A 57671-nucleotide genomic window follows, 5' to 3' on the forward strand; every position below is an offset into this window, starting at 1 on the left:
ATCCATCATTCAGAAGGCCCAATACGGCTTCCTCAAGCTCGGCGGATCCCGGCTTTTTCTCTAGTCTTCTCGTATAGACATGCTTTAGCCACTGTACGCATTCAATCAGAGAGGCGTCTTCTCGAAAAAGACTCACCATCCGGGCGACATGATTAGGTGCAACCATGAGACGCTGAGCATCGGCGGCGTGGCCAGTTAGGCGGCGGAACGGGCCATATCCTGCTACGAACCATCCGGATGGGTTGTCAGACCAAGGCCCGCGCCACGGCCCTCTCAGAACTTTTTCTGGCTTTGGGCTTGCCTCAAGCGATGGCTCTTGCGCCCCCCCGCTGAGGTTCCATGTCAATGATGCTTTGAAGCCGCTCGTTGGCAGCTTGCCCATCCCTTGAAACCTATCTTCACTAGAAGCAACCATCTCCACAGTAGCACTGCCGTGCGTGCTTCCGTCCCGCACCCATCCCCGAAAACTTTCGGTAAGGGCTCTAGCCGCACTCGGGCCAGCAGCGGCAAGAGCGATGGCACGTAGGAACGTGGATTTCCCTGCGCCATTGCGTCCGGCGATTACGGTCCATCCAGCCTTCCGACCAAATTTAATATCAACGGCATTCCTGGAGCCGAAACCGCGGACATTTTCGATGCGAACATGAGATATGTACATTGTCGGTGCTTCCAGGCCAGCGACAGAGGGAACGAGTTCTTAGTGTCTCCCCTTGACCTTACCAGCCCGCAGGTACGAGGTCATCATCGCTGTATCACACGACTCCCAGGGACTCAGAGTAGGTTCCAGTGGGGGCTTCGCCTTCCTATTGGCTCGGGGGATAAGCTACCAAGTATGTCCCTATCGCGATGGCCGCCGTTACCGCTAGCACCTTCGAGGTGCCACGGCCCGAAGGTGCGCCTAGCACGGACACTGGCCGCGACTCCCGCCGGGCAGGCACCATGGCGCCGAGGGTGTTCGGCACGGTCGCTGGCAGCCACCACTGCCGGGGGGGGCAACCACGCCGTCGAGGTGTCGCTCGGCGCAGGCTGGCGTCGCTACGCCAGGGGGGCAGCGCGGCGCTGGCGGCTGCCGCGCCCCGGGCGCCACGGCTCCGAGATGATGCTTGGCACAGGCAAGCACCACGGCTCCAGGGTGGCGCTCGGCACGGGGATTGGCGACCACCGCATAGCGGGGCACCACGGCCCGAGGTGCCCGGCGTGAACTCTAGCCGCCACTGCGCACCGGCGGACCCTATGGCCGAGGTTACGCTCGGCAAGGATGTCGTTCACGGAGCTGAGCCGGTGCTCGGCAAGGCCCTGGCTACCCACACCGGACAGGACAGGGTTCCAAGGTGGTGCACGGCACGCGCGCCTTCCGGGGCCGCAAGATCGTCCACCGCGCGACTGACCCGGTACACATTCGCATGACGCTCGCGGGGGAAGTGAAGCTGATGGACTTCGGCCTTGCGTCCGCGCGGCTGCCGGGTCAGCGGAGCACGCGCCGACCCGGCGCACGGGCGATGTCTATTGGGCCGCGCCCGCACCTGTGCGCTATCTTTAGCTCCGAATGTCCTTTCTTCGAACTTATGAATAGCACATTCTCAACTGGCGAGATTGTGACTTCGGAGAAATGTCTCGAACTCTATCGTACTGGTTGGCTTGGGAAGACCAAGCTTCCGCGTCAGTCCGAGTAACTGCTGGTGCCGCTTGTTTTTGTCGGATGATAGCTGGTGCTTAGTTTTTGAGACCTTCAAAATGCGTTTCTTGAGTTCCAGCTCTGCTGATTCCGCACGCGCCAGCTCGGCATCGAGCGTTGTGATGATCTTTATGATGATATCGCTGAACCCGGCCACTCCCCGGAGGTCAAGCTTTATGGGAGTGCCGCTGTAAACTGCATGGTGCTTTGGAACCTCTGCAACATGTAGTTGGCTAGGCGTTGCTATAGCCGCGAAGGCTGCGTAGGCCTCTTCTGCTTTTTTGTCTGCCTCCCCTCCATGATGAATGAGTGAGTTTCTGAGTTCTTTGAAATAGCGATAGCAGATCAGGAGGCTCTCCAAATGGCCAGTTGCATATTTTCGATTCTGCCGAAGCAATGGATAAAACACCCCCTTGATCAGATTTGATTCTGATGTAGTGATTCGGTCAATTGCATTTTGTACCCCTCTTGTTTTTGCCTTGGTGGTCTCGGTAGGGAACTGGAGTTCCTTTTCGTTCTCTTTTGTATCTGCCCCTAGGGTTCTGAGGGTCTGACGCAGCCATGCCTCAAAGGTAGCTATCGTGTTGATGAGTGCGAAGCGGGCGAATTCTTCTTGCTGCGACTCCCATGTTTGATCAAGGCAGGTTTTTCTTAGGTTAACTCCCTGGATTCCGCTGCCCTCAACGAATCGCCCCATAAGGCTTTCTTGGGGGGCGGAAGGGAGCGCTTGAAGGTAGCCACTGACTTGCCAACGCAGGTTCCACATCGCGGCGGCCGTTGGCCAAACAAAGTCAAAAAGCTCGACGAGGTTCTTTTGTGCGCCGGATGTAGATTCGAAGAAGGCCATTGCGTTTCCTGCTAGAGACGAGGCATGGAGAGTCTAGGCGACATGTGCAGGCAAGCAAGATTTCCATGCGCTCATGTTATGGTGAGGGTTGTGGTGAGGAGTGCTAGACATCACCCAAAGCGGCACTCGGACAATCCTATGATGCGCCCAGAGTTGTTGACGCTGGAGATGGTGCCGGTGGCGCTTGTCAATGGCGGGCACCTCCCTGAGTGTCTCCCCCTGCTGATAGCAACTTGTGGGTGTTGTCTTTCCAAAGCGGCTGGGTTGCGCCGTAGTGCGGGTGGGTCGAATGAAATGGGGGAGGACATGAAGGCACTATTCGGCGCGCAACCTTCCCCCCCGGCGAATGTAGGTGCGACGGAGGCTCGGGGCCAAGGTGGCTCCCTGAGTGAGTTACTTCCACGATGTCAGTTTACGCCCTTCGCACTGGCTTCGATGCTCCTTGATGGGTTTTCGCTTCGAGCAAGAAGACCGCAGCGGCAGCAGAATATCCACCACGAGTTGGAAGCATCGGCATCCATCTGCCAGGCAACGACGTGCGGCGCGGCGTGGATGCTCCACGTCGTCCTACCCAAAAATCCACTGGCTGAAATAGTTCTTCCAATGTTGCCTTGTCGGTTGGTGTAAAATTGAGCTTGGCAAAAGCAGTTGCGATAGGCTCTGTCCCCACGCGCAGGAAGAAAATTCCACCTCTACGAACTAGGTGGGCAATATGCTTTAGATAGCTAGTCCTGATGCGCTGGTTGCCAATATTCGAGAAGACCAAACGGTCCGAAACAAGATCGAATGATTTATTCAACTTTGCCAACTTCATCAGGTCGCGATGGTCGCCAACTGAGAAGGTGCACTTGTGCTCGATCTGATTTCGAAGCCACTTGCGCCGGGATCGTGCGTAGGCAACACAAAGTTCTGATCGGTCAAAGGCCGTCACCCGGCAGCCCGATTCTGCAAGAAACAAAGCGTCATCTCCAATGCCGCAGCCGATCTCAAGAACCTGAGCACCGGGCCACGCGGCGCCAAACACGAGCGCTGCCGCGATGTCTGCCGACGGTTCGTAAGGGATGTACTCGTTGTGGTTGTCGCTCATGCTACGGCAGCCTACGTACTTTCGACGCTCGCCGACAACTTCGCTGCGTGGAAACCAGTCGCTAGCAAGGACGGTCCATGGCGAACTCGTACCTTCCACCGCCTACCAAGGTGGCCCTATGGCTCCGAGGCGACGCTCGGCAAGCGGAGCGTGGCCAGGTCGGTCAAGCAGCTAGCAGTTCCTGAGTGATCAGGACTGGCCGCATGAGGTCTGTTGCCCTGTACGCGCGCGATGCAGGATGGTCAAGGCGTATAGTCGTTCGGGTTTCGGCGTCGCCGACCCTTGACTCTCCGGCTCCGAGGAGAACCGTGAGCGCTCCGCTGGGGTGGCCCGCCAGTCGGCCATGACCGCAGCGCTTTCGGCAGGGAACCTGCCATTGTGAAACAGGCAGAAGAGGCGTTCAAGAACGAGTTGCGCGTGCATAACCTACCGGGCAAGGGCTATGTTTCGTCCCGATATGCCCACCTGCCCAGTCGTGCCGAATGAATAGGACGAGGTTCCTTCAGCCACTCGATGACGGCATTGGGGCCTATTCACCCCGAGCGCTGCCTTGCGGCCGTAGAATCCGTCCGGCGCGCCGTGTCGGTCATCGCAGTGCTGGCTGCCTCTTCGTTTGGGAAGCAGCTGGCACAGCCTCCGGCCAGATGGAGCGCATAGACATCAAACGCAGTGGAGTTCGTCTAATTCAGGGCTGAGAAACGCTACACATGCCCTCCGGTTCGACGCCCGCAGCTACACCCACTTAAGACAGCGAGAATAAATAATGGGCAGCTACACAGACTTAATGATTGACGACTATGTGATTATTTCGACAAGGAGCATAGTCGATGAGACGGTCATGACGGTGTTCCGTGAAGCGGATAAGTACATCCGAGTTGTCCGAATTGACGATGATGGGACTCGCCATGAGACTGGCAAGTCAGTTCCCACTGATTTCGAGGTTGATGAAGAGGATGAACAAATTGACATCGGCTATGCGGCCCCAGGATGGGCGGTGAAAGATCGTCTCGACGTCATGGGCTTCACGCTCGATGCGACCCGAGACGTATATCAGCGCGGCATTAAGGCTCGGCTGGAGAGAATTAGAAATTGGCTCACTGAGTTCCCCGATTCGGTGCACTGGCTACAAGATATAGAGTTTCTACAGCAGCTCTCATTTGAAAAGTGGCTTACTGAGTTCGCTGAACTCAAGCGCCGCAGAGCATACGGCTACAATACCGATCCCCTGCACACGCCTGCAAAAGACCACATCAGCGTTTCGCCGATAGGTGCTTATCTGCTAGGTGGTGAGAGTGAGTATTTATTCCGTTTTCCCTCTGTCGATCCTCGCTTCTTTCTCCGCGCTGTGATTGAGGCCTGCGGTGACAACACCGTGCTGTCGCAAGACCTGAATGAAGTGGTTTCGGCTGGCCACTACCGATATTCAGACTTGGTGGCCTCCACGGCCAGCACGAATGCAGCAGAAGATCTCCTAGCCAACACGCGCGTCATTATACTTACAGAAGGGGTGACAGACCGTAGGGCGCTTGAGGGGGCACTTGGGGTTTTGTATCCACATCTGAGCGAATCCTTTGCATTTATGGACTTTGAGGGCGCGGCTGTTGCTGGCGGAGCGGGTCCCCTTGTGGCCACCGTAAAGGCGTTTGCTGGTGCCGGCATTGCAAATCGAGTGATTGCCCTCTTTGACAATGACACGGCCGCAAGAGCTGCGGTTCGCGGCTTGTCCCGTATCAAGCTCCCTGCCTCCATGGTGATTGCCCACTACCCGCCACTCGATTTTGCCAAGAACTATCCTACTCTAGGGCCATCAGGCGCGGCCACGATGGATGTTAATGGGCTGGCTGGGAGTGTGGAGCTTTATTTTGGTGAAGACGTATTGCGTCAAGAGAGCGGCTTGTTCGTGCCTGTTGTCTGGCGCAGCTTTGATGATGCTACAAGTTCATATCAGGGCGAGCTGTCTAGCAAGGCTGTGTTGCAGGCTAGGTTTTCTCAGAAGGTCGCCGCCGCAAGCGCCGATCCTTCCCTCATCAAGACTCTCGACTGGAGTGGCATGAAGCTAATTATTTCGCGATTGGTCGGTGCTTTCAGTAACAGGCCGACCCATATTTCAGATGACTAAACGGCCGATCATGATTCTCGCACGGACTCAGACGGCACGGTTGAACTCGGTCTGGCGCAGGCATGGACTGGCAGTGCCCCGAGCGTTGTGAGCGGTGAGGTTGGCATGGACCCGCCCCATCTGCCCGCTCAGGGTGCGGCTGCGATGGTTGCGGGTGACGTTGGCGTTCAGGTCCAACCAGACGCGCTCAATGCGGTTGGCGTCCGGGGGCAGTAGGGCGGCAGGAAGTGCAGCGCGACGCGGCCGCTCGCCTTCGTCTTGCCCTCCACCCACATCAGCTTCCCTGTGTCCGGGTGGAGCGCTCCAGCCAGGTACAGCTTTGGGGTACGCACGACAAGGCCCGAGCCGGGGCGCTGCACGACTGCTGCACAACTCACCACGCGCCACGGCCACCACCGCTAGGCACCGCCGCAGGGGGGAGCGGGCAGCCACTCCTTCAGTGAGCGGCGCTGCGGCCGCGACACACACGAACCCTACCTTACCCCTGGGCAGGGCCTTCCCGGTTTCTAGACTTCTGCGCACACAGAGCCGAACGGGAAGCGCACCTGCCGTTTCGTCCCGGTCAGCTCACGCTCGGCTGCTCACCAGCCCCGATTGAGAGTCATGAGCGGTGGTCCATGTGGTGCTCGACGCGGGCGAAACGGGAAGTGCGGTACGCGGGACTGGCGAATACAGAGGAATCCAACCCCTCGTGGTAGCGCGGTGCCCAGGCCATGGCCGGATGCACACCGGACGTGGGTTGCCTCCATTGCCCCGTTGGGGCGTGTTGCTGCTGCCACACTCCAACTGAGCCTCTCAGGTGGAGGTGTCCGTACGAGCCTCTGGGGGTAATGTGCGGACGCCAGTCAGAGCCAGACTGGTAATGCGACTGGTTCTGGGATGGCCATGGTCCCGATGGGACCAAATTTGGACCAAATCACCTGGACGCTCCTGAACTCTCCTGGACGGGAAGCCAGCCCTGTTTCAGAGGGGAAACCGGGCGGGCAGGCTTCGGTCCGAGTAGGGACCAAATCCGCCTGTGCGGCTTCGATTCCCGCCGCCTCCAGTTGAAAGGGCTCGTCATCCTCAGGGGGGCGAGCCACTTCGCTCACGCCGAGTTGGTGGAAGCGCTTCGTGCTCACGCCGTGGCGAGTGGCCCGGCCGGTCTGCTCCCTGCGGGTCTTGCAGGTTTTGAGTTGCAGTAGGGCGCTACACGGAGGCCCAGCTTCCAGACGGCTGGACTATTCCAGTGTGCGTTCTCCTTGACGATAGTGATTCGAGCATTTTGGACCTGTCACGTCGTTCAGATGTGGAAGGACTGGTAGTACCTTGAGTCTGCCTTTGCGCGACCCCTGTTGCGCTGGCACTCGGAGCGTCCTGCCCATGTCCAATCCATCTGACTCTCGGCCTGCCGGGAGCGCTGTCCCATGTCGCCCGAGCATCGCGCGCGTCCATGGCCTCTTCGAGTCGGAGACGGGCCTGCGTGTGACGATGGAGAGCGTCGCAGGGTTGCCGCTCAACACCCTGCTGTCCGTTGCCCAGGCGCGTGACCGCTACTTCTCCGAGGCGTTCATCCTCTACGGGAGCGCGGAGGTCGCGGTGGCCTTGGCCTGCGTGCATGCGCGCATGGACGACGCGAGCTTCGCGCTCGGCATCGTCAACCCGGTGGCAACGGAGCCCGGTGCAGCTCCGCGCCGTCGCACGTTGACGAAGCCGCTGACCGCGTAGCGGCGGCACCCCGTTCCCTTCACCACCACGGAGCCACCATCGGCGCGGCGCGAGTCGCTCCAGCCGACCGGGAGGCGTGTGTTCTTCGTGCCTCATCCCGGGGCACGCACAGGAGGCGTGTATGCACAGGAGTCGAAGCTGTCTGGCCGCCGCGCTGCTGCTGTTGCCGGCGACAGGAGGGGCCTCGGAGCCTTCAGCCCCGGAGGAAGAAGCCTCCACCGCTTCGGCCGCACCACCCGCGCGCAAGTGGCACTACCTGACGCGCGTGGAAACCACGTCGTTCGCGTTGCTGCCTCGCGCTGGCGCGGGGGATGACGAGGGCTTCGTGCAGGTTGCGCCCACGTTCATCCTCGACGGTGGTCCAGAGTTCGGCGTCAACGTGGGAGCGCCCGTGCGCTTTCGCCTGTGGGGCGGGAACGACGGCGGGACCCTCGTGCGTCGCGAGGACTGGGACACGCTCTCGGACTGGGGGCAGCTCGTTCGCGGCCTCAAGTTGGGTTCCGACGACGCGCCCCTTGGCGTCTGGTTCGGCGCGCTGGAGGAATACCGACTCCTCTCCGGCCATCTCGTCCGTCGCTACTCCAACCGCACGAATCCCGACTACCACCCGGCTGGGGGCATCTTCACGGGCACGTTGGGTCCGCTCTACACAGAAGCGTTCGCCTCGGATGTGCTCGGCGCGCGGCTGGTGGGCGCGGAGTTCTCCCTGGACCTGGAGCACATCCTCTTCGGGCAACCCGAGCAGCGGGGCCGGTACACGCTGGCCCTGTCCTCCGCCCATGACTGGGGGAGAGCGGGAGGAGCAGCGGCGTCGATGACGCTGGCCCACCTGGATGCCATGGCGGTGATGGTGGTGCGGCCCGGCATGGAGGCCTACGTGAACGCGGGGTGGGGCGGGCAGCCGGGAGAGGGCGGTGCTTGGGGCGCTGTCATGGGAGGCGGGGTGGACTCCCTCTCCGAGAGGTTCAACCTGCGCCTTAGGCTGGAGGCGAGGCGCCAGCATGGCGGCTTCCGACAAGGCTACTTCGGCGCGGACTACGAACTGGCGCGCTTCCAGGCGGCGGGCCCTGACGGCGTGCCACTTGCGGAGGCTCACTTCCCGGACGGCTACTCCGCATTCGGAGAAGCCCTCGTGGAGTGGGATGCCGTCAGTTACGGAGGGCCCTACAAGCACCTGAGCCTCTCGGTGGGCGCGGAAGCCTTCTCGTGGGGGCGCGTCGACGTGGACGGTCGCGTTGCGGTGCAGCTCTTCGAGCGCGCCTTGGAAGTCGCGTTGAAGGGGCTCGCGGTTGGAGCTTGGAAGATCGGGGCGCGCTACCTGGGGGCCGCGGAAGTCCGCTGGAGGTTCCTGGGTGGGAAGTTCTACGTGATGGGGACAGGCGGCACGCTGTTGTTCCCCACGGCGGACGGGACGTTGCGACCGGGGGCCTTCGCCTCGATGGGCTTGGGGGTGGACAATGCGCGCTGAAGCCCTGCTCCTGGTCGTGGTGCTGGCCACGGGATGCGCGTCGGTGCCGCATGCTTCCGGGCGTGGTGGAACGCTGAACTACACGCCTCGCGGGACGACCTCTCCCGAGCGGGTGGACGTGCTGAGTGACGAAGGCCCTCATGCCTCCGGCTCCCCTCCGTACTCCCTCGCGGGCTCTGGGGCTGGGCAGCGCCTCTTCCGTCATGTCGGGCCACGAGGTGAGGGAACGAAGGCAGCACCTGGCACCGCATCTGGAGCTGTCGGAGGCAGAGGCCCGCAAGCCGCCTCGGCGCGGCAAGCCTTCCTTGACTCCCTCGACGAGGTGAAGGACTCGCTGAAGGAGTCCGAAGCCATGTTCTCCAAACTCGCGAAGAGCGCTCCCGTGTTCAGTGGCAGGGCTCTCAGTGGGGGAGCGTTCACGCGCTATCTCGACCACGGCACCCATGAAGTGGCGTGGATTCGCGGCGCCCTCGGAAGCGCGACGATGCTGGCGGGGGACGCGTCGGAGGTGGGGGACTCGGAGCTGGAGTTGGCCCTCCTTCGCATGGCGGGTCCACGGCTCCAGTCCGCGATGTTCGGTGCCCTGCTGTTCGCCACCTGGGTGGACTTCCTCCAGCTCTCCGACGTCCTGCTGCGCGAGTGCCCGATGTGCGGCGACGAGAAGCTGTTCGTGGACCTCCACCGCGTTCAGGGCTTGATGGAGCCCACGCTCGCGGACCTCGCCTCTCGCGACCCCGAGCGAGTGGAGGCGGCGGCACTCGCGATGCCCGAGCTGATGGGGAAGCTGACGCGCGAGTTCAACAGGATGCACGCGGATGCCAGGGCCGCCATGGAGACCGGAGGCAAGGTCATGGTGGCGGCGCAGGTGTTGGAGATGCTCGCCATGATTTCCACGCTGAAGCTGGGGATGCCCAGGCTTCCACCTTCCGCCCCTGCGACGCTCGGCGTGGGACTCGTCATGAGTTCAGGCGGCGTCATGGCGGGCTCCCAGCTCGTCGTCTCCGCTGAGTGGGTGGAGATGATGCGAAGGCTGGTGCAGGCAGGCGTCATCTCACTTCCCGTCGTTAGCGCGGCGGTCCGCATCCACAGTGGACAGGTGATGATGGCGCAGGCGCACCAGGACTTGCCCGAGGGCGTGCGAGAAGCGCTGGGGGACAGTCCCGAGGTGCGCGGTATGCGGGTGACAGGTAGAGCTGGGGCGGGCATGTCCGAGGTGCCAAGGCACCATGTCATGCCGAAGGAGCACCGCGAGTGGTTCGAGCAGCGCGGCTTCAAGGGCGACATGGACATCGACCAGTTCTGTGTCCGCCTGGAGCAGGCCCATCACGAGGCGATTCACGGAGGGGGGAACTGGAGGCTGGGACGCACATGGCCCGGGGAGTGGAACCGGATGATCATGAAGGCGCTGCGGGAGGCTGAAGCAGAAAACGGCCAGAGGTTGACGCGGAACGAGATCTTGAGGCTCATCGCGGGATACTTGAAGGAGTACGACATCCCGATGAAGTTCATGAAGGGGACGAGCCGATGACCGACGGGCGTTCGTGGCAGGGGAACTGGAAGGCCCGTCTGTATGAGCGCGTCCGAGCGCGCGGCTACGATTCGCTGACCGCATTTGCCGAGGCACGCCCGACTGCTTCGCTCGCGGCACTGGCCGAGGAACTGGGGCCTGACGATGTTGCCGGAGTGCAGGTGTTCAGCGGGCTCGTAGCTGAAGCGGAGCGAAGCCATCAGGTCACTCGTTTGGTGCGTGGGCAGTTCGTGCGCGAACTGCATGCGAGCCTTCCTACTGGGTGGCCCTCTGTACGGGATGACACAAACCGATTCGATGTTGCCCAAGCCCTCGCTCGCTGGAGTAGCTACACCCCGGAGACGCATGAGGCGCGCGTGAAGCACGCCAGAGCTGCGCTTCGCACAAACCCGCCGCCGCCCGGTTGGCGTCCGATGGGCCCCGACGATGAGCTGCTCCGCATTCTCCTACCCGACGACGAAGCCTGAGCCGGAGATGGTGGCCCCGCCAGTGGGTGAGGCGGGGCACCACGTTGTAGCGCCGCCACGAGTCAATCTGGACGTCATGCAGAGGAGAAGGCGATGAGCGACGGAGCAGCTTGGCAGGGCAACATCAAGGCTCGCCTGTACGAACGGGTCCGCGAGCGAGGCTACGACTCGGTCACTGCCTTTGCCGAGGACCGCCCCACCGCATCCCTCATCGCGCTTGCAGAGGAGCTTGGCCCGGATGACGTTGCGGGCGTTCAGGTTTTCAAGGGACTGGTCGCCGAGGCTGAGCGCAACAAGAGGCTCACTCGATTGGTGCGCGGGCAACTCGTGAGGGAGTTGTACGAACATCTCCCTGGTGGCTGGCCTGTCGCACTGGAGGGAGAGGCACGAACGGATGTTGCGATAGCGCTCGGACAGTGGTTCGCCTACACCCCGGAAACACACCAAGAGCGTGTTGACCGCGCGAGTGACGCTCTCTTCGCCAATCCCCCGCCCGTTGGCTGGCGCCCGCTCGGTCCTGATGACGAGTTGCTTCGCACGCTCCTGCCGGACGACGAAGCCTGAACGAAGTGGGTAGCCCCTCGTGGCCGGAAGCGGCGGGAACTGGCGGCGGGGGACGGGTTCGATTAATGCTGCGGGGAATCAGGTGGGGGGAACGCTCGTGAACCTGCAAACCGAGTTCGCCGCGGCGGTTCGACGTCAAGACATCCACTTCGCCGTCCGCAGCCTGCTGGAGCCCGTCATCCAGCCGCAGTTGGCCACGTTGGATTCACGGCTGCTCGCGTCCCTGCTGGAGCTCTACTGCCAGCCGCTGCTCGTCGACATCGCGGACCGCCACGGCCTGCGCGTCGTCGATGCACCTCCCGAGGTGTATCCCCACTTCACGCTGCTGAAGGACGACTCGGACCGGGCCAAGGTCGCCGTCGATATCGAGGTGCGCTGGTCCACCGGGATGTCCGGGGGCGTGGTGATTCGCGAGTCGCTGGTACAGAGCCGCTTCCCGCTCGACGAGTACGCGGCGCACTGGGTGGTCTGCTTCTCGTTGGACGTGCGCGCCCCAACCGAGCGCATCGAGTGGCGCGTCGAGAAGCGCCAGCCCGGCGAGCGCTCCTCCCTGAATGGCTGGCATCCGGAAGCGCCGCCCGTGCCGGAACTGGTGCCCCGACTCCGGTAGCTACGGCGCGGACCTGGGCGTCGTCGCCGCCCCACTGGCCGCTGGCGTGGGAACCTGGGGCTTCGCGGGCTCGGCGGCCGGCGCCTCCGGCTCATGTCCGCGCAGCGCGATGGCGGGCAGCGACACAGTCAGCGCTCCCACGTCCAGGAAGCCATGGAACCCCTCCGAGTGCACCTTGGGGAGCATCCGGATACCCACGGGCGTCTGGGGACGAATCTCTACCACCGGGCCTGGGGTGATGCCCATCACGTTGCACGTGATGTCCCCGTTCAGCTCCACGTCACAACCCCAGCGGCGGCCCTGCGCGTAGCCCACCTCCAGCACCTTCACGTCCGGGTGCTTCTCCACCACGTGCCGCGACAGGGGCACGAAGTCATCGTTCCAGTCCGCGTCCCCGAGCCGCGTGTGCGCATTGCCCGCCAGCACCAGGAACACGTCCTGGGGCCGCGCGGCGCGAGGCTTCAACACCTTGCCCGCCATGTGCGCGTCACGCGCCTTCCCCTGGCTCATGTCCGTGTCCATCGCGACCACGGAAATCGCACGGCCCTGCGCCTTCAGCGCCCGCGCCCGGTCCAGCAAGTCCATCATCGCGCGGCTGCCTCGGCCGTCCTGCTGCACCTTGCGCCAGAAGTGGCCCCCGAGCAGCGCGTCCTGGTCCGCCGGCTTGCCCGCGCTCGCCAGGTACGCATCGATACGCGCCTGCTCCTTGTCGGGCACGGTGAGCGCGAGCGTGACGGCATGGCCCGCCTGCGAGGCCTCGCACATCAAATCTCCCACGCTCGCCGGCACCTCCCGCGTGCCCAACTGCTCACCGATGAGCACCGTGAGCCCCGCCTTCAGCAGCGGCTGGAACCCAGGGACCTTGCGCTCACAGGGCTCCTGCACCGGCTCCTTCCACCGCCGCAGATAGAAGGTCGGATCCCGCGCGAACGAGTCATCCCGCGACAGCTTCAGCGAGCCGGTGAGCGTCTCCAGCGAGGGGCGCGACTCCAGAATCAGGGTGAGCTGCCGCTCCAGCTCCAAGTCCCGCGTCCCCTGCGTGGCGCCGTCCAGCTCCACCCACGCCGCGGTGTCCCGCTCGCGCTGCGCCAGCTCCACCGGCGCGCCCCGGGCGCGGAACTCGTCCTCGAAGCGCTTCATGCCCACGAAGCGGTTGTGGATGGCGCCGCTCGCCTCGGGCTTGATTTCGACGTCGTTGCTGAAGGCGACGCGCTTCATCCGGAAGATGCGGATGATGCACTCGCGCTCGGAGAGGGACTCGCTGGACACCAGGTAGCGCGTGTGGTCGCCGTCGCTCTGGTAGCCCCAGGACTTCGTGCCGATCTGCGCCGCGCGCCACTCGGTCAGCAACAGCCGGGGGTCCTCCATGGGCTGGAGCACCCAACCTTCGTTCTTCAGGAGCTTCGCGGCCTCGGCGAGCGCCCGCTCCGGCGGCATCAGGAAGATGTGCTCGTACTTCGGCTGCTCCGGCTCCACGGGCGGCGGGGCGGGCTGGGTGGCCTCGGCCTGCTCGGGGGGACGGACGTTCCTCGCACAACCCGCGAGCAGCAACACCAGACCAGCCAGGGCTCGGTGCATCGATGGCCTCCCTTGTCGCGTCGGAGAACTCAGTGGCGGGGCTGGAACGCTCGGGGTCGAAAAGGATATCGGGGAGCCGCAAGCCCCCAGGGCGACGCACCACGTCGAGCACGCCCGCTCCCCGGCTGGAGGGCCCGGGGGGACGCAGGCCCCGTCGCCCGTCATCGCGGCGAGCAGGCGTCCTCCAGGGGCGTTATCCAGGCGCCCTACCTTCAGAGCAGGAGGAAGCGTTCCATGAGCGGCACCTCGTCACGACCTGTCGAAAAGAGCGGCGTCTTCAAGCTGGGCGGAGTGCTGCCCATCCATCGCCTGGGCTATGGCGCCATGCAGCTGACCGGCCCCGGCATCTGGGGACCGCCGAAGGACCGGGCGGAGGCGGTGCGCGTGCTGCGCCGCGCGGTGGAGCTGGGGGTGGACTTCATCGACACCGCCGACTCCTACGGCCCCTATGTGAGCGAGGAAATCATCGCCGAGGCCCTGCACCCGTACGCGAAGGGGCTGGTCATCGCGACCAAGGCGGGCCTGGTGCGCACCGGCCCCAATCAGTGGCACCCGGTGGGCGCGCCCAAGTACCTCCGCCAGGAGGTGGAGATGTCCCTGCGCCGCCTGAGGCTGGAGCGCATCGACCTGTTCCAACTGCACCGCATCGACCCGAGGGTCCCCGTCGAGGAGTCGCTGGGCGAGCTCAAGGCGCTCCAGAAGGAGGGCAAGCTCGGCCACATCGGCCTGTCGGAGGTCTCCGTCGAGGACATCCAGCGCGCGCGCAAGGTGGTGGACGTGGTGTCGGTGCAGAACCGCTACAACCTCACGGACCGCGTGCACGAGCAGGTGCTGGCGTACTGCGAGCAGGAGCAGCTGGGCTTCATCCCCTGGTTCCCGCTGGCCACCGGCGGGCTGGCGAAGCCGGGCGGCGCGCTCGACGCGGCGGCGCGCAAGCACCAGGCGAGCCCCGCGCAGATTGCCCTCGCGTGGCTCCTGGCCCGCTCGCCGGTGATGCTGCCCATCCCGGGCACCTCCTCGGTGAAGCACCTGGAGGAGAACCTCGCGGGCGCCGAGCTCTCACTGAGCAAGGACGAGCTGGCCGCGGTGGACGCCCAGGCCTCGGGCCGCTGAAGACGACGGCGCCCCGGCGGGCCGGCCCAGGTGCTCGGGCTGGCCTCCGGGGCGCCATCACTCCGCTTCGGGACTCAGGGGTTGGTCCAGATGCCCCAGTTCAGGAAGAAGTTCCGGATGGAGTTGCGCAGGCTGGTGGTCTGCGGCGTGCCCTGCGACGTGCCGTAGGTCCACACGGCGGCGTGGCCATAGGGCCCGTTCGGGCAGGAGGACTGGCCGTGGATGGCGATGGAGTGGCCATTCGAGATGGACGCCGACGCGAAGTAGGGGAAGGTCGGGGAGTAGGCATACACGTAGCCGTAGGAGTCCACGCGGCCGATGGTGCCGACGTTGGAGAACAGGGACACGCCACTGAGCTGGTTGAAGAACCCGCCGTTGCTGGCGCTCGTGTTCAACAGATACGTGCCGTCCACGCGATAGGAGCCCTGCTCGTACGCGGTGGCCGCGCCGGGGCTGGTATAGGCCGCGAAGGTGGAGCCGCTGATGCGGCCCTGGTGGTCGAAGCGCACCCGGCAGGTCGAGGTGCACGCGGCGATGCTCAGGCGGGGAACGAGGATGGGGAAGCGCGGGCCACCCGGCCAGGTGACGATCCACTCGATGTAATAGGTGATGATCCACCGCGAGCAGTTGAGCCGGAGGTTGACCTGGCTGATGCCGGAGAACCCGTAGGAGATGCCATTGCGCCCCAGGGCGGTGAGCGCGTGCTTGGCGCCGGGGCCGTTCGTGCCGCTGACGATGCCTCCGCTGTTGTTGATGTAGACGCTGTAACCGGAGCCCGAGGGGCTCTGGCCATAAACGGCCTGCCACACGCAGGTGCAGGGGCCCTGGACCTGGAGCTTCGAGAGCGCCAGTGAGTAGGCCACCGCCTGGCCGCGCAGGGCGGGATTGATGGCGACGACCTCGTCCAGCAGGTCGACCTCCTTGCCCTCACCGGCCTTCGCGGCGACCTCGGCGAGCGCCGCGTCCAGCTCCTCGCTCACGTGCAGCACGTCGCCGCTCGTCCCCGCGCCCGGCGCCACGGTGAGCTGGCACTCCTTGTCGTCAGGGCAGTCGAGGTTGAGGTTGTAGGGCTGCGTGAGGAGGGTCTCCTTGCCCTCCCTGTCCTCGAGCACCAGCCGCTGGGACCAGCCCGTCTCCCAGAACTCCTTGATGGCGCCATCCAGCGAGATCTCCGTCTCCTTGCCGGGCTCCGGCTGCACCTCCACGCTCGCCGTCCCCTCGTCCTTGCCGTTGTAGGACGTGAGCACGAGGCCGGAGGGGAGCTCCTGGTTGTCGGCCCACTGGATGCGGACCTTCAGTCCGCCTTCGCCCACCAGGGAGAGCCCGGTGATGGTCGCCGCGGCGCCCTTCTCCGCCTGCGGGTCTGGGTCGGCGGCGCGGGCCATCGGGGCCAGCAGCAGGCCTCCGAGCGCGAGCACGGACAGGGGCAGCGAGCGCAGCGGTTGCAGCACGAGGTCCAGAAGACCCCGCGTGGGACGGTATGACATGGGGAAACCCCTTATGAGACAGGAGGCACGGCCGACAGGGATTGTCGGTCGTGGTGTCTGTCAAAGCAGGTCTCGTGCCCGTGACATGGATTGTTTGTTTTTCCTGAGACAGCCCCCGGACCTCCCCGACCGAGGGGAGGTGGGAGTGTCGACCGGTGGACGAAAGGGCGTAACCCATTCCGCCACGAATCCGTCCGACGCGTGGCGAGGAGCGCTACAGCCGCGTGAAGGTTTGATTGGCAAACGGGTGGCGAGGTCTGACTCATCCCGCGATACGGCGTTGGATGAGCAGTCATTGCCCCGGGCCCGCCGGTGAGGCGCGGGCCCGGGTGCGACAGGCTCAAGGCGCGCCGAACGCCTGGGTCCAGTAGTGCTTGTAGGTGCTGGAGGGCGCGTTGTAGTAGCCGACGCCGATGTGCACGAGCTGCGCGTTCATGATGTTCACGCAGTGGCCGCTGCTGGCCATCCAGCCGTTCACCACGGCCGTGGGCGTGGCGTAGCCCGCCGCGACGTTCTCCGCGGCGCGCCGGTAGGAGTAGCCCGCCGCCGTCATGCGCTGCCAGGGCGTGGAGCCGTCCGAGCCGGTGTGGCTCATGAAGTTGTTGACGCCCATGTCCTTGGAGTGGCGCCGCGCCGCGCACCGCAGCTGGTCGTTCATGGTGAGCGCGGGCGCCGGGGGATAGGCCGTGCCGCCGCAGGTCGCCCCGGCCGCGCGCTTCTGGTTGACGAGCACGAGGACCTGCTCCTCGAACGCGGCCCAGGCCGGGTCCCACGTCGCCACGTCGCTACAGATGGCGCTGGCGGTGACGGAGCCGGTGCCGGAGGGCGCGCCTCCCGTCTCCACGTGCATGGGAGGAATCAGGGTGCCTTCCTCCGGGGCGCCACCGGGGCCACCCGCGGACGGCGTCTCGGGCCCACCACAGCCGCCCATCAGCGCGGCGCCCATCAGGAACAGGGGGACGGAGCTCCATCGCATCGCGAATCCTTTCGAGTCAGAGGTGTGGCCATCTCCGGACGAGATGGTCTCCTCATCCTGGCGAGGACCGACGGGATGTCGAGAGGGAACCCTGCGCCCGGCTGCTCGGGCGAGGGGCCATGCGCTCAATGCGATGCAAATCTTACCAGGACATCGTGGCGCTCCTGGCCCCCTTCCTCACACGTGGCTTGTCTTCCTTTGCCGGCCGGAATGTTCCATCACCCCTGTCCGCGTCACTTCGTGGGAATGAAGCGCGCTACCGGGGCCCCTCGCGGAAGATGGCGCCGGCCAGGGTGGCCACGCTCGTCACGGCCGCGAAGGCGACGAGGGCGGCGGAGACGAGCGCGAAGAGGGTGGGCAGGCCCGCGCCGAAGTGGGAGACGGCGAGCCAGCCCAGGCCCGCGGCGATGAGCATGCGCGCGGTGCCTCCGACGACGGGCCAGAAGACCCGCGCCACGCCCTGGGAGGCGAACCCGAGCACGAAGCCCAGGCCCAGCAGGCCATAGAACGGCGCGACGATGCGCAGGTACAGCGCCCCGGGCGCGAGCACCGCAGGGTCCTGGCTGAACAGGTGCAGCCAGAGGCCGGGCGCCACCGCCACGACGAGTCCGATGGCCGACGTCACCCCGAAGCCCAGCCAGGCGCCCACCCACGCGGTGCGCCGCGCCCGCTCCAACTGCCCCGCGCCCGCGTTGGTGCCCACCATCGTCAGCACCGCCGTCCCCAGCCCGAACAGCAGCGGCACCAGCAGGTAGTCCAACCGGGACGCGATGCCGTAGCCGGCGAGCGCCTCGACGCCGAACAGGCCCACCGCGCCGGTGACGACGATGACCGTGAGGTTCGGCTGCACCGCGCTGAACGCCGTGGGCAGCCCCACGCGCAGGATGTCGCGGACCAGCCGCCCCTCCAGCCGCGCGGGCGAGAGCCGCAGCGAGGTGCGCCCCGACGCCAGGTGCTTGAGGAGCCAGAGCGCGGCACCCAGGTAGAACAGGTCCATGGCCAGCCCCGCGCCCGCGATGCCCAGCGCCGGCAGCGGCCCCACGCCGAAGATGAGCGCCGGGGAGATGACGACGAGGACCCCCGCGCCCGCCAGCGTCACCTTCGCCGGCAGCTTCACGTTGCCCGCGCCTCGCAGCGCCGCCGCCAACAGGTTCACCACCCAGAACGGGATGGCCCCCAGGAACAGGTAGTTCGAGTACTCCACCGCCGCGTCCAGCGCCCCCGCCTCGCCGCCCAGCGCGCGGTAGAGCGCGGGGCCTCCCAGCCACGCGAGCAGCGTGGAGACGAGCCCCAGGCCCACGCCCATCACCACCGCGTGCCACACCAGCGCGTCCGCGTCCTGGCTGCGGTGCGCGCCCACCGCCCGCGCCACCGCGGAGGCCACCCCGCTGCCGATGCCCCCGTTGGACATCATCGTCATCAACATGAAGATGGGGAACACCAGCGACACGCCCGCCAGCGCGTCGGTGCCCAGGAAGCTCACGTACCAGGTCTCCGCCACGCCGACGAAGGACTGCGCCACCAGCACCACCGTGGTGGGCACCGCCAGCTTCAAGAGCGTGGGGAGGATGGGCCCGTGCAGCAGCGCCTGCCGGATGTCCGCGCCCGTGGCGCCCGCCTTCTGCTCGCCGCTGGCCTCGGCCTCCGAGGAGAGTGCGCTCTTCACCTGCATGGTTCCCGCTCCCGCGTGACGTATGATGAGCGTAATATGGTGTCGCGCGGGAGACACCGGAAAAATCCGGGGGAGCTCAGGTGAGCAGGAAGCTGTCGTCGGGGCGTGTGGGTGGGGGGAGGGGCTCGCCGGCCAGCTCCAGCACGGCGCGCTCGATGTTCCGCGTCAGGGCGTCGAGCGGCAAGTCGTTGGGCTCGGTGCCGAAGGGGTCCTCCAGCTCGGAGGTCACCATGTCGAGCGCGATGAACGTGTATGTGACGAAGACGGAGACCAGGGGCGTGGACCAGCCCAGGCTGCCGGCCAGGGCGAAGGGCAGGAGCAGGCTGTAGATGTAGACGGTGCGGTGGAGCATCACGCTGTAGACGTAGGGGATGGGGGTGCTGGCGATGCGCTCGCAGCCGCCGAGCACCTCCGAGAAGCGGTCCAGGTTGGCCTCGAGCGGGGCGACGAGCAGCTCGCCCAGCCGTCCCTCCCGCCGCATCCGGGCCACCCAGTCCGCCAGCGCCAGGATGACGCGGGGGGCGCGCTGGCCGGCCTGCTCCACGCGCTCGCGCACGCCCGGGGGCAGGGCGTCGAGCGCCACGGGGGTGCCGCGCAGCTGGTGGTTGAGCGTGAGGGCGAGGGCGCGGAGCAGGTCCGTCACGTCGCGGCGCTCCTCGGCGGAGAGGGCGGGCGTGGGCAGCGAGAGGGCCTGGCGCATGAAGGAGCGCGAGACGATTTGCAGCGAGCCCCACAGCTTGCGCGCCTCCCAGAAGCGGTCGTAGGCGGTGCTGTTGCGAAACCCCAGGAAGATGGCGAGCGCCACGCCCAACAGGCCGAGCGGACCTTCCCGGAGGTTGAACTTCAGGTCGAAGGGCAGCGGCTGCAGGACGACGGCCAGGCACGCCAGCGCGAGGAAGAAGCCGAGCCGGGGGAAGATGCGTGGCATGACCGAGCCACGCCAGACGAAGAGCATGCGAAGCCAGTGCATTCGCGGGCGGACAATCATGCCGCCCCTGTAACACGCGAGGCCGGGGCAGGGTGGGGACGCCCCGGCCTCGTTGAAGGCGGACTCATCGGGGGCATCCGCGCGGACGAGCCCCCGCCCGTCGGCTCAGCGCACCTCGGGGCAGTCCCTGGCGTGCCTCCAAGGGCTCACAACAGCCTGGTCAGGACGAACGTCACGGACCCGTTGAGCGTGGCGAGCCCTTCTGGCGACGCGCACTTGTTGCCGAGCAGGTCGTTCGCGTAGGTGCTGACCCGCACCATGGTCGCGCCCGCGAACCTCCCCGACCTCACCGTGCCCGTGTCGGTGATGGTCGTCGCCACGTCTCCCACCCCGATGACGGTGGCGGAGAAGAGGACCTCGGACTCTCCCGGGGCTGGGTTTCCCGGCTCACTCCAGATGAGCCGCAGCGTGCCGTAGCTGGAGTGCAGGAGGTCCAGGCACGACGCGGCCTTGATGGGGCCCGTCCGAGGCACGAAGGTGGCGGTCAGTCCCGAGAGCAGGCAGTTGGACAGCACGCCTCCCGCCGAGGCCACCACGTCCTGCGGTTCGTTCTTCAGGGGCGGGTCGAAGGTGGAGATGACCGTGCCTCCGCAGGTCACCAGCGTCAGCAGTCCCTGCTCGGCGGCGCCGACCTCTGCCGGGCTCGTCGAGGCTCCTGGCTCCGGCTCCAGCGCTTCCGGTCCGACACCACACCCCGCGATGACGAGAAGCCCCGCGACGAAGCCCGACACGTGACAACGCATGAATGCCCCTTGGGTTGATGGGCATACATCATACGGATACGTGCCCTGGCGCCGTGGGGACCGACACCTGCGGGCAAGGAGGCTGTCGGGTTCCTGGCGTGACAAACATTGACCAGACGGCACTTGGACCTGGGGCCACATCGAGGATGGGTCAGGTCTGTCTTTGCGCGCGGCGGGTGGGCCTTTCGTGGCGATGTGGGTCCAGGGTCACCTCGCGCAGCCGCGTTCCCACCCGGACGATGGCCTGGAGCACCGGCAGCAGCTCCTCGCCGAGCGGGGACAGGGCGTACTCCACCGAGGGCGGTGACGTGGGCCGCACCTCGCGCGTCACCGCGCCCTTCTCCGTCAGCTCCTTCAGCCGCGTGGTGAGCACCTTGGGTGAGATGCCGGGGATGTCATGCAGCAGCTCGCCGAAGCGCCGCGGGCCGCCGGACAGCTGCCAGACGATGTTGGTGGTCCACGCTCCGCCCAGGAGCGACATGCAGGCATGGATGGGACAGCCGGGCGGTGGCGGTGGGGCCTTGCTCTTGCGCAGCTTCAGGGACATGGGGACTTACCGCCAGGTGAGTGGAGTTACCGCGGGGTGAGTGGAAAGTGCGCTCACCTTAGCCGCACAACTTTCCAAAGGTAACCCAGCCCCGTTACTCATGCGCCGTCGTTCCCATCCACCACGAGGAAGCCGATGAAGCTCTATTTCGCGCCGGGCGCCTGCTCGCTGTCCCCCCACATCGTCGCGCACGAGGCGGGCCTCACGCTGCAGCTCGAGAAGGTCGACACCCAGACGAAGGTCATGCAGTCGGGCGGTGACTTCTGGAAGGTCAACCCCAAGGGCTATGTGCCGGCGCTGGAGCTGGAGCCGGGCGACGTCCTCACCGAGGGCCCCGCGCTGGTGCAGTACCTGGCGGACCTGCGGCCCGAGGCGGGGCTGGTGCCTCCGGCGGGCAGCCTGGAGCGCTACCGCGTGCAGGAGATGCTCGGCTACATCAACTCCGAGCTGCACAAGACCTACGCCCCGCTCTTCCGCAACAACACGTCGGCCGAGGTGCGCGAGGAGCGCACGGCCTACCTGTTCAAGCGCTACCAACTGCTCGAGGAGCGCCTGGCCACGCGCCCCTACCTCTTCGGGGACACCTTCGGCATCGCGGACGCGTACCTGTACACCGTCACCCGCTGGGCGAAGTACGTGAAGGTGGACATGTCCGGCTTCCCGAACCTGCTCGCGTTCATGGAGCGCGTCACCGCGCGTCCCGCCGTGCGCAAGGCGCTCGAGGCCGAGGGGCTCCCTGCCTGACGTCCCGGCCTCACATGCGGGACAGGATTTCGGTCCGCTTCGACTCGTACTCGTCGGGGGGATGTGTCCCGCGTCGACCAGTCGGCGCAGGTCCTCCATCGCCTTCACGGGGTCGTTCTTCCGCTGGAGGCGGATGGCGGTGTGCCACCGCTCCAGGAGGGGGCTCGGACCCGGAGGCCCCTCCGTCAGGCGCGGGCCTGCCCCACGAGGACTCCCCCTGCAATCACCAGGGCGACGCCGATGAAGACGAGCACCAGCTCCTTGCGCGTCTTGTGCTCGCCGAGCAGGAAGACGCCGCCGAGCGTGGAGATGATGACGCCCATCTGCGACACGGTGAAGCCGGTGGTGACGCCCACGCGCTCGTCGGCCAGCAGGAGCGCCAGGTTGCCCGTCGCCCAGATGAGGCCGGGGAGGATGTTGAGCCAGGTCTTCTTCACGAAGGGCCGACTCTCGCCACGCAGTGACAGCAGGAAGGCCGTCGTCAACAGGCCCACCGACTGGGGGAGGATGGCGTCCCAGCCGTTGACGCCGAACCACTTGGGGATGATGACGTAGGCGACCAGCCCCGCGCCGCAGAGCAGGAGCGCCGTGAGCCCCGCGTTGCGCTGGGCGGGGCTCGCGGTGTCGCGGACCTCCTTGTAGGACGTCATCGCGACGCCCAGCATCACCACGACGAGCCCCGTCGTCCCCAGCGCCACCTTCGCGGTGGTGGGCCACTCGTGGAATACCAGGACGCCAATCAGCGAGGTGCCGAGCAGTTGGAGGCAGACGATGGCGGGCATCGCCGTCGACACGCCGAGCAGCGCGAACGAGCGGAACTGGTTCGTCTGGCCCACCGCGCAGCAGGCGCCGGAGGCGAAGCCAGCCAGCACCACCGTGCGCGACAGGTGCGGTGAGACGACGTTGAGCGCGAACAGGGCCAGCGCCAGCGCGCCCAGCGTGCTGCCCAGGACCTGCTGCTTGGGAAGACCGCCCACCTTCGCGACGAGCAGCGGTTGGATGCCCCAGCACAGGGGCGGGATGAGCACGACCAGGTTCTCCAGGCTCATCCCCATGCTCCCCGCCTACGGCCCCCCGGAATCTAGGGCTGGAGGACGTGGCGGGAATCGGCCCCGTGGGCAGCGCCATGTGGGGCGGGGGACAGTGACGGCGTTGTCCCTCCGCCCGAGGGCCGGCTACGGGCGGTGGCTGCGGCGCTGCTGGAGCAGCCAGTCGTAGAGCTCGAGCGTGGCGTAGGCGGTGTCCCACGTCGAGCCGTCGTGGCGTCCACCCGGGATGACGGTGAAGCGCATCGCGCTGGAGCCCGCGCCGCAGCGGGTGTCCAGCCAGTTCTTGAGGTTGCTCGGGCGGCTCGGCGTGTCGAACTCGCCCTGGAAGGACCAGATGGGCAGGGACTTGAGGTTGCAGACGTTCGCGTCGTTGGTGGGCGTGGACGTGAAGGCGATGGGGACGATGGCCGCGAGCGGCCCGCTGTCCGTGATGCCCTGCTCCAGGCTCCGGTTGCCGCCGCCGCTCAGGCCGGTGAAGTAGATGCGGTCCGTGTCCACGCGGTAGTCCTTCCTGGCGTCCTCGACCAGGGCCAGCAGCGCGTCGTTGTTGAACCAGCCCGTGCCCGAATTGGTGAAGGGCAGCCGCTGGTTCGGGGAGATGACGATGGCCTTCATCGCCGCGCGGAAGCTGGCGGAGTTGAACTGCCGCGCCAGGCCCTCGGGGTTGGCGAGAACGCCGGAGCGGTCCGTGGCCAGCGTGGCGCCGCCCAGGCCGTGCAGCGCGATGATGAGCGGCCAGCGGGTGGTGCGGTCCGCGTTGTACTGCTGGGGCAGGAACAGGGCGTAGTCGTAGCGGACGTTGCGCACCAGCGTCTGCTGTCCGGCGGCGCACGTGGTGGGCGCCGTCGACGCGACCCCGGGTCGGCCCGACAGCTCCAGCTCGCGCAGTCGGCAGTAGGGCTGGTCCTTGCACACCACCCGGACCTTCGTGGTGGTGACGGGCGCGGTGAAGGTGAGCGAGCGCTGCGTGGTGTTGGTCGGGTTGCCCTCCACCACGGAGCCCGGAATCGTCTTCCAGCAGCCGCCGTCCCAGCTCTGCAGCTCGAACGCGGTCATCGCGTAGGACGACGTCGCGCTGGTGGACAGGTGCAGCGTCGCGCCGTGCACTTCGTGGGCGCTCCCGAGGTCGACGTCGAAATAATTGTGCGTCTGGAAGTGGTAGCCGGACTCCCAGCGCGTGGTGAGGTTCCCGTCCACGGCGTTGGAGGGCGGCAGGTTGGCGTTGCTGCTGCCGGCGGAGACCGGCTTGCCGAGTGCCACGTTGGTGAGCGTCTGGGGCGCGGGGGCCACCGTCACGCTGACCTCGTCCGTCCCGGTGGCGCCGTCATTGTCGGTGGCGGTGAGCCGGAAGACGGCGGTGCCGACCGTCAGTCCCGTGACGCTCAACGTGGCGGTGCTGGCGCCGGAGAGCGTCGCGGTGGGACCGCTCACCTGTGTCCATGCCAGCGAGACCACCGTGCCGTCCGCGTCGGTGGCGCCGCCGCTGAAGGTGACGCTGTTCGTGGGCAGGGTGATGGCCTGGTCCGGGCCGGCGTTGGCCACCGGCGGGATGTTCACCTCGGTGGCGTGCGGCGTGCCGAAGACCCACAGCTCCTTCACGCGGCAGTTGTCCGCGAGCGGGTCCTTGCAGGAGAATCGCACCTTCTTCGCCGTCACCGGCTGGGTGAACGTCGTCGACACCGCGATGCTGGTGTTGTTCGTCTGGCTCGCGCCGGGGATGGGCTTCCAGCCCGTGCCGTCGTCGTAGAACAGCTCGTAGCTCTTGATGGGCCGGTCGGCGCGGAAGCCCGTGTAGAGCTCCATGCGCACCAGGTCGAATGTCCCCTGCAGATCGATGTCCAACAGGCGCGTCTCGTTGTAGACGCCAGGGCACCAGCGCGAGTCATCGCTGTTGATGTCCCCATCCACCGCGTACTCCGGCAGGAAGCTGCCCTGCGTGGCGCTCGCGGTGGCGGGCTTGTGGAGCGTGACGTTGATGGGCTCCGCGAGGGCCGCAGCCTGTCGCGAGAGGGCTTCAGGGCCGCCAGCTTCCTCGGGGGTGCCACAACCCAGCAGCACGCCCATCACCAGGGTGCACAGTCGAGACGGAATCCTTCGCATGGTGTCCTCCTCCTCGGGCTCTTGGAGAAGAACGGGGCCGCTCGCGGCAAGTCTCATGGCCTCCGTGTTTTGTGCGGGTGTACCGTCCACCCGGGTACCGAGAGGTGGGGAACATGCGCGTCGCAGTCGCTCCTGGATGGCTCGTGGTGTTGCTCGTGTCCGCGTGTGCACACCCTGCCTCCTCGGAGCGGACGGGGGCCACGGGGTGCTCGGCACCCGGGACCCTGTGCTGGGACTTCGAGGAGGGGCGACTGCCGGAAGGCTGGACACCGTTCCGTGACGAGTTCAGCGGCCAGCTCCTCGTGGATGCCACGCGTGCACATGGTGGCAGGTATGCGCTGCACGCGAGCCAGCTCGTCGGGGGGCGCGAAGGCGAGCAGGGCGGTCCGAAGAAGACGGTGCGCTTCCAGCTCCCGAAGGACTTCGGCCCCGTGCTCTGGGGGCGTGTCCACGTCTACGTGACACCCGCGCGGCCGGCCTCGCACGCGGGGCTCTTCAACGCGCGGTATCCGCGCCCGGGGAGCCAGGACACCGCGTTCGAGGCGCTCGACTGGTACGAGGTGGCGACGTACCAGGAGAAGTACATGGCCATCTGGCATCCGCCGGAGCCGCCCGGCTTCCCGGAGTGGGTGCAGGTCTCCGACACGCCCCTCGTGCTGGACCGGTGGGCCTGCGTGGAGTGGCTCTTCGACGGCGCGCACGGTGACGCGCCCCAGGCCGCCGAGCCCCGTGTGTGGCTCGACGGCGTGGAGCTGAAGTGGCCTCGTACGTTCGTCTTCTCCGACCCGCCCACCGAGGCACCGTTGATTCGCGAGAAGGCTCGCGACTTCACGGTGCTGGAGGCGGGGGTGTTCCTCTACCAGGGGCTCTCCACGCCCACGGACTGGTGGCTGGATGACCTGGCCGTGGGCCCTCGGCGCGTGGGCTGCGAGTGATGGCGGGCTTCAGGCTCCGCCCGTGGGGTCGTGGAGCTTGAGCACGTAGAGGAAGTCCGGGACGGTGAGGCCGCGCGCCACGACGATTCCATCGCGCAGGATGAGCGTCTCCTCCAGCGAGTCGTGGAAGTGCGCCAGGGGCGTGGTGTCCAGGCGGCGGTGGAACGCGACGGGCGCGTCGCCGAGCACCTCCCAGTACGCGCGGCGTGTCACCTCGTCCGGCGGCGCGTTGCCGTCGAGCACCTCCCGGGGCGCGCCCGTGGCGAGGTCGAAGAAGCGCGTCTTCTGGTCATCCGAGCGGGTGACCAGCACGTCCCCCTCCATGGCCACCTCGAACGGCAGCGCGGGGTGCGGCACCTCGTACAGCCGCCGCCCCGTGTCCGCCTCGTACAGGCGCACCCGGTCGTCCAGCGTACACACCGCCACCCGCGAGCCATCCGCGGAGAACCGCGCGGCGATGACCGGCTCCTCGGAGACCTGGAGCACGCGCCGGAAGCCCGCGGGCAGGTCGAGCAGCTCCAGCTCCCCCGTGGCCCGGCCCACCGCGATGCGCGGCACGCGCTCGGCCGCCGTGTACGCCACCGCGGGCTTCATCAGGGCCTGGGTGTCGAGCACGAGCCGCCCCGTCTTCACGTCGTGCACCTGGAGGCGTGAGAGGGCCTCGTAGCCCGACACGACATGGGCGCCGTCCGGCGTGAACTCCACCATCGTGACGACGGCCTCGGGGCCCTTCAGCGTGTGGAGCAGCCGTCCGTCGGCCACGCGCCACACACGCACCACGCCCAGCTCGAACGTGCCCGCGAGCAGCGTCGAGTCCGGGGAGAAGGTCATCACCTGCTCCATCGTCATCTTCCGGGACGCGTCCCGCCCCTCCAGCGGCTTGTCGGTCAGCTCCGTCGTCGGCGTCATGCGCGCCACGTCGAACAGCTGGATGCCCCGCCGCCAACCGTCATCCAGGTAGCGCGTGACGGGATAGGCGGCCCACGCCTCGTTCGGGCTCAGGTTCCAGGGATGAAGGCCGGAGTCGTGGGCATCACGGGGCGGCTCGCGCACGCGGCCCTGGGCGTCGATGACGAGCATGCCGTCCATCCGCTTCGCGACGGCCAGGGTCCCCTCGGCCCGCCCCCACAGCTGCTTCACGCGGTGCTGCTCGGACAGGAGCCTGGGCGGAATGGGCGCGTCGAGCCGGCTCATGAGCACGCCGCCATCGACGGCCGTCAACGCGAAGTGCCTCAGGTCCGGCGAGAAGGCCGCGCCGCGCTCATGCCCGTCCGAGGAATAGGGTCGCGACCACACCGTGGCGCCGTCCTTCACGTCCAGCACCTCCAGCCGGTCGTACCCCAACAGGCCCAGCCGCGAGGTCCCCAGCCACTGCACGTGGGAGTAGCGCGATTGGCCCTGCAGGCCGCGCACCCGCTGCCAGGTCTTCGTCTCCGCCACGCCCACGTCGTCGAGGTCCGCCCACGCGAGCCACTCGCCGTCCGGACTGAAGGCCACCGTGCTCACGGAGCGCTGCGCGTCCAGCCGCGCCACCTGCTCGCCCGTGGACACGTCCCACACGCGCACCGTGTCGTCCGACGCGCCCGACACGAGCCAGCGGCCCGAGGGATGGAATGCCACGCTCAGCACCGACTGCTGGTGCCCCTTGAGCGTGCGGACCTTCTCGCCCGTGTCCAGGTCGTACAGGTGGATGCGCCAGCCCAGGTTGCCCACCGCGAGCAGCGTGCCGTCCGGGCTGAAGGCCACCGACGTCACCTGTCCCTCCTGGCGCCCGAACACGTGGAGCTGCTCGCCCGTCTCCACGTCCCACACGCGCGCGTCGTGGTCCCTAGAGCCCGAGGCCAGTCGCTTGCCGTCCGGGCTCCAGGCAATCCCACGCACCTCACCCTCGTGGCCCTCCATCGTCTGGAGCCGCTGGCCCGTCGCCACGTCCCAGACCTGGACGTTGTCGCCGTCCTCGTGTGAGCCGGTGGCGAGCCGCGTCCCCGTCGCATCGAACGCCGCGCACAGGACGTGGGCCTCGTGCCAGAGGTACGTGTCGGCGCCGTCCAGTGCGCCACGCAGCGGCAGCAGGGACTCCACCCAGGCCGCGCCGCCGGAGGCCTCGCGCTGTCGTCGCCACCATGCCGCGAGCTGGTACAGGTGCGCCTCCGGGTCGTCCCAGGGGCCCTGTCCCGTCGTGGCGTAGTGGGGCGCGGCGTCCGGCGCGTCGTACCAGCGCAGTCGGTTGTAGAGGCACTGGAAGAGGGTCTCGGGGTGCTCGCGCAGGAAGTCCGCGTCGAGCGCGACGGCCTTGCGCAGCACGCCGAGCGTCTGGGGGCCCACGGTGGGCCCGTCCTCGTGCAGCACGCGCGTGTCCGCGGGTGTCCGGGCGAGCGCGTCGTCGAGCGCGGCGAGCAGTCCGTCCACCCCTTCGGCGGCGAGGAGGGATTCGAGGGTGGAGAGCTCGGTGAGGGAGGCGAGGTCGTGGGGCATGGAGGGCCGCATTCTCGCGGCGACCCTCCATCGGGTTCAATGGGTGCGACGGGTCTGCGCCGTGCCGGTGGCGCGCGAGCCCTCGGAGGCCGGGGTGTCGCGCAGGGCGTGGACGGCCTCGACGATGTGTGTCGCGTCGATGCCCGCCGCGCCGAGCAGCTCCTCGGGCTTGCCGGAGCCGGGCAGCTTGCGCACCGCGAGCCGCTTCACGCGCGGCAGGGGCTCGGCGCCGTCGGAGAAGGCCTCCAGCACCGCGTCCGCGAGGCCGCCCTCGGCCCAGTGGTCCTCGACGACCAGGAGCCGGCCCTGGGTCTCCTTCGCGGCCTGCCGCAGCGTCTTCACGTCCACGGGCTTCACCGAGTACAGGTCGATGACGCGCACGGACACGCCCGCGTCCTGCAAGCGCGCGTGGGCCTCCAGCGCTTCATGCAGCGTAATCCCGGCGGACACAATGGTGACGACGTCCCGGTCGGAGCGTCGGAGCACCTTGCTGCCGCCGATGGGGAACTCCTCGGTGGGCGCGTAGAGCACGGGCGTCTTGGCGCGCGTGGTGCGCAGGTAGCTGATGCCGGGCAGGTCCACCAGGGCGGCCATCAGTCGGGCCGTCTGGTTGGCGTCGCTCGGGTAGAGCACGGTGCTGCCGGCGACGGCGCGCATCATCGCCAGGTCCTCCAGCCCCATCTGCGAGGGACCGTCCTCGCCGATGGACACACCCGCGTGGCTGCCGCACACGTGCAAGGTCGCGTTGGACACGGCGGCCATGCGCAGCTGGTCATATGCGCGCGACAGGAAGGCGGCGAAGGTGCTGACGAAGACGCGCTTGCCCAGCACCGCCATGCCCACGCCGCTGGACACCATGTTCTGCTCGGCGATGTACATCTCGAAGTACCGGTCCGGGTGCGCCTTGCGCAGCTCCTCCGAGTACGTGGAGTTGGACACCTCCGCGTCCAGCGCGACCAGGTCCGGGTGCGCGTCCCCCAGCGCCGCGAGCGCGTCGCCGTACACCTTGCGCGTGGCGACCTTCTCGTCCGTGGCGTAGGTGGGCAGCTTCAGCGGCCCGGCGGCGGGCTTCGCGGTGGGCTTCGTCACCTCCGGCTTGCGCACCTCGAAGCGCAGGTTCCGCTCGCCGCCGAGCTCCTGGATGGCCTCGCGCGCCTTGTCCTCGGGCAGGGGCTTTCCGTGCCAGTGCTCATGGTTGGCGATGAGCGAGTAGCCATGGCCCTTCTCCGTCTTGAAGACGAGGCACGTGGGCCTGCCCTTCGTGGCCTGGGCCTCGGCCAGCGCGCGGTCGATGGCGCCCAGGTCATGTCCGTCCACGGCCAGCGCATGCCAGCCGAACGCACGCGCGCGGGCGACATAGGCCTCGCCGTTCCAGCCCAGCTCCGTCTCGCCGCTCTGGCCCAGGCGGTTCATGTCGATGAGCGCGCACAGGGTGTCGAGCTTGTAGTGCGCGGCCTTGTCGAACGCCTCCCAGACCGAGCCCTCCGCCGTCTCGCTGTCGCCCATCATCACGTACGTGCGGAAGCGGCGCTGGTCCAGGCGCGCGGTGAGCGCCATGCCCACGCCGATGGCCAGTCCCTGGCCGAGCGAGCCGGTGGCCACGTCCACCAGCGGCAGCACATGCGGGTTGGGGTGTCCCTCCAGGCGACTGCCGAACTGGCGCAGGGTCAGGAGCTCCGCGTCGTCGATGGCGCCCGCCGCCTTGAACGCGGCGTAGAGGACCGGGCAGGCGTGGCCCTTGGAGAGCACGAAGCGGTCATTGTCCGGGGCGTGCGGGTGCTGGAAGTCGAAGCGCAGGTACTTCTGGAACAGCACCGCGACGATGTCCGCCGCGGACATGGACGAGCTCGGATGTCCGGAGCCCGCCGCCGTCGTCGCGCGGATGCTGTCGACCCGCAGCTGCGCCGCGAGCCCTGCCAGTGTGTCTGCCATCGTCTCTCTCCAGGCTGGGGGACCTCCGTAGGGTGTTGATGGCGGGGCCCCGGGTGAAGCGGCGCGGGCGCGCGCGGGGAGAGGGCGGACGAGGGGCCTCTCCCCGCAGGGCAACCCGACGAGGGGGCTCCCGTGTGCAGGCCCGCTCACGCTCCGGCGCGCGTGGGCAGATTCAGAGCCAGGGGTGTGAACCGCCATGAATCCACTGCGTCAGCTCGAGGAATTCGGCCAGGCCGTCTGGGTGGACAACCTCCAGCGGAGCTACATCACCCAGGGGACGCTCCAGAAGCTCATCACCGAGGATGGGCTCAAGGGGCTGACCTCCAACCCCACCATCTTCCAGAAGGCGGTGTCGGGCAGCGAGGACTACGAGGACCTCTTCCAGGCCGCGCGGGGCCAGGGGCGCTCGGCGGGTGACGTCTACGAGCAGCTCGCCGTGCGCGACGTGCAGGGCGCCGCCGACATCCTGCGCTCCGTCTACGACGCGCTGAAGGGGAAGGATGGTTACGCCTCGCTCGAGGTCTCCCCGCGGCTCGCGAACGACACGAAGGCCACGCTCGACGAGGCGCGCAGGCTCTGGAAGACGCTGGACCGGCCCAACGTGATGATCAAGGTCCCCGGGACGGAAGCCGGGGTGCCCGCCATCGAGCAGCTCACGGCGGAGGGGCTGAACGTCAACGTGACGCTCCTGTTCAGCCAGGAGCGCTACCGGCAGGTCACCCACGCGTACCTGACGGGCCTGGAGCGCTTCGCCAAGGCGGGCGGAGACTTGAGCAAGGTGTCCAGCGTGGCCTCGTTCTTCGTCAGTCGCATCGACGTCGCGGTGGACAAGGAGATTCAGCAGCGCCTGAAGGCGGGCGTCACCGCGGAGCAGCGCAAGGTGCTGGAGTCGCTGCACGGCAAGGTGGCCATCGCCAACGCGAAGCTCGCCTATCGCATCTACCAGGAGGTCTTCAGCAGTCCGCGCTGGAAGGCGCTCTCGGCGAAGGGCGCCAAGGTGCAGCGGGTGCTGTGGGCGAGCACCAGCACGAAGGACCCGAAGCTGCGGGACGTGCTCTACATCGAGGAGCTGATTGGCCCCGACACCGTGAACACGATGCCGCCGGCGACCATCGATGCGTTCCGGGACCATGGCAAGGTGCGCACCACGCTGCTGGAGGACCTGGCGGGCGCGAAGGAGACGATGCGCCAGCTGGAAGCCGGTGGGGTGTCGATGAAGAGCGTCACCGAGCGGCTGGCCGTGGACGGCGTGCGGCTCTTCGAGGAGTCGTTCGACGCGCTCCTGAAGGCGGTGGAGGCGCAGTTGAAGAAGTCATAGGCGCCAGGGCCTCGAGGGACTTCCGATGGGGCGTCTCCCGGAGGTAGTCCCAGGCCTCGGTGTCCTCGAGCCGCGTCTCCGTCTGGGACAGGAGCTCCAGCAGGAGCTTCACGAGCGAGCCCTCGTCGCGAGGCGCGGCGTGGGGGCTCTTGCGCAAGGCACGCTGGATGGCGACGGAGACCTGACGGGCGTGGTGGTCGGACGCGCTGGCCACCCGCGCGAGCGTCGTGGCCCAGCGCTTGAGCTTCACGAGGCCGGTGGTGCGCAGCTCGCCCATCGTCGCGCCCAGCTCCTGTTCCGAGAGTCGCCCGGTCTCGAGGGCGGCGATGGCCGCGTCCACGCTCACGCCGGACTCCCCGGGCTTCTTCGCCGCGAGCCCGAGCGCGAGGACCAATCGCGCCATGGGGCCCAGGTGCAGCCAGGGATGGAGCAGCTGCTCGTAGCACGCGGCGTTGCCCCAGCTCGCCTCGAACCAGTCCAGGTTCCCGGCCAGCTCCTCCGCGCGGCTGGCGAAGCAGGCCTCCATCCCCGCGGGCCAGAGCGTCGCCGCCCAGCGCGCGTAGGGCTTGTCCACGCCGCCGTACTTCGCTGAGAGCACCTGGCTCGGGAGGTCTCCGCGCGTCGCCTTGGGCTTGGGCTTCGTCGACACGTGCAGGTCGTGGAACGTGTACTCACCGGAGCGCCGGGCCTTCACGGTGAAGGTGTGGACACTGGGGGCGGTGTCTCCCCGGTGCCTGCGGCCCATGGCCAGGAGCGCCTCGGGGCCGCGAGGCTCGGTGCGTCCGCGCCCCGAGGCCCAGTCGATGAGCTTCAACGTCTCCACGTGGGGCTGGCCCTTGCGTGACGGAGCCGGGGCCGTGCGTGATTCTTCCGCAGGCGCGAGCCGGGACAGGGCGAGACACAGGTCCGTGGGCGAGGGCTCGGTGGCACTCGCGAGCACGCGCTCCACCAGTGGCTCCGGCGCAATCCAGCCGCCCGCGTGCGTGGGGAACGACAACAGCCCGTCGGTGTGCCCCTTGTCGAGCGCGCGAGCGATGTCCAGGAGGCGCGCGTCCAGCAACGGGAGGAAGACCTTGTGCGCGGGCGAGAGCGGGGTCTTGGGAAGCTCGCGCAGCGCGGTCACGGCCTGTCCGTGAGGCGCGAGCCACGCGAGGGCGAGGCTGGCGAGGCGGAAGGCCATGGGCTCCTGGTAGGGATTCGCGCACGACTTCTTCGCCCGCTTGCCCAGCGCGGAGGTCTTTCGCGCGAAGTCCTCGGGGCGCTGTCCTCCGAGTCGGGCCACGCCGTCCAGGAGGCGCTCGACCTCCATCGGGTCGCTCGCGTCCTCGAGGCCCGCGGAGAAGGCCGCGATGAGCGAGTCGAGGTCCTCGATGGGGGCCACGGCGAAGCGGGGCTCGCACGGCGACACCGGTCCGTGGTGGGGCGGCGGTTCGATGGGGGTTGCCTTCGGCGGGGTGTCGCGGACGGCGCCGAGCCACGCCTGGACCTGCTTGCGCAGCGACGCGGCGACGCCCTCCATGCGCTCCTCGACGGCGGCGCGCAGGGCGGCCTCGGGGACGCTCGCCAGGGACGTCAGGGCCTTGAACACCGCCTTCTGGACGTCCACCTCCTCGTGCGCGAGGCCCGTGCATAGCGAGAGCAGGACACGCTGACGGGCGTCCGTGGTCTCCCGCTCGGCCAGGGCCAGCAGCCGCTTCGTCGCCTGTTGCGCGGCGGCCTTGTGGCGGGCGAGGAGTACGGGCTCCAGCGCGGGCCGCAAGGTGGACTCGGGGAAGGGATGGCGCCCGTCCAGCGTGCCCACCACGTCGAGCGCGAGGCTGACCGTCGCCGGGAGGGTGCTGCCCAGCAGGCGCAGATAGCGCTCGCGGTGTCGCTCCAGCTCCTCGTGCGTCGGCTCCAGTGATTGATGGAAGCGTGAGAACCAGCCCGCGCGGAAGGCCGCGAAGTCGCGCTCCAGGGCGCCCAGCGTGGCGTCCAGCAACCGCGCGCGGTCCAGGGTCCCCTGGCGCATGTGTCTCAGGAACGTCTGCATCCAGGTCTTGGCGTCGGGCGTGTACTTGTCCCTCGCGGCGAGGCTCAGCTCTCCGCCGCCTTCGACCTCGAAGAGGTGCCACACCTCGTCCTCGCGCACGCGCGGGTCGGCGTCGAGCGGGTTCGGGACGAAGCGCACGTCCACGCTCAGCAGGCTCAGGATGTAGTTGTCGTGGGTGGGGCGCCGTGACACGCCCGCGCGCACCAGCTTGCGGGCCACGGCGCCGAAGACGGCGTCGAGCGCGACCAGCCGCTCGGCCGCGTCCTCGAGCCCGGGAGCCTTCAGCTTCACGGCGACCTGGGCGGTCTCTTCGGGCAGCGCGGACAGGTGCATCCGCTTCCACTCGGAGGGAGGGACGCAGAAGAAGGACAGCAGGGCCAGCGCTTGGATTCGCGGCGGGAGCGTCTGGGTATAGGGCTCGTCCCGGAGCGCCTTGATGCGGTCTGGCAGCTCGGCGCCGAGCTGCCTGCGCTCGGCCTGGGTCAGGCGCTCCAGCAGGGCGGTGCTGGCTTCGAGGCTCGGCGCGGCGAGGAGGGAGTCGAGGAGGAGGGCGCTCATCGGGAATCGTCGTCCTCGGCGCGATGGACGTGCAGCCGCGCCGCGAGAAGGTGTTTGCACGGCCCGCGGTCCAGCGCGTGCTTTGAGAACCAGGGACAGCCACAGCGCAGGGGCTCACCCTCGCCATCCAGCAGCACGTGGTACGTGACGTCCGAGCCGCGCACCCAGAACGCTCCGGGCGCCTTCGCGTCGGCTTCCACCGCGCCCGCCGCGAGCAGGGCCCGGGCATCGGCGAGTCGCGGCGCGAGGGCCTCGACCTGCGCGAAGTCGAAGGGCAGCTCACGGTGGAAGAAGGCGGCCGTCTGGGAGTCGAACCCCACCAGCCCTCGCACGCCGAGCACCTGGAGGCCCTGCCGCACGAGCTCCTCGGGGGCGCCCAGCTTGCGCGCCAGCGCCCGCGGCTCCAGCACGGCCTCCCAGCGGAGCTCCGCGCGCAGCGTGCTCAGCACCTGCTCCACCTGGCCCTGCTGCGCCAGGGCCGTCAACGCCTGGCCCTCGCCGGAGAAGCCGCGCCAGACCTCGCTCGAGAGCGCCAGCGTGAAGCGTGGCGCGCCCAGGTCGAGCACGAAGGCGCTGGCCTGTCCCCGAGGGTCCGCGTGCAGGACGAGCCGCCTCGCGAAGGGGACCAGGTCCTCGAGCACCCGGAGCCGCTCCAGGCCGGTGATGCGCATCGCGCCCTTCGCTTCGGTGGAGCTCAGGCGGACGGTGCGCCCCTGGGGCACCAGGTAGTGGATGCTCTTGTCGGCGCGGGTCCGGGGGAGTCCTCGCAGCAAGCGCAGGGCCTCCGTCGCGGACAGCTCGGCGAAGGGCGTGAGGCGCGACAGGTAGGCCTGCACCTCGGCGAAGCCCTTGAGCCAGCGCAGGGGCAGGGGGACCTTGCGCTCCACCACGCGTGTGTCGCCTCGCTGGAGCGCCACCTCCGCGTGGCCGACGGACAGTGAGAGGGGTTCGTCCTCTCGCACGGTGGACAGGGCCGCGCGCATGGCGGCGTTGAAGTCCACGTTCGTCGTGCCGAAGGACGCGACGTCTCCCTCGTAGGCGGCGGGGGGGAGGTCCACGCGGGCGTAGGTGCTGGCGCAGCCCGAGAACCCCTCGAAGCGCAGCATGCCTCGCCCGCACGTCACCACCGGGTCGGCCTCGCGCAGGATGCGGTTCAACATGGCGGGCGGGATGAAGAAGCGCGAGCCCACCACGCGCGAGAGGGCTCGCAGCGACAGCGCCGTCAATCGGGGTTGGAGCAGGCGCCCCTCGAAGAAATACGGCTGGGGTGCGCCGCCGCCCGACGTCATGAGCCGCAGCGCGTGCCCCTTCTCCACGGGGACGAGCTCCGAGGGGCCCGCGTACAGATAGGTGTGGTTCAGCGCTGTCATGGTGGCCGGTCGCCCAGGCTATCGCGGTGGGGCGACTCGACCAACCGCGTGGCGCTGACCCACACATCCAGAGCGGGCTTCTGGCATGGTGCCGCGGACATGCGACGACTCCTCCTGGCCTGGTTGTGCTGCTGCGTCCCGTCCCTCGTCCTCGCGCAGCCGGTGGTGAAGGAGGAGTGGGTCGTCACCACGGACATGTGGGGCAACGCCCTGCACCAGGGGCTCACGCTGGAGCGCTCGGGGAAGAAGCTGTCCGGCACGTTCGACGGTGACGCGCTGGAGGGCGAGCGCACGGGCAACGAGGTCCGCTTCACCGTCACCGACTCGCGTCAGGCGCGCTACGTCTACACGGGGAAGGTTCGGGGTGACCGGCTGGAGGGCACGGCGGACGTGCCGGACACGAACGACAAGAAGGCGCGGGTGAAGCGGGCCTTCACGGCGCGCCGGATTCCGGAGCGACCCGCGGGCCCGCCGCGTCGGCATGAGTTCACCCCGACGTCGTGGTCGAACGAGTTCTCCGCGGACCGGGCGCCGGTGCTGACGGTGTGGTCCGGGGACACGGTGAAGACGACGACGCTCGACTCCGGTGGCATGGATGAGCGCGGTGTGTCGCGCGCGCTGTATGGCAATCCGCAGACGGGGCCGTTCTTCATCGGGGATGCGCGGCCCGGGGACATGCTGGCGGTCCACTTGAAGCGCCTGCGATTGAACCGGAGGAGCGCGGACAGCCTGGACAGCATCGTCGGGCGGGCGATGACGCCGCTGTTGGCGTCGAAGGCGACGGAGCTGGGCAAGCCGGTGCGCTGGACGTTGGACTGGGAGAAGGGCGTGGCGCGGCCGGAGACGCCCACGGAGAAGCTGAAGGCCTTCACGGTGCCGCTGCGGCCGATGCTGGGCGGGCTGGCGGTGGCGCCGGGCTTCGGGTCGCCGCCGGTCTCCACGGGGGATACGGGGCGCTTTGGCGGCAACATGGACTTCAACGAGGTGGTGGAGGGCAACACCGTGTATCTGCCCGTGTTCCAGCCGGGGGCGCTGCTCTACGTGGGGGATGCGCACGCGGGGCAGGGGGATGGTGAGACGTCGCAGTTCGCGCTGGAGACGTCGATGGAGGTGGAGCTGACGGTGGAAGTCATCCGCGGCAAGGCGCCGTCGATGCCGCGCGTGGAGTCCCCCACGCACCTGATGGTGCTGGGACAGGCGGGCTCGCTCGACGATGCCCTGCGCCAGGCGACGAGCGGGCTGACGCAGTGGCTGGCGCAGGACTACGGGCTGTCGCTCTCGGAGAGCGCGCAGGTGATGGGCACGAGCGTGCAGTACGTCGTCGCCAACCTCGCGGGCCGCAGCGTCGGTGTCGCGGCGAAGCTGGACAAGGCGCGGTTGGCGCCGCTGCGGCCGGCGGGGAAATAGCTCTCGCGGGCAGGTTTCCCGTCTACTTCGGGGCCGGTTCGACGATTTCTAGATCGGAGCCACTCCAGCCCCAGACCTTGATGCCGTCGGGAGTCATCTGCACTTCGACGAGTCCTCCATCGGGCGCCTCGTCTGGACCGGGGCCCTGGGCCTGGATATTGACATGCGCTTTGGGGGCGAGTTCCTTGACCTCTCCCCACGGCTCGACGGTCAGCCAGGTTGCTCGCTCGAGTTGATTCTTGACGCGGATGACCAGACGGATTGGCATTCCCGTGACTTAACTCCGGACCTCCTCTCCATTCCATTCGATGCGCGGCATCGTGTCGGACTGGGCTGAGAACCTCTGCCCTTCTCCATCCCCAGACGGGGGCTTTCGAGGAGGCGTCGATGTTCTCGCATCGGAGCTGGGCCGTCGTGTTGCCGCTGCTTCTTCCTGGTGTGGGAAGGGCGGAGGAGCCCATTGTCCCTCCTCTCTGGGAGGAGGCAGAAGCCGTCATTCGCGAGCTGGAGGCGGCCTCTCCTCCTGTCGAATCCGACGCGACGTCGTCCTGGACGAACGTCCTGCGGCTGGAGAGCACGACGTGGACGTTGTTGCCCCGAAGTGGGGCGGGAGGGGCCGAGGGCTTCGTGCAGGTGGAGCCCATGGTGGCGTTGGACCAGGGCGAGTGGATCCGCCTCAACGTCGGGGCCCCCCTGCGGCTGCGGTTGTGGGGCGACAGCGCGGGGGCTGGCCTCGTGAGGAAGGAGGACTGGGACACGCTGTCCGATTGGGGGCAGGTCATGCGCCTCTTCTCCGTGGGCGTCGATGCGTCCAACGCGGTGTGGGCGGGGCGGATGGAGGGCTACTCCCTGCTGTCCGGGCACCTGGTGCGGCGCTACAGCAACCAACTGAACCCGGACTACCACCCGGCGGGTCTGGGGGCCTCGGGGACGCTGGGGCCGGTGTACGCGGAGGCTTTCGTCTCGGACCTGTTGGGCGCTCGCCTCACCGGCGCGGAGGTCGCGCTGGATGTGCAGCATGTCCTCTTCGGACGTCCCGCTGTGCCCGGGCGCTACACGCTGGCGTTCTCAGCGGTCCACGACTGGGGAAGGGCGGGCGGTGTATCGGCGCCGATGACGCTGGCGCATGTGGATGGCACCGCCGTGGTGCTGAGGCGTCGGAGTCGGGACACGGGCCTCGAGGTCCACGTGTTGGGAGGATGGGGCGGACGTCCTGGCGAGGGCGGCGCGTGGGGCGCGGTGGCGGGCCTGGGGTTGGAGGCCGTGTCGTCGACGGTGGATTTGCGCGCGCGACTGGAGGGGCGGCTGCAGCGAGGCGGCTTTCGACAGGGCGCCTTCGGTCCGGACTACGAGCTGGCGCGCTTCCAGGTGGCGGGCTCGTCCCCGGCGCCGCTGGCGGAGTCGTCCTTCCCTCGCGGCGGCTCGGCCTACGGCGAGGTGATTCTCGGCTGGGATGCAGTGCGCCTGAGCGGCATGCGACAGCGCCACGTCTTCGTCTCCCTGGGCGTTGAAGCCTTCACGTGGGGCCGGGTGGACGTGGATGGGCGCATGGAGGCGCAGCTCTTCCATCGTGACTTGAGCCTGGGTGTGAGCGGGCTGGCGATGGGGATGGGCCAGTCGAGGGCGCGCTACCTCGTGTCGGCGGAGGCGCGGTGGCGCTTCCTCGGCGGGCGGCTGTTCGCCGTGGGGCAGGGCGGCACGTTGCTGTTTCCCACGCCGGAGCGCGCGTTGCGGCCTGGGGCGTTCGTTGGCGTCGGGCTGGGGGTGGACAATGTGCGTTGATCGCTCGCCGCGTGGCGGAGTCCTCCTCTCATGGGTCCTGGCGCTCCTCACGGCGGGATGTGCCGCGCGGGCTGGCTCGGATGTCGCCCTGGTTTCGTTCGCGAGCCGAACGCCGATGTCCGCGCTGGAGCGCGGCGCCGTCGCGAGCCTTCCCACGGGTGACGCGCCGGACGACGAGGCGGAAGTGGGCCCCTTGCTGCACCGTCGTCGTGCTCCGCAGCTGCTTCCTGGGCCGGGCGTCCGCAGTGAGACCGCGCCTCTTCCGGTCGCCGATATCCAGGCCAGCGCTTGCGGTGAAGCGCCTCCGGGATGGCCACGCCTGTCCACGGACGAGGAGGTGCTGGCGCCCTTCCTGGGATGCACCACGCCAGCGGCCTTCCTGGCCCTGCAGCGCACGGTGGACATGCCTCGGCTGGTGCAGTCCCTCTCAGACTGGAATGCCGTCCGGCTGGGCGCTCTGGGTCCACTGGAAGCAGCGGCCGCCACCGTCCTGCTCAAGAAGCGCGTCGCGTTCCTGGCCACCGTCGCCGAGAAGCATGGCCCGGGGCAGGCGGAAGTCCTCGTCCTCTTCGTCCTGCACACGGCCTTCGACGACGAGGTGCGGGAGATGCTGCGTCTGCTGGCCGAGGACAAGCTGCTGAGTCGGGCCCTGGGGGGCATGGAGGTCGTCTCCGAGGAGCTGCGTCAGCGCGGCATGGCGCTGGTCGACTTCCCGGAGAGGGACTTCCGCGCGAGAGATATCGCGCGAGGACTGGGAAGAGCGGCGGACGACGTCGCGTCCTCCATTCCGCTCGTCGCTGGAAGCCGGAGCGTGGAGGCGTCCTCGCTGCCCGCGCAGCTTCCACCGGTCTACCGGACCGCGTACCAGGAGGTGGAGAAGGCGCGGTACCTGGGAGCCTTCGCGCCCGGCAACGTGGCTCTGGCTTCTTTCGACCACCTCAGCTTCGGTGTGCCACTGGGGTTCTACTCGCTGGCCGCCGGAACGGCGCAAGGCGGAGCGTCTCTCGCGAAGGGAGAGTACGAGGAGGCCACGCGACAGCTGGCGCCCGCGGCGCTCCTGGTGGGCCTCTACGTGGGAGGAACAGGGGCGCGTTCCTTTCGCGACATGGGCCAGACCAGGCGGGAAGGAACACCGCTGCAGGTGACGGTGCCTCGCGTCGAGGCGCTGAAGGCCGTGCTGGAGCGGTTGAAGTCGCGGACGGAGACGAACTCCGTGGGCGACTTGGCTCGCCACCTCCAGGAGCGTCGGGAAGCGGCCGTCCTGGTTGCGGAGTGGGGGGAGGCCGGGGCGCTGGCCCTCCATGAAGCGGGCGGTCACCCGGCTCGAGCGCAAGCCTTGTTGGCGGTGAGGCACGGCGAGTCCGCGAGGCCGCCGCCGAAGGGTGGCGGTGGGAGGGGCAGGTCCTCGTCAACGCTCGATTCGGCAGGCCTCCCCGCCGAAGTGGCGGAGGCGAAGTTCCGGCAGGTGGAGGCCGAGGTCGGAGGGGCCCGGCTATCGATGGACGTTGTTGCCCTGAGGGCACATCGCGATGCGCTCACGAAGGCCGCGCCTCGTGGTGCGGAGGTGCATCCCCTCTGGTCGGATTACCTGGCGTATCTGGAGAAGCGGGCCGCTGAAATCCAGCAGGGCCTGGCGTCGAAGGGGCCGCTACCGTGGGCCGGTTACCAACTGGTGCGCGAGCGATACGCACGAGGTCTGGCCTTCGAGAGGGAGATGGTCGGCATCCTGGAGGCGGACGCGGCCTTGCCGAGAGCGCAGCGGCGATGGCTGCGGGACTTCGAGCTGCCGCGCATCGAAACGCACGTGGGGGTGTTGAAGGCGGACCTCCGCTTCGCGGACGTGCTGGTCATCGAAACACGGCCAGCTCCCGGGCAGGCTCCGCGTGTGGAGACCTTCAGCTTCAAGAGTCGGGACTTCTCTCGGACCGAAGTCGGTGCGCTCAAGAGGCAGATGAACGAGGACGCAGGCATGGCCATGCGGTACTACGGTGAGACCTTGAGCATCCGCCGTCCTGGAATCGAGCAGTTGGCGCAAGTCCAGAGGGTCCGCGTCGTTTATGATGGCGGTAGTCTCAGGCCTGCAAACCCCAAGGCAGAGAGAGCAGCCGTGCGAGAAACCGAGCACGAAGTCGAGGGAGTCGAGGTGTTGTTCCGATGAAGGTCTCAGCAGCGCGAAAATACGATGCTGAGGACCACCTCACTCTCTCCTTCGAGGCGACGTACGACCCCACCGCCGACCTGAAGTCAGAACTGGCTCCGCTTCTGGAGGCGCTCGAGGCGCGAGCAGGTGCGTGGATGCCGGACTTCGTCGAAGGCTCACGCCCGTATCCCTACTCACGAAGTGCCGTCCTGACCGCACTGGAGGAGAATCGTCGACGGAGGAGCACCTCTGTCAGCCTTTCTCAAACGTCGGGGCACCTGGCGGACATGTCCGTTGGGCTCTGGCTGCCGCCGTCCGGGAAGAGGATTCATGTTTATATTTCGGTCCAGCCGATTGCGCTCTTCGGCGACGCCGCGCTTTGCCAGGGGTTCATGGACATGGTGCGAGCCTGGGCTTCTCATTACCCGGTGACTCTCGCCACTGCGAACAGTGTCGCGGAGGAGCAGTTGGTCGATGCCGCCAATCAAACGCGCGATGCGGTGGCCTCGGAGACGCTGGACGCCGACGGGATTCATGAAGTGGCCTGGCTGAATATCTTCGGTCCCAAGCAAGTGGCATCCGTGGGCCGCGAGCGGGTACTCTCGACGCCTGCATATCGGGTCGAGGAGTTTCCCAGTGGCGCGGTGCTCGTGGTGCTTCGACCCACCGCCGCCGACTTCGCCAGTGACGAGGCGCGGGTGGTTCAGGCCCGTGCCCTGGTCCATTTGAGGCCCGACCTGGATTTCGACGCGGTGCTCCGCGCGCTGCGGGCGCGCAGTGCCGCGCTTGCTCCCGTGGAGCCTCGCTTCCACCCGGACCTTGCTCCTCTTCTCTCGCGCCTGATACCCGAGCTCAGGCTCAGCGAGCGCCAGAGGAAGATCGCCGAGCTCAACGCCTGGCGCCCATCGGAGCCAGAAGAGTGGCTCCCTGCCGCCCTCCCTGCGGACGTCGAGGACCCGGAGCGCGCCCTCGCCCACTTCGACGAACTGTCCGAGAGCCTCGTGGCGGCATTGCACGTCAACATCCCGAGCCTCTTCGATGCGACGCCCGAGTCGCTCACGGACCTCGACCTCCATTTCTTGAAGGAGCGCTTCCCGGAGCGGTACCTGAGGGACTTCATCGACGAGCACACCGTGCCGGCCCTGGGGGCCTACCTGGGCAACGTGCTGGTGCGGCGGCTCAATGGAACCTGGGTACCTCGGCGGAAGCTGGAGGAGTCCCAGGTCCGTGTTGGCAATCGCGTCTGGTTGCCCTTCCTCCGCGCGCGCCGGTGCATGCAGTCCAGCCAATCACTGCTGGACTGCTCGCTGACGCAGTTCTTCCTCGAGGCGACGCGGCGCCGTTCCTGACGGACGCGGCCCTTACTCCCAACTGCTCCCGTTCCACGTCCGGGTGACATTCACCGTGGACGCCCCCGTGGTCTCCACCCACCTGAGCACGGGGCGCTCCTGCACATCCCAGCTCAGCACGGGCTGGGACGCGACGGAGTCCTGCGCGTCATTCACGTTGAGCACCCCACCCAGCGGATGCCACGCCTGCCCATCCCAGCGCGCCGCGCGCAGCTCCACGTTGCTGAAGTGGGGCGACGCCTTCTTCAGCCAGGCGACGGTGGGAAAGCCCCGCTCATCCAGCGTCAGCGTGAAGGTGTTCACCGCGCTCCCCGGCGGCCCACCCAGCCGCAGGTCCACCGGACCGACTCCGTCCCCGAGCTTGCGGTACACCGTGTTGTTGAGCACCGGCCCCGAGCGCTTCACATACACGCGGTAGACATCCTCCGCGTAGTTCGTGTTCACCTCCAGCGTCTCACCCGTGTCCCCAATCCACGCCACGACGCACCCGTCGAACCCCTGGTCCGAGTAGTACGCCTGGAGCACCTGCGGCGTCAGGTAGTCCTTGTAGAGGTCGCAGTAGGGGAGGTTCGACCCCGCGTCCCGGATGGCCTGCAACGTCAGCCCCACGCGGGGCGGCAACGCGGTGAGCGCCTGTGACGACGAAGCCGCGTCAAACGACGGTGACACGGCGTCCTCTTCCGCGCAGCCCGCGAACAACCCCGCGCACACCACCGCCGTCAACAAACCCCGAGCCTTCCTGCCTGGGACGAATCGCATGTGAGCCACTCCTGTGGGAGGTGAAGCGGCCCAAAGCTAGGCATGCGAGTCTTTCACGGCCGTCGAGTCCGCCATGTCTGTTCAACGGCGGACCCGACTCATGTCAGGGAAAGAAGAACGAACGGTCGCAAGCGAGACTGCCTCCCGCGCGATACAGCATGTCTTGGTAGACGATGGTGTTGTTGATGGAAAACGCGCTCGTCACCGACGCCACGGTGACGCCGCCTCGCACCAGCCGGAAGCGCGGCGTGCCCTGCTGCAGCGGCACCCGGAACGATTGGATGCCCGCCGCCACGTCCCTGCGCTGAACGACGCCCGCGAACTCGATTTCGAGCGTCCCGGGCGCGGTGAGGAAGGCGAGCAGCTCGACCTCGTTCGCGGCCGCAGCCCCGCCCCGCAGCTCGTAGGGCGCGCGCTGCTGCGTCAGGTCCGGCGCGGCGCTCGTCGAGTGCACGCGGTGGAAGTAGTAGAGCGCGTCCCGGGCGATGGTCGGCTGGACGCCCGTCTTGAACCAGGCGGTGTAATACGCCGTCAAATCGAACGCCGCCCACTGCGTGCCGGACGAGGGCGAAATCTCCGTCGCCTCCGAGTAGTCGTTCCAGGTGATGAGCTGCACCCAGTCCGCGCCGCCCTGGATGGCCGCGTCCCACAGCGCCCGGTACGCCTGGGAGTTGTTCGCCTCCGTGTAGACGAGGTCCTTGGGCCGCGAGTCCTGCACGGCCACGGGCGCCATCCACTGGAGCCCCATCCCGTGCGCGGTGCCCACGTTGGTGCGCTGTCCCGCCGCGCTACCGAGCGTTCGGTTCCCCCACGTGGACGTCCCATGCAGCGGCACCACCGCCTGGAGCGTGTTCGTCGCCGCCACCCAGGGGCGCACGTACACGGGCCACAGCGCGGAGGGGATGCCCCGCGCCTGGAGCGCCTGCAGCACCGACGCCCACCACTGCGGCGTGCGGTTGTCCGCCATGTACGGCGAGAGCAAAAGCCGCCCGTCCGGCAGGTGATACACCGCCGGGTGCGAGGCCACCGAGCCGATGGAGCTCACGAACGCCGACAGCGCCTCCGCGTCCGTGCCCGAGTACGTGGAGCTCATGTCCGGCATGAGCACGATTCGAAAGCCGCTGTCCACGTTGCTCGCCGCCTGGAGCAGCTTCAGCAGCCGGTTCCAGTGCGTGCCGGTGTGGTTGAGGATGTCATACGTGAAGCCATCCAGCCCCAGCGCCGCCGCGCGCCGCACCTCCACCTCGAAGTTCGCCAGCTCGTAGTCCACGCCCGAGGCGCGCGGGGCCTGGGGCAGGGGGCGCTGCTTGAGCAGCCCGCCGCAGTACGCGAACTTGGAGTTCTCCCCGGTGGGCTGCAGGTAGTTGCGCGCGTAGTAGTCGACCGAGGGCTCCCGGTTGTCGAGCGAGAGCGGGTAGGGCGAGAAGTAGTGCGCGAACACCTTCTTCGGCGACGCGCGCAGCGTGCTCAGCGCCGGCAGGTTCAGCGCGAAGCACGGCGTGGCCGGGGCGTCCTCCACCTCGGCCGTGAGCGACGCATCGAAGCTCAGGTCCGACGAGTTCAGCGTGGACTGGTGCACCTCCACCGCCACCACGTTGGTGCCCGCCACCAGCGCGGTGCTGGGAATGCTCGCCGTGTGCCACGCCTGCTCGGCGCTGTCGGCGATGACGGTGCTCGCCAAGGTCGACGCCGTCACCGTGCCCGAGGGCAGGTTGCTGCGCAGCACCTCCTGGCCATTCAGGTAGACGATGGCGCCGTCATCGCGCAGCAGCCTCAGCACCACGTTGCTCACCCGCGCCGGGTCCGCGACGGTGAAGGCCCGGCGGAACCACGTCGTCACGTGGCGCGAGCTGGTGCTCGGGCCGTAGGCGACGACGGTGGCCTCGTCCCCGTCGCCGTACCCCAGCTGCGCGGGCCCCTGGGCCCACGACGTGTCCGCGTAGCCCACCGACGTCCAGCCCGCGCCCGGGTCCACGCCTGTGTCGCGGTAGCGCCACGTACTCCCCGCGGCGATGAAGGTGATGGCCTGGAGCGCCCGCGCCTCGGCCGTGTCGCCAGGGGGCTCCGAGACAGGCTCGGAGGTGGTGGGGCCACAGGCGCTCAGCCAGGGAACGAGCACGGCGAGCCAGAGCGCTCGGCGGGAGGGAATCCGATTCATGGGGGCGTCTTCCGAGGGGGTGAGGGAAAGACAGGCAGACAGCCCGTCCTCTCGTAACACGCGACAGGCGGTGAATCCGAGACAAACTCGGCGATGGCTGTGTATTGCGCCGTTGTCGCCAAATTCCACCCGCCAGCCGGCGTATCAGCACATCCCATTTTCGGGCACCCTTCCCCCGGATGTGGGAAGGCGGAGGTGTGTCCCACGGGGGGCTCCCAGTGGAGAGCCCGTGGCACCCGCCTTGCTGTCGGGACCGAGTCGCTGGTTCAGCTTGGGAGAGTGGCATGACGGGCCTGGTCCAGGAGTTCCGCCTCGCGCTGCGCAGGTTGCGCGGCTCGCCGGGGTTCACGCTGGTGGCGGTGTTGACGCTGGCGCTCGGCATCGGCGCCAACAGCGCCATCTTCAGCGTCGTGGACGCGGTGCTGCTGCGGCCCCTGCCCATGGCGGAGTCCGAGCGGCTCGTGCGGCTGTACAGCTCGGACGGCTCGCCGGGTGACTCGCCGTCGTCGGGGCCGGACTTCGTGGACTTCCGCGAGCGCACCCGCTCCTTCTCCGGGATGACGGCGGTGCGCAGCGGCGAGCAGAGCCTGGCCAGCGACGGGGCGGCGCCGGAGCGGCTGCGCGGCACCACCAGCACCGCGGACTTCTTCGACGTGCTGGGCGCGCGGGTGGCGCTGGGCCGGGCCTTCCGTCCGGAGGACGAGCAGCCGGGGCAGGAGCGGGTGGTGGTGCTCGGCCATGCGCTGTGGCGGCGCCGCTTCAACGCGGACCCGGAGGTGCTGGGCCGCTCGCTGTGGCTGGGCGGTGAGCGGCACACGGTGGTGGGTGTGGCGAGCGAGGGCTTCAGCTTCCCGCTGGAGACGCAGCTGTGGGTGCCCTTCGTGTGGGACGAGTCGCTCACCGGGGCCACGATGCGCGCCACCCACAGCCTGCGCGTCTACGCGCGGCTCAAGCCGGGCGTCACGCTGGAGGCGGCCCGCGCGGACGTGGCCGCGGTGGCCCAGGCGCTCGCGGTGGCCTACCCGGATTCGAACGGCGGGTACCGCGCCACGCTGGTACCGCTGCGCGAGGCGCTGCTGGGCAATGTCCGTCCCGCGCTCCTGTTCCTGCTGGGCGCGGTGGGGCTGGTGCTGCTCATCGCGTGCGCCAACCTCGCCAACCTGCTGCTCGCCCGCGCGGTGAGTCGTCGGGGGGAGCTGTCCGTGCGCATGGCGCTGGGGGCCAGCCGGGGCCGCATCCTGCGCCAGCTGCTGGTGGAGAGCGGCGTGCTGGCGGCGATGGGGGCGGGGCTCGGGGTGCTCCTGGCCGGGTGGCTCCTGGATGTCCTGGTGAGCCTGTCCCCGCAGGACATCCCCGGGCTGGCCCAGGTGGCCATCGACGCGCGTGTCGTCGCCTTCACGTGCGGACTGGGGCTCGTCACCGCGCTGCTGTTCGGCCTGTTGCCCGCGCTCCAGGCCTCCCGCGAGAGTCCGGCGGTGAGCCTGCGCGAGGTGGGCGCCAAGGTCGGCACGCGCGGTGGTGCTCGCGCGCGTCACCTGCTCATCGTCGGCGAGACGGCGCTGGCGGTGGTGCTGCTCGTGTGTGGAGGGCTGCTGCTCAAGGGCTTCCACCGCCTCTCCGACGTGGACCCCGGCTTCCGTCCGGACGGGGTGCTCAGCTTCGAGCTGGACCTGCCGGAGAGCGCCTACGGCTGGGCGTCGACGCGGAACCAGCGCTTCTACGACGCGCTGCTGGAGCGGCTGCGCGCGCTGCCGGGCGTGCAGGCCGCGGGGGCCGCGCTGGGCGTGCCGCTGGACGGCCGCTACATGGTGACGGGGATGTGGGACTCGGCGCGGCCGGAGCCCGGGCCGGGACAGAGCTGGGGCGTGCAGGTGGGCGTCATCACCCCCGGCTACGCGGAGGCGCTCGGCCTGCGGCTGGTGTCGGGCCGGTGGCTGACGTCCGCGGATGGCCTGGGCGAGGGGCAGCGCGCGCTGCTCATCAGCGAGGAGGCCGCGCGGCGCTACTGGCCCGGGGAGAGCCCGCTGGGGCGCACGGTGGAGATGGGCATCAACTTCGGCCTGGGCCGCTTCGGCGGACAGGTGGTGGGCGTGGTGGGGGACACGCGCAACAACGGGCTGGAGAAGGCCTCCTTCCCCCAGGTGTACGTGCCCTTCTCCCAGGCGCTGTACGGGAAGATGACGGTGGTGGTGCGCACGAAGGACGCGCCGCTCTCGCTGATGGCCCAGGTGCGCGAGGAGGTGCGCGCCCTGGACGCGAGCCTGCCGCTGGGCAGCGTGCGCACCCTCGAGGACCTGATGGGCGAGGCGCTGTCACGGCCGCGCTTCTACATGCTGGTGACGACGGGCTTCGCGCTCCTCGCGCTGCTGCTCGCGGCGGTGGGCCTGTCGGGTGTCATCGCCCACGCGGTGAGCCACCGCACGCGGGAGTTCGGCATCCGCATGGCGCTGGGCGCGCGCGGCGTGGAGCTCATGCGGCTGGTGCTGGGACAGTACCTGCGGCTGACGCTGGTGGGGCTCGGCGTGGGGCTCGGGCTGGCGCTCGTCGTCAGCCGGCTGTTGGAGGGGCTGGTGTACGGCGTCGCCCCGTGGGACCCCGTGACGTATGGCGCGGTGGCGGTGCTGCTCGTCGCCGTGGCGCTCCTGGCCAGCTGGGTGCCCGCGCGGCGCGCCACGCGGGTGGACCCCATCATCGCGCTCCGTCAGGAGTGAGCGCCCGTCCGGCCGCCTGCCTTGGGGCGGGCCGGCCGACACGGGCCTGTGTCCCGGGTTGTCCTCTCCGGAACAGTCTCCAGCTTTCAGGAACCATCCTTTCCCAAGGAGACTTCCATGAAGCTTCCACTGATGGCGGCCGTGGCCGCACTGACGTTCTGGGGTTGTTCCAGCCACTCGGCGAGCACGCGGGCGGACAGCCCCTCGGGCTCCAGCGTCCCGAGCGCCACGGGTGGTTCGGGCTCGGTGGACGCGGCCGAGCAGGAGCGTCAGGCGCGCGAGGATGAGCGCGACGCGAACGAGAGCCCGGGTGAGGCCGCGGACGTGGTGGACAACGAGCGCCGGGACCGGGGCGGGGCGCCGACCATCTACGACAACGAGGCCACGGGTGGCTCCGGTACGGGCACCCAGGTGACGACGCCGGACGGCGAGAAGTGGGACGTCATGGAGGAGCCGGGTGGCTCCGAGCCGCGTGACTCGACCGAGGGCACGGGTGGCTCGGGCGTGGACGCGGCGGACGGCACGGACGGCAGCCTCGATGACGACCCGGCTCCCACGGGCGCCGAGGAGAGCCAGTAGTCCCTCGAAGGCGGCCTGAGGCCTTCCGCGCCGGTGCGCCCCGGCGCGGAAGCGCGGTCTCCCTCTAGAAGATGGAGTCCTTGTCGGTGAGGTTGTAGACCTCCTGCACGCCGCGCAGCAGCTGGGGGAAGTCCAGCTCCAGGTCCCTCAGCAGGCCGGTGCGCATGTCGAACACCCAGCCGTGCACGGTGGGGAAGCCCTTCTCCACGTACGAGCGCTGCACCGCGGCCGTCTTGATGACGCTGATGCACTGCTCGGTGACGTTGAGCTCCACCAGCCGTGCATAGCGCGCCTCGACGTCCTCGAGCGCGTCCAGCTCCGCCTTGTGCAGGCGGTAGACGTCGCGCACGTTGCGCAGCCACGGGTTGAGGATGCCCAGGTCCTTGGGCTGCATGGCGGCCCGCACGCCCCCGCAGCCGTAGTGGCCGCAGACGATGATGCGCTTCACCGACAGCTGGCGCACGGCGTAGTTGATGACCGACATCACGTTCAGGTCGACGTTGTTGATGAGGTTCGCGACGTTGCGATGGACGAAGACGTCCCCGGGCTCCACGCCCATGATTTCATTGGCGGGCACCCGGCTGTCGGAGCAGCCGATGTAGAGGTACTCGGGGCTCTGTTCCGCGGACAGTCGTTCGAAGTACTGCGGGTCGTCCTTCGTCTTGGCGGCGGACCAGCGGCGGTTGTTCTCGAAAAGCTGTTCGTAGGAGGGCACGAATCGGTGGCATCCCTCCATGGGCTCCCCCGCGTCAACGGGGAAGTGCGCTCGGAGGGTGACAGCGTCAGCGGGCGAGCTGAATGGGCCGGGAGGTGGAGGTCCGGAGCTGACGCATGTCGACCAGGATGTCGTAGGCCCGCGCCTTGGGGAGTACCGGCCCCGCGTCGAAGCGGTAGCTGGCGCGCACGTCGGGGAAGCGCTCCCGGGCCGCCAGGGCGAAGAGCTCCTTGGCCACCCACTCCGTGTCGACGGACACCGAGCCGAACTCGTCCAGGTAGCGCTGGGGCGCGGAGGAGTCCGTCTGTCGGGCGGTGAGCACGAAGACGCGCGGCGTGCGCTCGGGGACGAGCGCGGCGGCCCCCTGGCGCATCAGCTCCAGCTCCCGCAGCTGGGGCCAGGCGAACAGCTCCAGCGACTGTTGATGCGCGAGCAGTCCGCTCACCGCGACGAGCAGCGCCAGCGCCGCGCCGGCCACGCGCGGCCCGTGTCGGGGCCAGTGCTCGCCCAGCTTCACCACGCCCGCGAAGAAGAACACGCTCCACACCCCCGCGAGCGCGAAGAGCGTGCGGTAGGTGGGCCAGCGCTCACCGGCGAGCAGGCTGGCGCAGTACGCGACGCCGGACAGCCCCACCAGCGCCAGGAGCCACGCGGCCACGCCCGTGCGCCCCGCGCGCCGCCACTCGACGACGAGCGTCAGCAGGAGCAGGCCCAGCGTCACGCCCACCATGGGCCAGTAGCCCCACGCGGGCGCGGTGTCCGTGTCGTCGATGGCCGTCAGCGCCAGGGCGTTGGGCAGCACCTGGGTGACGAACCACGCCGCCTTGTCCAGCAGGTGTCGCTCCAGCGCCATGCGCGGCGAGGGGGTGAACAGCCCCACCGCGAAGCTCAGGCGCGTGACGACGTACGCCAGCCCCAGCCCCACGCCCAGCACGGACACGTGGCCCAGGAGCCAGCGGGCCGGAGCGCGCACGTCCTCGTGTCGCCGCGTCACCAGCACCGCCGCGAGCAGCACCGCGTAGAACGGACCACTGGCCTGGTAGATGAGCGTCGACGCCGCCAGCGCCAGCGCGCCGCCCACCAGGAGCAGCCGTCCGCGGACGCCGCCGAGCCACGCGCCAGCTGGCCCGATGGCCTGTCTCGTCAGCGCGAAGGCCCCCGCGCTCGCGAGCAGGGCCACCGCCTGCGGCCAGCAGATGCTCCAGTTGGCGACGACCTGCGCGGACGGAATCAGCGGGATGAACGCGGCCAGCAGCGCGGCGGGGACCTGCTTCCAGCCCTCGGCGCGCAAGAGCAGGTAGAGCACCACGGCGAGCAGTCCCAGGCCAAGCACCGCCAGGGCCCGCAGGCCGCGCAGCCCGTCCAGGTCCTCGGCCGCGCGCGTGGTGCGCTCCAGCATCCAGCCATACAGCGGACGGCCCATGGCGCCGCAGACGCGCAGAATCTTCCCGGGCTCCTCGCGCGCCTCGCGCAGAATGGCGTAGTCGTCCCTCAGGCCGTAGCGCAGCGAGACGGCGCTTCCGTAGACGACCCAGGGAAGCAGCAAGAGCAGGGCGGCCGTACCCCAAGCCCGGAAGAAACCTGTCGTGAAGCGTGTCCGCAGGGGAGAACCTCTGAAGGCCGACACCCTAGCAGAGTCGTATGACGCGTCTCGGTATGCGAGGTGTCCCACTGAAAGGTGAAACACCCAACATCCGCTTTCACGCAGAGGCCGTCCACGCCCAGGCCACATGGCCATCCGGACGCACGAGCAGTCCGTCCACGCCCCGCAGCGCGGCTGTGTCGGCGGAAGTCTCCAGCGCCAGGGCATTGACGCGGGGGCGCCAGCCAGGTGCGGGCTCCCAGTCCGAGGACGGCGCGGCGGCGGGTGTCGCGTGCAGCCACAGCCAGTGGCCGTCATGGAGGCCGGAGTAGAGCGAGCGCTGGCCTCCGTCGGCGAGTCGCAGCGTCCAGTCCGGGAGCCTGCGTCCCGTCCAGCCCGGCAGGGTGCTCGGTGAAGGCGCGGGGATGGGTGCACCAGCGAAGGCGACGTCCAGTCCGCCGAGCTGTTCGGCGAGCCGCTGGTTGATGGCGGGCAGGCGCAAGAGGCCGTTCATCAGCTCGCGCAGCGCGAGGACCTCCGGGGTGAAGCCCATGAGCGCGGACTGGGCCTGGGTGTTGCTCAGGAGCGACTGCCCCACCGGATGTCTCTCCTGGTGGTAGCTGTCCAGCAGCGTGGGCGGCGCGCCCTCGCGCAGCACGGCGGCCAGCTTCCAGCCCAGGTTCATCGCGTCCTGCAGGCCCACGTTGAGCCCCTGTCCACCGGCCGGGTAGTGCATGTGCGCCGCGTCTCCGGCGAGCAGCACGCGGCCTCGCCGGTAGTGCTCCGCCAGCCGCGTCTCGTCGCCGAAGCGCGACAGCCACCGGGGCTCCTTCATGCCGAAGTCGGAGCCGGCCACGCGCGTGAGGCTCTCACGCAGCTCCTCCAGGGACAGCGGCTCGCGCGGCGCGGTGTGCTCGCGCCGGGCGTCGGTGACGATGGCGCGGTACTGGCCCTGGCCCAGGGGCACGATGACGGCGTTGCCGCGCGCGTTGGTGAGCGCGAGGAACGGCGTGGAGGGAGGGTGCTCCAGCGTGACGTCGCCCAGCATCGACGTGCGCGTGGAGTCCGTCCCCGGAAAGCCGATGCCCGCGAGCTGTCGCACGACGCTGCGCGCGCCGTCCGCCCCCACGGCGTAGCGGGCGCGGCAGCGGAACGCCGTCCCCTGGACGCTCCCCGCGAGCACCACGCCCTCCTCGTCCTCGTGCAAGGACTCCACGACGTGGCCTCGGCGGATGTCCACCCCCAGCCCGCGCGCGTGCTCCGCCAGCAGGGCCTCGGTGAGCGCCTGGGGCAGGAACAGCGTGTAGCGGAACGTCGTGTCGAGCCCGGAGAAGTCCAGCCGCGTGTCCAGCAGGCCGAAGTGCCCGGTGGGCAGGGGACGCCCGCGCTCCAGGAAGGGCGCCTCCAGCCCCCGCAGCGCCAGCACCTCCAGGGAGCGCGGATGCATCGTCAGGGCGCGTGACTCCCGCACCGGCGCCTCCCTTCGCTCCAGGACGCACACCTCCACGCCCGCGAGCGCCAGCTCGGCCGCCAGCATCAACCCGGTGGGGCCACCTCCGACGATGGCCACCTCGACGTCCAGCTCCATGACCTGCCTCCTCATCACGAATCTAACGTTGTTAGTTTTCATCTAACGGCGTTAGGCTGGGCCGTCAACACGAGGTGGCACGGGCGCATGCGCATCCAGAAGGAGCAGGTGGTCCAGGCGGCGTGGACGCTGGTGGATGAGGTGGGTGTGGAGGGGCTGACGATGCGCTCGTTGGCGCAGGCGCTCTCCATCCAGGCGCCGTCGCTCTATTGGCATTTCCCCAGCAAGCAGTCGCTGCTGGAGACGATGGCGGACGCGCTGCTGGCGGACGTGGCGGTGGAGCGCCCGACGGGGAGGAGCTGGGAGGTGGTGGTGAAGGCCGTCGCGGGGGAGCTGCGGCGCGCGTTCCTGAGCCACCGGGACGCGGCCCGGGTGTTCGCGGGCACCGTCGTCGCGACGGAGAACACCTTCCGCGTCAGCGAGTGGCTGATGGAGGCGCTGACGCAGGCGGGGCTGTCCTCCAAGGAGGCGGGGTGGACCACCTTCACGCTGCTCGACTACGTCCTCGGGTTCACCATCGAGGAGCAGTCGTTGGGCACGCGCGACGCCCAGGCGCCCCCGGCGGCCGAGCAGATGCGGGCCCTGGCCACGCCGCGCTTCCCCCACGTGGCCCGGGCGGTGGAGGCCCTGGTGGACCCCGACTTCGACGCGCGCTTCACGTTCGGCCTGGAGCTGCTCCTGGCCGGCGTGCGTGCTCGTAGACCCGCGCGCGCGCGGTGACCAGGCGACAGCAACCCTGCCCTGGGGGCGCGCCCCTGGGTGCGCCGCGTCTGCTCTTGCACGACCGGATGTCAGACTATTGGAAGCGCTCCTTGACGTCGCCCCTCCACGCATCCACCTCAGCCCTGGTGGCCGTGCGTGCGCGACGAGAAGGATGTGGTGAAGCTCCGAGCCGATGACCGAGAGGTGTCCTGGGAGCGCCCGTCGCGGCCGGGGTTGTCCGCGTCACGGCTGCCTGCTCACAATGTGACCATCGAGGGTTGGGTGGTGGAGTGGCTCGCCCTGCACTGGCAGATGCCCACGGCCTCCATCGACACCCGGCGCCCCCTGGTGGAGCAGGGCCTCGACTCGATGGGGGCGATGCGGCTCACGTACGACCTGGAGCAGTGGCTGGGGTTGCCCCTCACCCTGTCGTTCCTCTGGGAGCAGCGCACCATCGAGTCGCTGGCGCGCGCCCTGGCCTCGCCGGACACGCTGTTCTCCCTGTCGCCCGTGAGTGATGCGGGCGACGCGGCGGGGGGGCTGGCGTCGGACACCGCGCCCGCGTCCTCGGGGCAGCGGCGGCTGTGGCGGCTGATGCGTCCTGTGCCCGACAGCCCGCGCTTCCACGTCCATTTCGGGCTGCGGTTCGACGGGCCGCTGGATGTCGACTCGCTGAAGCTCGGCCTCGAGGAGCTGGTGCGTCGGCACGAGGCCCTCCGGACGACGTTCCGCGAGGGCGACGGCGCGTTGACCCAGGTCGTCTCGCCCGCGGCGCGACTGGAGCTGCCGGTCGTCGACCTGCGGGGCGGAGGTGGGGGCGCGCCGGAGGAGGCGCTGGACTCGTCCTCGTTCCGCGCGATGAACAATGCCCAGGCGCGCGCGCCCTTCGACGTGGCGTCCGGTCCGCTGATGCGCGCCGCGCTGGTCATCCTGGCGGAGCAGACCCACGTCCTGCTGGTGACGCAGCATCAGCTCATCACGGACGGGCCGTCGCTCGGGGTCTTCGGGCGGGAGCTGGCCTCGCTGTACCGCGTCTTCCAGGCCGGGGTGCCCTCGCCGCTGGCGCCTCCCGCGCGTCAGCCCGTGGACGTGGCGCGCTGGCAACATCGCTGGTCGACGAGTGACGCGGCCCGCCTGCAGCGCGAGTACTGGCGCGCGCGGCTGGAGGGCGCCCCGCCGCTCTCGCTGACGTCGCGATGGACTCGCGAGGAGGCCGCGGGAGGGCAGGGCGGGCTGGTGCGCTTCGAGGTGCCCGTGGCGCTGACGGCCGCCTGGAAGTCGCTGGCGAGCACGGAGGGCGCCACGTTGTTCACGGCCCTGTCCGCGGTGTTCGCCGCGCTCTTGCGCCAGGTGTCCGGCCAGGAGGACGTGCTCGTGGGCACGGTGGTGGCCAACCGGGGACGCCGCGAGCTGCGCGACGTGGTGGGCCTGCTCTCCAACACCGTGGCGCTGCGCTGCGACCTGACGGGCAACCCGTCCTTCCGCGAGCTGCTCCGGCGCCACCGCCTGCGCACCACGGAGGACCTGGGCCACCAGGAGCTCCCCTTCGACGAGGTGGCCGCGAGCCTCCCGCACGGGCTGCAGGCCGCGTGTGTGTTCGAGAGCGCGACGGGGGTGGACCTGTCCATCCCCGGCCTGTCCTGCACGCTGCTGTCGGACACGCCGGACGCATCCGTGCCGGGGTTCGCCCGCCATGCGCTGACGCTGCTGCTGCGCGAGGACCTGGCGGGGCTTCGCGGCGCCTTCGAGTACGCCTCCGCCGTCTTCCATCCCGCGGAGGTGGAGCAGCTGGCCCGGGCCTTCCGTCACCTGCTGGGGCGCATCGTCGAGGCGCCGGACGCGCGGCTGGACGAGCTGGCCCTGTCCGACGAAGCGCCGCGTCAGGCGCCGGACGGCGGGCCCGCGAGGACCTCCGGCACGGCGGACTCCAGCGCCTGACGGGCCTCTTCGAAGTCCCGTCGCGCCAGGTCCACCCACTCCCGGAGCAGCTCCAGCGGCTCGTGCGGCGCGCGCGTCTCCAGCGCCTCGCACCGGCGCGACAGCCGGGCCGCGCCGAACAGGGCCGCGCTGGAGCGCAGGCTGTGCGCGTGGCGGGTGAGCGCCGCCGCGTCGGAGGTCTCCAGGGCCTGCTGGAACGAGGACAGGTGCTTGTCGGCGTTGCGCAGGAAGTCGCGCACCAGCGTGGCCAGCTCGCCCCGGTCCGGGCCGGTGAGCAGCTCCAGCTTCTGCACCGCGGAGGCGTCGAACCCGGGCGCCTCGGGCGGCGGCGCCAGCGGGAGGTCGGGCAGCCGCGCCGCGCTCTCCAGCGCCGCCATGAGCAGCGTGGCGTCCACCGGCTTCGTCACGAAGTCGTTCATCCCCGCCTGGAGACACAGGTCCTTGTCTCCCTGGATGACGCTCGCGGTCATCGCGATGATGCGGGGGCTGCCATACCGGGGAGCGTCCGCGCGGATGCGGCGCGTGGCCTCCAGGCCGTCCATCTGCGGCATGTGCACGTCCATGAAGACGACGTCGTAGCGCTCGCGCTCCAGGGCGCCCAGCGACTCCACGCCGTTGCCCGCCACGTCCGCGTCGTAGCCCAGCTTCTTGAACAGGCGCAGGCCGACCTTCTGGTTGATGGGGTTGTCCTCCACCAGGAGGATGCGCAGGGGCAGCCGATGTCCCAGCGTGGCGTCCAGCTCCGCGGAGGCGCGGGTGGCCACCTCCTCGCCCTCGCGCAGGACGATGTCCACGCTGAAGGTGGAGCCCAGGCCCACCGTGCTGTGCACGCGGATGGTGCCGCCCATCAGCTCCGCCAGCCGCAGGCTGATGGCGAGCCCCAGGCCCGTGCCGCCGTAGTGGCGGCTGGTGGACGCGTCCACCTGGCTGAACGAGCGGAACAGCCGGTCCATCCGCTCCGCGGGGATGCCGATGCCGGTGTCCTGGATGTCGAAGCGCAGGGGCCAGCTGTCGGGCTCGAGCCCCGGCTTCAGCTCCCCGCGCGACACGTGCACGGTGACGCCGCCCTCGTGGGTGAACTTGAGCGCGTTGCCCACCAGGTTGACCAGCACCTGCCGCAGCCGCGTCTTGTCACCCCACAGCGCGTCGCGCACGTCCGCGTCCACCGTGTGCTTCAGGTACAGGCCGCGCGAGGCCGCCTGCGGACCCAAGAGGCCCAGGCACTCCTTGAGGCTCTGGCGCAGCGAGAAGGACTGTCCGTCCAGCTCGAACGCGCCCGCTTCGATCTTGGAGAAGTCGAGCAGGTCATTGATGAGTCGCAGCAGAGCCTCGCCGCTGGTGTGGATGACGTCCACGCTCTCGCGCTGCTCCTCGGTGAGCGACGTCTCGCGCAACAGCTGCGCCATGCCGAGCACGCCGTTCATGGGCGTGCGAATCTCGTGGCTCATGTTGGCCAGGAAGCTGGACTTGGCGGTGTTGGCGGCGTCCGCCTCCGCGCGCGCGGCATCCAGCGCCAGGTTCTTCTCCCCCATGCTGGAGAGCGCGTCCTGGGCCTCGGTGACGTCCAGCAGCGCCCACAGCCTGCCGCGCGCGGAGCCCCGGCGCGCGGGCACGCAGGAGACGGACAGCGTCTGGTGCGGCGACTCGAAGCGCCAGAGCATGTCGCGCAGCTCCGGCTGGCTGCCGTCGAACAGCCGCGCCATCCGCTCCTCGATTTGCGCGCGGTTCGTCGCGCGCTCACGCAGCGAGGCCATGGCGCGCGACATCTGGTGGGCCGGCACCTGGCCCTCGGGCAGCCCGAGCATGACCGCGCCCGGCTTGTTCACCCACGTCTCGACGCGGTTGTGCTCCAGGAACACCAGCGCGCAGGGCACCGCGTCGGTGATGGCGTCCACGCGCGCGCGCAAGGTCTCCGTGGCGCTCTCCAAATCACACTCCCGCGCGCAGGTGAGCAACAGGCCGGTCAGGGCCTGGAGGCAGGCGCGCTCGGAGGCGGAGAAGCCCGCGGAGCCCTGGCGCACCAGCACGAGGCCGCCCTTGCGGTCATCGACGGAGTGCCACGGCAGCACGGCCATGGCGCCGCGCAGCGACTCGGGGACCCCGCCCTCCTGGGGACGGGGCTCATGGAAGCGCCACGTCGAGTCCTCCTCCAGGGAGCCCCGGAAGAGCGCCTCGCCCAGGTGCGCCAGTCGGGGGCGCTGCGCGGGCGTGCCGGCCAGCTCGAAGATGGTGAGGGGGTCGATGCGGCGCAGGCTGACGGCCACGTCCGCGCGGCAGGCCTGTCGCACCACCTCCAGGAGGCGCGTGAGCTGGCCGCCGTCGCGCGTGCCGAGCGCTCGCACCGCGGCCACCATCAGCTCCCCCACCGCCGCGTCCACGGCGAGGGAACCGGTGGGGTCCCCCGGTTCCGTCATTTCCGTCGAGGAAGCGCTCACGCCGCCGCGAGGGCGCTTGCCGCGAGGGCATCCGAGATGAGCGTGTTGACCTCGTTTGGCGCGCTCAGGTGCGGCAGGTGTCCCTGGTTGGGGACGTAGCGGATGTTGCCGCTCGGCAGGCTCCTGGCCAGGTACTC

Annotated in this window: 43 protein-coding genes and 1 pseudogene (2 of these 44 running past the window's edge); 19 read left to right on the forward strand and 25 right to left on the reverse strand. The window is 68.8% G+C overall.

The features are described 5' to 3' along the window. The 4 genes and pseudogenes from VZQ01_RS27140 to VZQ01_RS27155 form a co-directional block, all read right to left on the reverse strand. Positions 1–382 carry the beginning of an AAA family ATPase gene (locus tag VZQ01_RS27140; RefSeq protein WP_223751405.1) on the reverse strand. It extends 680 nt beyond the left edge of the window, so 382 of the gene's 1062 nt are visible here — the first part of the coding sequence; the start codon lies at positions 380–382; its stop codon lies off the left edge, out of view. A gap of 123 nt (positions 383–505) precedes the next feature. Further along, positions 506–658, reverse strand: a pseudogene (locus tag VZQ01_RS27145) (AAA family ATPase); the annotation flags it as partial. A 922-nt stretch (positions 659–1580) separates the two neighbouring features. Continuing rightward, complete coding sequence (locus tag VZQ01_RS27150; RefSeq protein WP_223751324.1) at positions 1581–2522, reverse strand: hypothetical protein; 942 nt, start codon at positions 2520–2522, stop codon at positions 1581–1583. A 412-nt stretch (positions 2523–2934) separates the two neighbouring features. Then, positions 2935–3609, reverse strand: coding sequence for a class I SAM-dependent methyltransferase (locus VZQ01_RS27155; protein WP_223751325.1), 675 nt, complete (start codon positions 3607–3609; stop codon positions 2935–2937). 784 nt (positions 3610–4393) lie between these two features. Here VZQ01_RS27155 and VZQ01_RS27160 point away from each other — a divergent pair. The 7 genes from VZQ01_RS27160 to VZQ01_RS27190 all read left to right on the forward strand — a co-directional run bounded on the left by VZQ01_RS27160 (position 4394) and on the right by VZQ01_RS27190 (position 12072). After that, positions 4394–5728, forward strand: coding sequence for a HEPN/Toprim-associated domain-containing protein (locus VZQ01_RS27160; RefSeq protein WP_426745079.1), 1335 nt, complete (start codon positions 4394–4396; stop codon positions 5726–5728). A gap of 1470 nt (positions 5729–7198) precedes the next feature. After that, entirely contained in the window at positions 7199–7435 is a 237-nt protein-coding gene (locus VZQ01_RS27165) for a hypothetical protein (protein ID WP_408889204.1), read from the forward strand. A gap of 121 nt (positions 7436–7556) precedes the next feature. Continuing rightward, the gene (locus tag VZQ01_RS27170) at positions 7557–8903 is read left to right on the forward strand and encodes a hypothetical protein (RefSeq protein WP_426745080.1); all 1347 of its coding nucleotides are present in this window, start codon (positions 7557–7559) and stop codon (positions 8901–8903) included. A gap of 352 nt (positions 8904–9255) precedes the next feature. Next, the gene (locus VZQ01_RS27175; protein ID WP_426745081.1) at positions 9256–10431 is read left to right on the forward strand and encodes a DUF2380 domain-containing protein; all 1176 of its coding nucleotides are present in this window, start codon (positions 9256–9258) and stop codon (positions 10429–10431) included. Next, on the forward strand, positions 10428–10898 hold the full coding sequence (locus VZQ01_RS27180; RefSeq protein WP_223751330.1) for an NUDIX hydrolase: 471 nt from the start codon (positions 10428–10430) through the stop codon (positions 10896–10898). Before VZQ01_RS27175 ends, VZQ01_RS27180 begins: the two co-directional genes overlap by 4 nt. Positions 10899–10991: 93 nt before the next feature. After that, positions 10992–11462: an NUDIX hydrolase gene (locus tag VZQ01_RS27185; protein WP_426745082.1), complete on the forward strand. Its 471-nt coding sequence runs from the start codon at positions 10992–10994 to the stop codon at positions 11460–11462. Positions 11463–11559: 97 nt separating this feature from the next. Next, positions 11560–12072, forward strand: coding sequence for a type II restriction endonuclease (locus tag VZQ01_RS27190; RefSeq protein ID WP_426745083.1), 513 nt, complete (start codon positions 11560–11562; stop codon positions 12070–12072). Here VZQ01_RS27190 and VZQ01_RS27195 read toward each other — a convergent pair whose 3' ends face one another. Next, positions 12073–13650: a hypothetical protein gene (locus tag VZQ01_RS27195; protein WP_223751333.1), complete on the reverse strand. Its 1578-nt coding sequence runs from the start codon at positions 13648–13650 to the stop codon at positions 12073–12075. A gap of 234 nt (positions 13651–13884) precedes the next feature. On the opposite strand from VZQ01_RS27195, the gene VZQ01_RS27200 reads away from it, so the two are divergent. Continuing rightward, positions 13885–14763, forward strand: coding sequence for an aldo/keto reductase (locus VZQ01_RS27200; RefSeq protein ID WP_426745084.1), 879 nt, complete (start codon positions 13885–13887; stop codon positions 14761–14763). Positions 14764–14837: 74 nt separating this feature from the next. Here VZQ01_RS27200 and VZQ01_RS27205 read toward each other — a convergent pair whose 3' ends face one another. The 6 genes from VZQ01_RS27205 to VZQ01_RS27230 form a co-directional block, all read right to left on the reverse strand. Next, positions 14838–16250 (reverse strand): hypothetical protein, encoded by a 1413-nt coding sequence (locus VZQ01_RS27205; RefSeq protein ID WP_267699546.1) that lies wholly within the window; start codon positions 16248–16250, stop codon positions 14838–14840. Positions 16251–16590: 340 nt separating this feature from the next. Beyond that, on the reverse strand, positions 16591–17226 hold the full coding sequence (locus VZQ01_RS27210) for a CAP domain-containing protein (protein ID WP_223751336.1): 636 nt from the start codon (positions 17224–17226) through the stop codon (positions 16591–16593). A gap of 256 nt (positions 17227–17482) precedes the next feature. Next, positions 17483–18898 carry an MATE family efflux transporter gene (locus VZQ01_RS27215; protein WP_426745085.1) on the reverse strand — a complete coding sequence of 472 codons (1416 nt, stop codon included), beginning with the start codon at positions 18896–18898 and terminating at the stop codon, positions 17483–17485. A gap of 76 nt (positions 18899–18974) precedes the next feature. Continuing rightward, positions 18975–19868, reverse strand: coding sequence for a bestrophin family protein (locus tag VZQ01_RS27220; protein ID WP_426745086.1), 894 nt, complete (start codon positions 19866–19868; stop codon positions 18975–18977). Positions 19869–20032: 164 nt separating this feature from the next. Beyond that, complete coding sequence (locus tag VZQ01_RS27225) at positions 20033–20629, reverse strand: hypothetical protein (RefSeq protein WP_223751339.1); 597 nt, start codon at positions 20627–20629, stop codon at positions 20033–20035. Between the two features lie 151 nt (positions 20630–20780). Next, positions 20781–21176, reverse strand: coding sequence for a winged helix-turn-helix transcriptional regulator (locus VZQ01_RS27230; protein ID WP_267699551.1), 396 nt, complete (start codon positions 21174–21176; stop codon positions 20781–20783). Between the two features lie 135 nt (positions 21177–21311). On the opposite strand from VZQ01_RS27230, the gene gstA reads away from it, so the two are divergent. Further along, entirely contained in the window at positions 21312–21920 is a 609-nt protein-coding gene (gene gstA / locus VZQ01_RS27235; protein ID WP_426745087.1) for a glutathione transferase GstA, read from the forward strand. A 185-nt stretch (positions 21921–22105) separates the two neighbouring features. On the opposite strand, the gene VZQ01_RS27240 is transcribed toward gstA, so the two are convergent. Then, on the reverse strand, positions 22106–22969 hold the full coding sequence (locus VZQ01_RS27240; protein ID WP_426745088.1) for a GRP family sugar transporter: 864 nt from the start codon (positions 22967–22969) through the stop codon (positions 22106–22108). A gap of 126 nt (positions 22970–23095) precedes the next feature. Then, on the reverse strand, positions 23096–25069 hold the full coding sequence (locus VZQ01_RS27245; protein ID WP_426745089.1) for a discoidin domain-containing protein: 1974 nt from the start codon (positions 25067–25069) through the stop codon (positions 23096–23098). Positions 25070–25182: 113 nt separating this feature from the next. Here VZQ01_RS27245 and VZQ01_RS27250 point away from each other — a divergent pair, with 113 nt between their 5' ends. Then, entirely contained in the window at positions 25183–26004 is an 822-nt protein-coding gene (locus tag VZQ01_RS27250) for a hypothetical protein (RefSeq protein WP_426745090.1), read from the forward strand. A 9-nt stretch (positions 26005–26013) separates the two neighbouring features. Here VZQ01_RS27250 and VZQ01_RS27255 read toward each other — a convergent pair whose 3' ends face one another. Together VZQ01_RS27255 and VZQ01_RS27260 are read right to left on the reverse strand one after the other, a co-directional pair. Next, the gene (locus VZQ01_RS27255) at positions 26014–28491 is read right to left on the reverse strand and encodes a WD40 repeat domain-containing protein (RefSeq protein WP_426745091.1); all 2478 of its coding nucleotides are present in this window, start codon (positions 28489–28491) and stop codon (positions 26014–26016) included. Positions 28492–28515: 24 nt separating this feature from the next. Next, complete coding sequence (locus VZQ01_RS27260; RefSeq protein ID WP_426745092.1) at positions 28516–30411, reverse strand: transketolase; 1896 nt, start codon at positions 30409–30411, stop codon at positions 28516–28518. Between the two features lie 196 nt (positions 30412–30607). On the opposite strand from VZQ01_RS27260, the gene tal reads away from it, so the two are divergent. Beyond that, positions 30608–31729, forward strand: coding sequence for a transaldolase (tal, locus tag VZQ01_RS27265; protein ID WP_426745093.1), 1122 nt, complete (start codon positions 30608–30610; stop codon positions 31727–31729). Here tal and VZQ01_RS27270 read toward each other — a convergent pair. After that, positions 31635–34319, reverse strand: coding sequence for a DUF6493 family protein (locus VZQ01_RS27270; RefSeq protein WP_426745094.1), 2685 nt, complete (start codon positions 34317–34319; stop codon positions 31635–31637). The genes tal and VZQ01_RS27270 overlap by 95 nt on opposite strands. Further along, a complete protein-coding gene (locus VZQ01_RS27275; RefSeq protein WP_408889221.1) occupies positions 34316–35689 on the reverse strand; it encodes an SWIM zinc finger family protein in 1374 nt (457 codons plus the stop codon). Before VZQ01_RS27275 ends, VZQ01_RS27270 begins: the two co-directional genes overlap by 4 nt. 99 nt (positions 35690–35788) lie before the next feature. Here VZQ01_RS27275 and VZQ01_RS27280 point away from each other — a divergent pair, with 99 nt between their 5' ends. Then, entirely contained in the window at positions 35789–37096 is a 1308-nt protein-coding gene (locus VZQ01_RS27280) for an acetamidase/formamidase family protein (RefSeq protein WP_426745095.1), read from the forward strand. Positions 37097–37118: 22 nt separating this feature from the next. Here the strand turns inward: VZQ01_RS27280 and VZQ01_RS27285 are convergent, their stop codons facing one another. Then, positions 37119–37364: a hypothetical protein gene (locus VZQ01_RS27285; protein ID WP_408889223.1), complete on the reverse strand. Its 246-nt coding sequence runs from the start codon at positions 37362–37364 to the stop codon at positions 37119–37121. 119 nt (positions 37365–37483) lie between these two features. Here VZQ01_RS27285 and VZQ01_RS27290 point away from each other — a divergent pair, with 119 nt between their 5' ends. The 3 genes from VZQ01_RS27290 to VZQ01_RS27300 all read left to right on the forward strand — a co-directional run bounded on the left by VZQ01_RS27290 (position 37484) and on the right by VZQ01_RS27300 (position 42367). Further along, positions 37484–38878, forward strand: a complete 1395-nt coding sequence (locus VZQ01_RS27290) for a hypothetical protein (protein WP_426745096.1) — start codon at positions 37484–37486, stop codon at positions 38876–38878. A 115-nt stretch (positions 38879–38993) separates the two neighbouring features. Then, entirely contained in the window at positions 38994–41036 is a 2043-nt protein-coding gene (locus VZQ01_RS27295) for a hypothetical protein (protein WP_426745097.1), read from the forward strand. Continuing rightward, the gene (locus VZQ01_RS27300) at positions 41033–42367 is read left to right on the forward strand and encodes a hypothetical protein (RefSeq protein ID WP_426745098.1); all 1335 of its coding nucleotides are present in this window, start codon (positions 41033–41035) and stop codon (positions 42365–42367) included. The genes VZQ01_RS27295 and VZQ01_RS27300 overlap by 4 nt, the downstream gene beginning before the upstream one ends. A 12-nt stretch (positions 42368–42379) precedes the next feature. Here the strand turns inward: VZQ01_RS27300 and VZQ01_RS27305 are convergent, their stop codons facing one another. Both VZQ01_RS27305 and VZQ01_RS27310 read right to left on the reverse strand, forming a co-directional pair. After that, a complete protein-coding gene (locus VZQ01_RS27305) occupies positions 42380–43126 on the reverse strand; it encodes a hypothetical protein (protein ID WP_426745099.1) in 747 nt (248 codons plus the stop codon). Positions 43127–43229: 103 nt separating this feature from the next. Then, on the reverse strand, positions 43230–45284 hold the full coding sequence (locus VZQ01_RS27310; protein ID WP_426745100.1) for a glycoside hydrolase family 71 protein: 2055 nt from the start codon (positions 45282–45284) through the stop codon (positions 43230–43232). A 284-nt stretch (positions 45285–45568) separates the two neighbouring features. Here VZQ01_RS27310 and VZQ01_RS27315 point away from each other — a divergent pair, with 284 nt between their 5' ends. After that, complete coding sequence (locus VZQ01_RS27315) at positions 45569–47995, forward strand: ABC transporter permease (RefSeq protein ID WP_426745101.1); 2427 nt, start codon at positions 45569–45571, stop codon at positions 47993–47995. Positions 47996–48112: 117 nt separating this feature from the next. Next, positions 48113–48574 carry a hypothetical protein gene (locus VZQ01_RS27320; RefSeq protein WP_426745102.1) on the forward strand — a complete coding sequence of 154 codons (462 nt, stop codon included), beginning with the start codon at positions 48113–48115 and terminating at the stop codon, positions 48572–48574. Between the two features lie 64 nt (positions 48575–48638). On the opposite strand, the gene VZQ01_RS27325 is transcribed toward VZQ01_RS27320, so the two are convergent. The 3 genes from VZQ01_RS27325 to VZQ01_RS27335 all read right to left on the reverse strand — a co-directional run bounded on the left by VZQ01_RS27325 (position 48639) and on the right by VZQ01_RS27335 (position 52459). Next, positions 48639–49289, reverse strand: coding sequence for a carbonic anhydrase (locus VZQ01_RS27325; protein ID WP_223751354.1), 651 nt, complete (start codon positions 49287–49289; stop codon positions 48639–48641). Positions 49290–49356: 67 nt separating this feature from the next. Continuing rightward, positions 49357–50835: a hypothetical protein gene (locus tag VZQ01_RS27330; protein ID WP_426745103.1), complete on the reverse strand. Its 1479-nt coding sequence runs from the start codon at positions 50833–50835 to the stop codon at positions 49357–49359. A gap of 154 nt (positions 50836–50989) precedes the next feature. Beyond that, complete coding sequence (locus tag VZQ01_RS27335) at positions 50990–52459, reverse strand: FAD-dependent monooxygenase (RefSeq protein ID WP_426745104.1); 1470 nt, start codon at positions 52457–52459, stop codon at positions 50990–50992. Between the two features lie 87 nt (positions 52460–52546). Between VZQ01_RS27335 and VZQ01_RS27340 the strand changes: the two genes are divergently transcribed. Next, on the forward strand, positions 52547–53179 hold the full coding sequence (locus VZQ01_RS27340) for a TetR/AcrR family transcriptional regulator C-terminal domain-containing protein (protein ID WP_426745105.1): 633 nt from the start codon (positions 52547–52549) through the stop codon (positions 53177–53179). Between the two features lie 138 nt (positions 53180–53317). Further along, positions 53318–55099 carry a condensation domain-containing protein gene (locus VZQ01_RS27345; protein ID WP_426745106.1) on the forward strand — a complete coding sequence of 594 codons (1782 nt, stop codon included), beginning with the start codon at positions 53318–53320 and terminating at the stop codon, positions 55097–55099. Here the strand turns inward: VZQ01_RS27345 and VZQ01_RS27350 are convergent. Both VZQ01_RS27350 and VZQ01_RS27355 read right to left on the reverse strand, forming a co-directional pair. Then, positions 55042–57513: a hybrid sensor histidine kinase/response regulator gene (locus tag VZQ01_RS27350; RefSeq protein ID WP_426745107.1), complete on the reverse strand. Its 2472-nt coding sequence runs from the start codon at positions 57511–57513 to the stop codon at positions 55042–55044. The genes VZQ01_RS27345 and VZQ01_RS27350 overlap by 58 nt on opposite strands. Positions 57514–57530: 17 nt before the next feature. Then, a protein-coding gene (locus VZQ01_RS27355) for an alpha/beta fold hydrolase (protein WP_426745108.1) crosses the window boundary here: on the reverse strand, positions 57531–57671 show its 3' portion. Its footprint extends 621 nt past the window's final position; only the last 141 of its 762 coding nucleotides appear in the window; the start codon falls outside the window, past its right edge; the stop codon is at positions 57531–57533.

The organism is Myxococcus faecalis (assembly GCF_050039385.1).
GTDB classification, from domain to species: Bacteria; Myxococcota; Myxococcia; order Myxococcales; family Myxococcaceae; genus Myxococcus; species Myxococcus fulvus.

Coding starts and splice junctions, on each gene's coding strand:
- VZQ01_RS27150 (WP_223751324.1), bottom strand. CDS start 2,522: ATGGCCTTCTTCGAATCTACATCCGGCGCACAAAAGAACCTCGTCGAG.
- VZQ01_RS27155 (WP_223751325.1), bottom strand. CDS start 3,609: ATGAGCGACAACCACAACGAGTACATCCCTTACGAACCGTCGGCAGAC.
- VZQ01_RS27160 (WP_426745079.1), top strand. CDS start 4,394: ATGATTGACGACTATGTGATTATTTCGACAAGGAGCATAGTCGATGAG.
- VZQ01_RS27165 (WP_408889204.1), top strand. CDS start 7,199: ATGGAGAGCGTCGCAGGGTTGCCGCTCAACACCCTGCTGTCCGTTGCC.
- VZQ01_RS27170 (WP_426745080.1), top strand. CDS start 7,557: ATGCACAGGAGTCGAAGCTGTCTGGCCGCCGCGCTGCTGCTGTTGCCG.
- VZQ01_RS27175 (WP_426745081.1), top strand. CDS start 9,256: ATGTTCTCCAAACTCGCGAAGAGCGCTCCCGTGTTCAGTGGCAGGGCT.
- VZQ01_RS27180 (WP_223751330.1), top strand. CDS start 10,428: ATGACCGACGGGCGTTCGTGGCAGGGGAACTGGAAGGCCCGTCTGTAT.
- VZQ01_RS27185 (WP_426745082.1), top strand. CDS start 10,992: ATGAGCGACGGAGCAGCTTGGCAGGGCAACATCAAGGCTCGCCTGTAC.
- VZQ01_RS27195 (WP_223751333.1), bottom strand. CDS start 13,650: ATGCACCGAGCCCTGGCTGGTCTGGTGTTGCTGCTCGCGGGTTGTGCG.
- VZQ01_RS27200 (WP_426745084.1), top strand. CDS start 13,885: ATGAGCGGCACCTCGTCACGACCTGTCGAAAAGAGCGGCGTCTTCAAG.
- VZQ01_RS27205 (WP_267699546.1), bottom strand. CDS start 16,250: ATGTCATACCGTCCCACGCGGGGTCTTCTGGACCTCGTGCTGCAACCG.
- VZQ01_RS27210 (WP_223751336.1), bottom strand. CDS start 17,226: ATGCGATGGAGCTCCGTCCCCCTGTTCCTGATGGGCGCCGCGCTGATG.
- VZQ01_RS27215 (WP_426745085.1), bottom strand. CDS start 18,898: ATGCAGGTGAAGAGCGCACTCTCCTCGGAGGCCGAGGCCAGCGGCGAG.
- VZQ01_RS27220 (WP_426745086.1), bottom strand. CDS start 19,868: ATGCACTGGCTTCGCATGCTCTTCGTCTGGCGTGGCTCGGTCATGCCA.
- VZQ01_RS27225 (WP_223751339.1), bottom strand. CDS start 20,629: ATGCGTTGTCACGTGTCGGGCTTCGTCGCGGGGCTTCTCGTCATCGCG.
- VZQ01_RS27230 (WP_267699551.1), bottom strand. CDS start 21,176: ATGTCCCTGAAGCTGCGCAAGAGCAAGGCCCCACCGCCACCGCCCGGC.
- gstA (WP_426745087.1), top strand. CDS start 21,312: ATGAAGCTCTATTTCGCGCCGGGCGCCTGCTCGCTGTCCCCCCACATC.
- VZQ01_RS27240 (WP_426745088.1), bottom strand. CDS start 22,969: ATGAGCCTGGAGAACCTGGTCGTGCTCATCCCGCCCCTGTGCTGGGGC.
- VZQ01_RS27245 (WP_426745089.1), bottom strand. CDS start 25,069: ATGCGAAGGATTCCGTCTCGACTGTGCACCCTGGTGATGGGCGTGCTG.
- VZQ01_RS27250 (WP_426745090.1), top strand. CDS start 25,183: ATGCGCGTCGCAGTCGCTCCTGGATGGCTCGTGGTGTTGCTCGTGTCC.
- VZQ01_RS27255 (WP_426745091.1), bottom strand. CDS start 28,491: ATGCGGCCCTCCATGCCCCACGACCTCGCCTCCCTCACCGAGCTCTCC.
- VZQ01_RS27260 (WP_426745092.1), bottom strand. CDS start 30,411: ATGGCAGACACACTGGCAGGGCTCGCGGCGCAGCTGCGGGTCGACAGC.
- tal (WP_426745093.1), top strand. CDS start 30,608: ATGAATCCACTGCGTCAGCTCGAGGAATTCGGCCAGGCCGTCTGGGTG.
- VZQ01_RS27270 (WP_426745094.1), bottom strand. CDS start 34,319: ATGAGCGCCCTCCTCCTCGACTCCCTCCTCGCCGCGCCGAGCCTCGAA.
- VZQ01_RS27275 (WP_408889221.1), bottom strand. CDS start 35,689: ATGACAGCGCTGAACCACACCTATCTGTACGCGGGCCCCTCGGAGCTC.
- VZQ01_RS27280 (WP_426745095.1), top strand. CDS start 35,789: ATGCGACGACTCCTCCTGGCCTGGTTGTGCTGCTGCGTCCCGTCCCTC.
- VZQ01_RS27285 (WP_408889223.1), bottom strand. CDS start 37,364: ATGCCAATCCGTCTGGTCATCCGCGTCAAGAATCAACTCGAGCGAGCA.
- VZQ01_RS27290 (WP_426745096.1), top strand. CDS start 37,484: ATGTTCTCGCATCGGAGCTGGGCCGTCGTGTTGCCGCTGCTTCTTCCT.
- VZQ01_RS27295 (WP_426745097.1), top strand. CDS start 38,994: ATGTCCGCGCTGGAGCGCGGCGCCGTCGCGAGCCTTCCCACGGGTGAC.
- VZQ01_RS27300 (WP_426745098.1), top strand. CDS start 41,033: ATGAAGGTCTCAGCAGCGCGAAAATACGATGCTGAGGACCACCTCACT.
- VZQ01_RS27305 (WP_426745099.1), bottom strand. CDS start 43,126: ATGCGATTCGTCCCAGGCAGGAAGGCTCGGGGTTTGTTGACGGCGGTG.
- VZQ01_RS27310 (WP_426745100.1), bottom strand. CDS start 45,284: ATGAATCGGATTCCCTCCCGCCGAGCGCTCTGGCTCGCCGTGCTCGTT.
- VZQ01_RS27315 (WP_426745101.1), top strand. CDS start 45,569: ATGACGGGCCTGGTCCAGGAGTTCCGCCTCGCGCTGCGCAGGTTGCGC.
- VZQ01_RS27320 (WP_426745102.1), top strand. CDS start 48,113: ATGAAGCTTCCACTGATGGCGGCCGTGGCCGCACTGACGTTCTGGGGT.
- VZQ01_RS27335 (WP_426745104.1), bottom strand. CDS start 52,459: ATGGAGCTGGACGTCGAGGTGGCCATCGTCGGAGGTGGCCCCACCGGG.
- VZQ01_RS27340 (WP_426745105.1), top strand. CDS start 52,547: ATGCGCATCCAGAAGGAGCAGGTGGTCCAGGCGGCGTGGACGCTGGTG.
- VZQ01_RS27350 (WP_426745107.1), bottom strand. CDS start 57,513: ATGACGGAACCGGGGGACCCCACCGGTTCCCTCGCCGTGGACGCGGCG.